Source organism: Streptomyces rubellomurinus (assembly GCF_000961885.1).
GTDB classification, from domain to species: domain Bacteria; phylum Actinomycetota; class Actinomycetes; order Streptomycetales; family Streptomycetaceae; genus Kitasatospora; species Kitasatospora rubellomurina.
Genome location: NZ_JZKH01000075.1, coordinates 1 through 42,268, shown reverse-complemented (window position 1 = coordinate 42,268; position 42,268 = coordinate 1). Strand labels below are relative to the sequence as shown.

Sequence of the window (42,268 nt, the reverse complement as noted above, 5' to 3'; positions counted from 1 at the left end):
CTCGTCCAGCTCCGACAGGAGGCCGTCCACACCCTCCCGGTCCGTGGTGTGGTCGTCCGAGAAACGACGGTCACCCGTCGCGTCCGGCACGTACTTCACGCAGACGACGATCCTCAAGCTCATGAGCGGTCTCTCCTGTCCCGGTGCGCGGGTGCACTGATCCTCGGCCTCACGTCGAGACCAGGGTACTGAGTGCCAGCCCTGAGCTCTCGTCGACTGGTGTCAGAGGCCCCATCGAGAGGATACGGCACTCAGTACCCCCCGTAAAGGAACTCAGTACCCTTGCCCTGGTCACAGGTGTGTCGCACACGGACGAAGCCTTCACGCCAAGGGCTGGAGGGCGACGGCCGCCTCTCCCGTGTACACGCGGAAGGTGAGCGACTCCTGCAGGTACAGCCGGACGGAGTCGGTGTCGTGGGAGAGGTAGCCGACCGAGACGTCCTGGCCGAGGAACAGCTCGAAGTCGCCGCCCCGGGTGGAGAGCAGGAACGCGCCCTCGATGGCGGGGGCCCAGATGATGTCGCCGTCCAGCAGCCGGGCCAGGTGGTTGTGGACGGGGTAGCCGTGGTCGCTGGTCTCGTTGACGGCGGTGAAGGCCTCGGCGCCGAGCAGCAGGGAGTACGGGCCGCCGACGCCGGCCAGCCGCAGCTCGGTGAGGGCGCGGCTGACCGCCTCCGGGTACTCGCGGACGTCCGCCGGGAGCTGGACCGGCGGGTTGCCGGAGCCGGCCCGGATGCCCTCGATGCCCGCGGCCCGGTAGCCCTCGAAGACGGCCCGGTCCTCGGCGCGGGCCAGGGTGCGGGCGGCGTCCTTGACCGGCTGCCAGTCGGAGTCCCGGGAGCCGCGCTCGACGTCGTCGACGGCCGCGCGCCCGACCGTGAAGGGGACCCGCAGCTCGACCACCGGCTGGGCGGCGCGGGCGTGCGCCTCGACGCCGTCCAGGGGAGCTTCGATCCCGCTCAGGTGGCCGGTGCCGACCGCGGCGAGGGTGGCGCCCTCGGGGCCCTGCAGGTCGACCACCCGCCGGCCGGCGACGTGCAGCGTGAAGGTCTGGCGGGCCTCCTCCTCGATCTCCGCCCAGGCGGCGGCCGAGACGGGGGCGAGTTCGCGGTGCAGGTTGTTCATGCGCGAGGTCCTGTTCGGGAGGTCTGCGGTCCGGCGGTCCGCCTGAGGCTGCCGATGCCGAGCGAGCCGTCCGACCGGGCCCCGCGGGACGGCGCGGCGGTCGGCGGGGCGGTCCGCGGCGCGGGCGGCGGCGCGGGCGGCGGGGCGTCCAGGAAGTCGGCGCCGGGGACGAAGAACAGCGAGCCGGTGACGGCCGTGGAGAAGTCGAGCAGCCGGTCGGTGGTGCCGGGCGGGCGGCCGATGAACATGTTGCGCAGCATCTCCTCCGTGACGCCCGGGTCGCGGGCGTAGCCGATGAAGTAGGTGCCGTGCTCGCCGCCCCGCTCGAAGGAGCCGAAGGCCATGTTGTAGCGGACGATCTGCCGCTCGTCGCCGTCCGGGCCGGTCACCGTGGTGAGCGCGACGTGCGAGTCGGCGGGCTTGGCGTCGTCGTCGAACTCGATGTCGTCGAGCTTGGTGCGGCCGACCGCCCGCTCCTGTTCGGCGACGCCGGTGGCCCTCCACTTCACCAGGTCGTGCAGGTACTTCTGGACCACGACGTAGCTGCCGCCGGCGAAGTCCGGATCCTCCTCCCCCACCAGGACGGCGGCCTCGGCGGCCCGGCCCTCCGGATTCTCGGTGCCGTCGACGAAGCCGAGCAGGTCGCGGTCGTCGAAGTAGCGGAAGCCGTGGACGGAGTCGACGACGGTGGCAGCGCCGGCGAGCCGGTCGGTGATCCGGACGGCCAGCTCGAAGCAGAGGTCCGTCCGGGGAGCCCGGAGGTGCAGCAGCAGGTCGCCGGGGGTGGCCGGGGCCCGGTGGCGGGGGCCGGCCAGTTCGGTGAAGGGGTGCAGGGCGGCCGGTCGGGGCCCGGCGAAGAGGCGGTCCCAGACGTCGGAGCCGATGCCGGTGACGCAGGTGAGGCCGTCCTCGGGGGCGCGGAAGCCGACGGCCCGGCGCAGCCCGGCGAGGTCGGGCAGCAGATCGCGGACCGCGTCCTCGCCGCCGGGATCGACGGTGAGGACGAGGAAGGCGGCCGCGCTGGTCAGCGGGGTGAGGACGGCCTGGGGTTCGGGCGGCACGGGGCGGTTCCTCCCTGTCCGGGGGCCGGGTGCGCGGGGGCCGGGTGCGCGGGGGCCGGGTGCGCGGGGGCCGGGTGCGCGGGCGCCTCGGGTGCGGCGGCCGGGTGCGCGGCGGCACGGATCGGCATGAATCTGATCATCCGTACGATTACACCGCACAGTGGACGTTTCGGCGCGGCCGACGCTCGCCCGGACGGCCGGAAGGGGCGGGTGCGCCGCGCACCCACCCCTTCCGTGGCCGCGGCCGTTCGGCCTACTCGGCCGGTTCCACGGCCTTCGCCTCGCGCGCCGCGACCAGCGCGGCGTGGGTCGGCCCGTCCGGCACCCCGGCCGGGCGGCCCTTGGCGAACTCCGCGCGCAGCACCGGCACGACCTCCTCGCCGAGCAGGTCCAGCTGCTCCAGCACGGTCTTCAGCGGCAGGCCGGCGTGGTCCATCAGGAACAGCTGGCGCTGGTAGTCGCCGAAGGTCTCGCGGAAGGTCAGCGTCTTCTCGACGACCTCCTGCGGGCTGCCCACGGTCAGCGGGGTCTGCGCGGTGAACTCCTCCAGCGAGGGCCCGTGCCCGTACACCGGCGCGTTGTCGAAGTACGGACGGAACTCGCGCACCGCGTCCTGGGAGTTCCTCCGCATGAACACCTGCCCGCCGAGGCCGACGATCGCCTGCTCGGGCGTGCCGTGGCCGTAGTGGGCGTAGCGCTCGCGGTACAGCTCGATCAGCCGCTGGAAGTGCTCCTTGGGCCAGAAGATGTTGTTCGCGAAGAAGCCGTCGCCGTAGTAGGCGGCCTGTTCGGCGATCTCCGGGCTGCGGATGGAGCCGTGCCAGACGAACGGCGGCACGTCGTCGAGGGGGCGCGGCGTCGAGGTGAAGCCCTGCAGCGGGGTGCGGAAGCGGCCCTGCCAGTCGACCACGTCCTCGCGCCACAGCTGGTGCAGCAGCGCGTAGTTCTCGACCGCGAGCGGGATGCCCTGGCGGATGTCCTGGCCGAACCACGGGTAGACCGGGCCGGTGTTGCCGCGGCCCATCATGACGTCCACCCGGCCGTCGGCGAGGTGCTGGAGCATCGCGAAGTCCTCGGCGATCTTCACCGGGTCGTTGGTGGTGATCAACGTGGTCGCGGTGGAGAGGATGATGCGCTCGGTCCGCGCGGCGATGTAGCCGAGCATGGTCGTCGGCGAGGACGGCACGAACGGCGGGTTGTGGTGCTCGCCGGTCGCGAAGACGTCCAGGCCCACCTCCTCGGCCTTGCGCGCGATGGCGACCATCGCCTTGATCCGCTCGTGCTCGCTGGGCGTGCGGCCGGTGGTCGGGTCGGGCGTGACGTCACCGACGCTGAAGATTCCGAACTGCATGCTGCCCACCACACTCCAGGGGTCCATGTCGTCCAATGTAGTCCAACTTTCAACCACCCTAGCATCCGGCTGCGCGGGATTGTTCCCCGGTGTCCGGACCGGGCCCCAACGCCCTCGGCCGACGAGCGCGGGCGCGGCGCCGACAAGCGGCGCCGACAATGGGAGGGGGCTTCCGGAAGGGCGGCGGACCGATGGCGGCGTACATCGCGGTGAGCGCGCTGAGCCACGAGGGCCTGGTGCGGGAGCACAACGAGGACAGCCTCGCGGTCGGCCCGTGGACGCTCTGCGCCACCGTGACCGCCAACCCGCAGACCCTGCTGTTCCCGCTCGGCCCGCCCTGCGTGGTCGCCGTCGCGGACGGCCTCGGCGGGCACCCCGGCGGCGAGGTGGCCAGCGCCCTGGTCGCCCGCCGGCTCGCGGCGGCCGGGGGCGGGCTGGACGGCGAGGAGGCCGTCCGGGCCGAGCTGCAGGAGTGCAACCGGGCCGTCTACGCGGCCACCGCCGGGCAGCCGGAACTGGCCGCGATGGGCACCACCGTCGCCGGGCTGGTGCTGCTGCCCGAACGGGCGGTGGCCTTCAACGTCGGCGACAGCCGGGTGTACCGGATCGACGGGGACGGGCTGCGCCGGGTCAGCGTGGACGACAGCCCGCCGCTGCCGCCCGGCCGGCGCACCACCTCGGTGGTCACCCAGACCCTCGGCGGCTCGCTCGGGCTCACCTTCGTCGAGCCGCACGTGCGGACCGAGCCGCTGGTGCCCGGCGACCGCTACCTGGTGTGCAGCGACGGCCTGACCGACCCGGTGCCCGAGGAGGAGCTGGCCGAGCTGCTGGCCCGGCCGGACGAGGGCTCCGGGCGGGCGGACGGCAAGGCCGCGTTCGAGCTGTGGAAGGCGGCGATCGAGGCCGGCGGGCCGGACAACATCACCCTGGCGCTGGTGCGGATCGGGGCCTGACGCCCGGTGGACGCCTTGCGGACGGACCGCGGACGCCGAACCGCCCCGGCGGGGGTGCCGGGGCGGTCGGTGGTGTGCTCGCGTCGGATCGGGTCGGATCAGAACTGGCTGGCGACGCTCACCCCGCTGAAGCCCTGCTGGGCGTAGAGGCTGAAGTAGACGTAGCCGGCCGGCGGGTTGGTGACGGTCAGCGTCTCGGAGTTGTCCGGGCCGGCCGAGCGCGTCGTGTAGGCGTTGGTGTACGCCCAGCCGGACGGGCTGTAGTAGAGGTCGGCGTTGCCCGTGCCGCCGCCGCTGGTGACGGTCAGCCGCTGGGTGCCGGCCGGCACCCAGACGTAGAAGTGCGCGTAGTTGCCGGTGGTGGCGGCGACGTTGCTGCGGCCGCAGTTCGCGGCCAGCTGGCGGGTGTCGGCGGCGGTGCACTCGGGCACCTGCGGGACGGTCGGGGTGGTCGCGCAGCCGCCGTTGGCGCAGCCGGTCAGCCAGCTGTCGAAGTCGGCGTCGTAGCGGGTGCCGATGGTGGTCTTGAGCAGCGTGCGGCCACCGGCCCAGTCCCCCACCCGGTACTTGGCGAGCAGGGCGTCCACGTCGGCGCGGTGCTGCTCCAGCATGTAGCGCACGGCCAGGTAGCCCCAGCGGTACACCCGCTCCTGGTCGCCGTAGACGGTGTCGAAGAGGTCGCTGAGCTTGTAGGTGTGCCGGGCGGCGGCCGCGATCGCGCCGTCGTTGACGACCTTGCGGTAGGAGTAGGAGACGTACTCGGCGAAGCCCTCGACCCACCAGACGGTCGGGGTGGTCATGCCGGCGTCGAAGTCGCCGTACATGTCGAAGCGGCCGTCGAGGTAGTGGGTGTACTCGTGGTTGAGGTTCCAGATCTGGAACGCCGGGCGGGCCCACTCGGCCTCGTAGCAGAGGAAGCGCGGCTGGTTGCCGGCGACGTTCGGCTTGCCCTCCAGGTACATGCCGCCGTTGTTGGTGTCGATGCCGTAGATGGCGGCGGCCAGCACCTGGTAGTCGAGCGAGGAGTGGAAGACCACGACCTCGATCGTGGTGTTGTTGTCGTCCTTGACCGGGCCGTTGTCACGCACCACCGAGTGGAAGAAGGCGTCCTGGCCGGTCAGGCTGGAGCAGGTGCTGGTGAGCTGGGTGCTGTCGAGCGCCTGGGCGATCAGCTTGATGCTCGGGCTGCAGGTGTAACTCACCTTCAGCACACCTGACTTGAGCTGGTCGGAGGCGTTGCAGACGCCGTAGTACGAGCAGTTGGCGGTGTCGTAGTAGCCGACCGCCTCGGCGACCGCGGCCCACTCGTGGACGGTGCGGCCGTTCGGCGCGGACTGCTGGGCGAGCGCCTGGACGAGCGGGCGGACCTTCGCCTGGAGCGCCGGGTACTGCAGGAAGCGGCCCAGCTCCTTGGTGGCGTTGTAGACCAGGACGTCGTAGTCGCCGCCGAGTTGGCCGTTGTTACGGGTCGCGAAGGCGGACAGCGCGTCCAGCACGCTCGGGTCGGCCTGGACGGCCGCCACGAAGTCGGGCAGCTGGTGGCCGCGGAACAGCACGGTGAACGCCGGGTTCACGGCCCAGGCCATGCCGGCCGGGTTCCAGGTGGCGCTGTTGTAGTCGTTCAGCAGGCGCTTGACCACCCACAGGTAGCGGGTGTTCTCCTGCGCGCTGTCGGTCAGGGTGACGGCCTCGCCCAGGATCTGCGCGTTGCCGGAGGTGACGTCGCGCGAGTGCGCGCCGGCGAAGAAGCCGTCCAGCGCCGGGCGGATCGCGCCCTGCAGGGCACTGCCGTACGGGCCGACGTCGTCCTTGTGGTACCACTGCACGAAGTAGCCGGCGCGCAGGTAGAGCACCAGCTGCTCGACCGAAGTGCTGTTGTCGCCCGGGTAGTTGACGGCGGCGTCGCGCAGCGCGTTCGCCACCGTGACCATCTGCGACTCACGGAAGGCGCCGGCCGCGTCGGTGCCGGTGAGCTGGAACAGCTGGTTGACGCAGTCCACGGCGGCGGAGGTGATCTGCTGCACCAGCGCGCTGCCCGTGCGGCTGGTGAAGTCGCCGGCGTTGCAGGGCTGTCCGGCGGCCAGGGACTTGGCGGCCGGCTTGGCCTCGGCCGGCGCGGTGTCCACCGGGAGCGGGGCGCGCCGGTCGGCGGTGGTGAACCGCCGCTCGTCGCCGTCCGGTCGGGCCGCGCCGGTGGCGGGCTGCGGGGCCGGCGCGGTGGGGGCGGCGCTGGCCGGGGGCGTGCCGCCGCCCTTCGCGGGGGCGGCGGGGGCGGCCTGGCCGCGCGGGGCGAACAGGCCGAGTGCCAGGAGCAGGGTCAGGGCGAACGTCAACAAGCGTGCCAGCTGCGGGAGTCGCAGCAGACGTACAGGACTCACGTGGGGGCCTCCGGGCCGTCGTCGGCCGCACTGGGGGTACGGCCGGTGGGGGTGGCGAGGACCGTTGGCGACGGGCCGCGTGGGGGCGGTTCCGCCGGGAACACGGTGGGGAGTGTGACATGTACCATGGCACACATCACATGACGTTGGATAGCCCTCGGCGGGTGCGCGATGCGCGGGCGGTTCGCGACGCAGCGGCGGAGGGGCCGTGCCGACGTGACGTCAGCACGGCCCCTCCGAGCGGGAGTTGGCAGCTCGCGGGCTACTTCCGGAGCAGCAGGACCACTCCGGCCGTCGCCAGGCCGACCACCACGGCGGCCGCGCCGTACGCCAGCCGGTGCGCGCGCAGCACGGGCAGGAAGCGGTCCACGGCGTAGCGGCCCGGACCGGTCAGGGCGAGCGCGGCGGCGGCCGCCGTCAGCAGCAGCTCGTACTCGTTGCCCTTCGGGGCGAAGAAGCCGCCACCCCAGGTGACGGCGATCGCGTTGACCATCGTGCCGACGATCGCGGCACCGGCCAGCGGGGTCAACAGGCCGACCGCGAGGGCGAGTCCGCCCAGCGTCTCGGTCAGGCCGGCGACCACGGCCATGGCGTGGCCGGCCGGGTAGCCGCTCATCGTGAAGAACTGGCCGGTGCCGTCCAGGCCGCCGCCGCCGAACCAGCCGAACAGCTTCTGGCTGCCGTGCGCGGCCATGGTCAGGCCGAGGGCCAGGCGCAGCAGCAGGAGTCCGGCGTCGTAGGCGTGCGGGGAGGTCGCCGCGGGCGCGGCGCCGCTCCAGGTCGGGCGGTCGGTCGTGGCGGTGGCGGCCGGGGCGGTGGCGGCCGCGGTGGGGGCGGTCGTGCTCGGGCTGCTGCTCGGCATGCGCGTCTCCATCGGTCGGGGTCGTCGGTCGGGGTCGCCGGTCGGGGCGATCACCAGGGCGATCGCGGTGCGGGCGGGCGGCCGGGCAGGGGGCGTCGCCCCGCCGCGCCGTTGTTCAAATTTGAACCGGCCGCTCTTCGACCGTACCCCGGAGTTCGAATTTGAACAACTGACGGACCGTGGGCGAGGTGCGCCCCTCGTCCGGGCCGGGGCAGGGTGGAGGCATGGCCCGAAACCCGCACGACCAGGACGCGACCGAGGACCGCAGCCCGTACACCCGGGCGCTGGCCGCCTTCGACGAACGCGTCCGGCTGATCACCCCCGGACAGTGGGACTCCCCCACCCCGTGCACCGACTGGAGCGTCCGCGACCTGGTCAACCACCTCACCGGCGAACAGCTCTGGGTGCCCGAACTGCTGATGGGCGCCACCGTCTCCGAGGTCGGCGGCCGCTTCGACGGCGACCTGCTCGGCGACGACCCGGTCGCCGCCTGGACCGCGGCCGCCCGGGCCGCCGACCGCGCCTTCGCCGTCCCCGGCGCCACCCAGCTGATCGTCCACCTCTCCTTCGGGGACGCCTCCGGCCGCTACTACCTGGACCAGCTGACCACCGACCTCGTCATCCACAGCTGGGACCTCGCCACCGGCATCGGACACGGCACCCGGCTGCCGGAGGACCTGGTCGACTTCGCCCTCGAACAGCTCGCCGACTACGGCGACCTCTCCGCCAGCGGCCTCTTCGACCCGCCCGTGCCCGTCCCCGAGAAGGCCGGCCCGCAGACCCGGCTGCTCGCCCTCGCCGGGCGGCGCGACCAGGAGTGAGGGCCCGCGACCGGGCGTGACGGCCGTCCCGGGAGCTCCGGCCGGGGTGTACGGCCTCGCGGCGCCGGATACTGGACAGTACGGGGGCCGGTATCCGGCGGCCGCCCGTGACTCCGTGCGAAAGGCGGTCGCGCCATGAGCCGCAGGCCGGACATCCTCGGCGAGTTCACCGCCGACCACCGCGAGCTCGGCACCCTGCTCGACCGGATCGAGGCCGCCCCCGAGGGCTCCGCCGAGCGCGGCGAGCTGCTCGCCCGGCTCACCGACCTGCTGTTCACCCACTGCGCCGCCGAGGAGGAGCACCTGTTCCCGGTGGTCCAGCACGACGTCCCGGACGGCGGGGCGCTGGTGTTCCGCGGCATCCACGACCACCTGGCCATCGGGCAGTACCTCGCCGACCTCCAGGGCCTGCGACCGGCCGACCCGGCCTTCGGCACGCTGGTCGCCGGCCTCGCCGAGACCCTGCGGCGGCACCTCGACGGCGAGGAGAAGGTGCTCTTCCCGGCCGCCCGCAAGGCCCTGCCCGCGGCGGCCCGGACGGCGCTCGGCGACCGGCTGCGGGCCGAGCGGGCGGCCCTCGGCCCGGCGGACTGACCGCCCGCGGACCGGGTCAGCTCTTCGGGCTGATCACCGCGAACCGGGCGCCCTCGACGTCCCGCAGCCGCGCCACCCGCCCGTACGGGGAGTCGAAGGCCGTGCCGACCGGCGCGCCGCCCAGCTCCACGGCCCGGGCCAGCGCCCGGTCGGCATCGGGGACGGCGAAGGACACCTCCCAGTGCGGCGGCAGCCCGGCCGGGCCGCTCGGCTGCGCCTTCGCCAGCGCCGCGACGCTGTGCCCATCGGCCCGCAGCACCACCCGGTCGTGCTCCCACCGGACCTCGAAGCGCTCCGGGTCGCGGCCGTCCCAGCGGAACACCTGGCCGTAGAACAGCGCCGCCGCGAACGGGTCCGGAGTGCGCAGCTCGATCCACATCGGCGCGCCCGGCAGGTCCAGCCGCCGGGCCCGGCCCGGCGGGCCCTCCCAGATCCCGAACGGCGCGCCGGCCGGATCGGCGGCGAAGGCCACCCGCCCGGCGTCGAAGGCCAGCGGGCCGACCGCCAGGGTCCCGCCGCGCTCGCGCACCGCGTCGGCGGCGGCGTCGGCGCTCTCCGTCCCGAAGTAGGCCGTCCACGCGAGCGGGATCGCCCCGCCGCCGGCCTCGCCCAGCCCGGCCACCGCCTCCCCGCCGACCACCGCGTGGACGTACGGGCCGAAGCGGTCCGGCCCGGGCTCGAACTCCCACCCCAGCAGCGGCCCGTAGAACCCCTTCGCACCCTCCAGGTCCCGGGCCGTCAGGCTCACCCAGCACGGCACGGCCGCCACGCAGCGCACCTCGGCGGGCGTCTCACCGCTGCCCATCGCGAACCTCCTCGCCCACCCGGCCGCCGGGCCCCTCCCGACTCCCACGACCCTCCGGCCGCCCGGGACGCCCACAGCCTAGGCCGACACCCGCACGGCCCCCGGGAAGGCATGGCCGGGCTCAGCGCACCTGTTCCAGCACCCGATGCCAAGTGTGACGCAGGTCACATGAGGAGGGGAAATAGCGGGGAGGGAATCCCCGTTTTCGAGTACGTTGGCTTAAGCGGGGAGAAGTTCCCCGGTATCTTGGAGGAGTCGTCGTGACCACCGCAGCCGCTGAGTCGGTCCGCCCCGAGGGGAGTGTGCGTGCGCCGAAGTTGCGTGCGGATGCGAGCCGGAACCGGGAGCGGATCGTGCTGGCGGCCCGGGACGCGTTCGTCGAGCACGGTGCGGACGCGCCGCTGGACGAGATCGCGAAGCGGGCGGGGGTCGGCAATGCCACGCTGTACCGGAACTTCCCGGACCGCGCGGCGCTGATCCGCGAGGTGGCGCTGCTCGTCAAGAACCGCATCCTGGCTCTCGCCGAGACGGCGACGGTCGAGGCCGCGGCCCCCGGCGGCGGCGGTCCGTTCGACGCTCTGCAGCGGTTCGCGCACGCGGCCGTCGCGGAGAAGGTCGGCGGGCTCTGCCCGCTGTTCACCGGCCACGTCGACCCGGACGACCCGGAGTTGATCGAGATCCGGGAGCGCCTGCGGTCCGCCGTGAGCGGGCTGATGGAGCGCGCCCGGGCCGCGGGCGAGCTGCGGCCGGACGTCGACCACGGCGACCTGTTCATCGCGATCAGCCAGTTGACCCGCCCGCTGCCCGGCACCTCCTGCCAACTGCTCGACGGGTTCGTCCACCGGCACCTGCAGCTGTTCCTGGACGGCCTGCGTGCCCCCGCCCCTTCGACGCTGCCCGGCCGGGCCGCGACCTTCGAGGACTTCAAGCCCCAGCACTGACCACCGCCCGAACCACCGCACCGACCCCGTGACGCCCCGACCGGCCGCCACGGCCTGATCCCCGCACGCCCCGAGTCCCGTACGGCAGTCGACCCCGCCGCGACGGCGGCCGACCGTGCGCACCCACGCCCCACGCACCGTGAAGTGAGTACCCCCATGTCCCAGACCGACGCCCGCCCGGCGACGCCGGCCGATCCCAGGCGCTGGAAGGCCCTGATCTTCATCGGCCTCGCCCAGCTGATGGTCGTGCTCGACGCGACCATCGTGAACATCGCCCTCCCCTCCGCCCAGCGCGACCTGGGCATATCCGACGGCAACCGCCAGTGGGTGATCACCGCCTACGCGCTGGCCTTCGGCGGCCTGCTGCTGTTCGGCGGCCGGATCGCCGACCTGTGGGGCCGCAAGCGGACCTTCGTGGTCGGCCTGACCGGCTTCGCCCTCGCCTCCGCGCTCGGCGGCGCCGCGGCCAACACCGCGATGCTGCTCGGCTCCCGGGCCCTGCAGGGCGTCTTCGGCGCGCTGCTCGCGCCGGCCGCGCTGTCGCTGCTCGCGGTGACCTTCACCGAGGCGAAGGAGCGCGCCAAGGCCTTCGGCATCTACGGCGCGATCGCCGGCGGTGGCGGCGCCATCGGCCTGATCCTCGGCGGCCTGCTGACCGAGTACATGAACTGGCGCTGGACCTTCTTCGTCAACATCCCGTTCGCCATCGTGGCCGCCGCCGGCGCCGTGCTGGTCATCCGCGAGCCCGCCGAGGGCCGCAACCGCAACAAGCTGGACGTCCCCGGCGTGCTGCTGGTGACCACCGGCCTGGTCTCCCTGGTGTACGGCTTCACCCGCGCCGAGTCGAGCGGCTGGCTGGCCGGCAGCACGCTGGCGCTGTTCGCCGCGGCCGCCGCGCTGCTGACCGCGTTCGTGCTGGTGGAGCGCCGGGTCAAGGCCCCGCTGCTGCCGCTGCGCGTGGTGCTGGACCGCAACCGCGGCGGGGTGTACCTGTCGCTGGGCCTGGCCGTGATCGGCATGTTCGGCCTGTTCCTGTTCCTGACCTACTACCTGCAGGTCGTGCGCGGCTACAGCCCGGTGCTGACCGGGGTGGCCTTCCTGCCGATGGTGGCCGGCATGATCACCGGCTCGACCCAGATCGGCGCCCGGCTGATGACCCGCGTCCCGGCGCGCTACCTGATGGCGCCCGGCTTCCTGACCGCCTCGGTCGGCATGTTCCTGCTGACCCACATCGGCATGGACACCTCGTACCCGGCGCTGGTCCTGCCCGGCCTGATCCTGATGGGCCTCGGCATGGGCACCGCGTTCATGCCGGCGATGAGCCTGGCCACGCACGGCGTCCAGCCGCGCGACGCGGGCGTCGCCTCGGCGATGGTGAACACCTCGCAGCAGGTCGGCGGCGCCATCGGCACCGCGCTGCTGAACACCATCGCGGCCAGCGCCACCACCAGCTGGCTGACCTCGCACGCCACCTCGCCGGAGGCCGCCAAGGCCCTGCAGCTCCAGGGCATGGTGCACGGCTTCTCGACCGCGATCTGGGTGTCCTTCGGCATCCTGGTGACGGCCGCCACGATCGCCTTCACCCTGGTGAACGCCGGACGGCCGGGCGCGGCCGGCGGCGGCGCGGGCTCGGAGGCGGGCGCGGCGCGGCACGACGAGGTGCCGGTGATGGCGCACTGACCCTCGTACCGCCCCCCGCCGTGGGGTGACTCGGGTGCGCACGCGGCCCGTCCGGTGTCCTTCGGGGCCCCGGGCGGGCCGCTCGCCGTTTCCCGCCCGGCGGCGCACCACCGCCTCGCCCGGGCAGCCCCCGCCCCCTCGAACCGGCGGCCCCGGTCGACGAGAATGTCCACGGGACGGGACTGCCCGCCCGGCGTCCCCGTGGACACCGCACCGTCCGAGCACCGTCCGAGCACCGCCCTGGCCGCGCCCGAGGGAGGACATCGTGCACCACCGAACCGACCAGCTCGCCGACAGCAGGTACCTCCTGCTCACCACCTTCGGCGACGACGGCAGCCGGCTGGACTCGCAGCTGTGGGTGGTGGCCGACGGGACCGCGCTCGGCCTCTGGACGCCGGCCCACTCCGGCGAGGCCGAACGCATCCGCCGCCACCCCCGGGTGCTGGTCGGCCCCTGCGACGCCCACGGGCGCCCGACCGGCCGCCGGCTCCCGGCCCGCGCCCGGCTCTGCGACGAGGACGCGACCGCGCGCTACCGCACCTCGCTGATCAACAAGTACGGCCTGCCGGCGCTGCTCGCGCTGGCCCGCAGCCGGTTCCGGGTCGGGCTGGCGGGGACGGTCGGCATCCGGATCACGCTGAACGAGCCGGAGCAGCGCCTGCTCGGCCCGGACTGGCGGCCGCCGAGCACGTACTGCGTCAACTGACCGGCGGCGCGGCCCGATGCGGATCCGGCGGGGTTCAGGTCCCGTCGTCCGGCGCCCGGGCCAGGTCGGCGGGCTCGCAGGCCTCCCGCCCGGTCGCCACGTGCACGACCCGGACCGCCCGGTCGGGGCCGCCGGGCACGACCCGCTGCTCGTGCCCGCAGCGCGGGCAGATCAGCGGGATGCGGGGGCGGCCCGGCTCCCGGCCGGCGCGGTCGTCCGGGTGCGCGGCGCTCACGACAGCGGGTGGGTCGGCAGCGGGTTGACCTCCTGGATCTCGGCGTGCGCCTTGGTGAGCAGCTGCGAGGCCAGGTCGTTGAGCGCGCGGGCACCCGCGATCTCCTCGCCGACCCGCAGTTGGTCCGGGTCCGAGGGGTGGCGGCTGCTGTAGCCGTGGGCGCGCACTTCCGTCCCGTCGCCGAGCCTGAGCATGGCGGCCGCGGTCGTCCGCGGGCCCTCCTCGCGGAACTCCATCTCGATGTGCCAACCGACCAGAGTCTGCATGGCGGATCACCTCCATCGGTTACTCCTCCAGGGTGCGCCGCACCCTGGGTGAACACCAGGCCAGCCCGGACGGCCGGGAAACCCGCTGGTCGGGGCGGGTGGGAATCCGCCATCATCGCGGGATGATCTCGATGCGGCCCGTCCTGGAAGTCCACCACCCCGAAGGCTTCTCGCTGTGGCCCACGAGCCACGAGCCGACCGGGCTGTTGGTGCTGGACGGACGGCTGACGCCGGAGCAGGTCGGCACCGCCGTGCACCGGCTGGCCGAGCTCAACGACGTCGACCCCGAGCCGGGCGAGGAGCGCGGCCCCCGCCCGGCGGACCCCCTGGGCGCCTTCCTGCACGGCCTGCTGACCGTGGACCCGTACGTCACCGGCGGCCTGTACGTCACCGACTCCGCCACCGGCACCGTCTTCGAGCCGGGCTGCTGCTACGGCCTGGAGGAGTGGCGGGAGTGGCACCAGGTGGCGGACGGCGGCGGGGTGGTCTGGTTCGGCCACGACCCGTGGACCACCGGCGAGGCGCCCCGGGCCGCCCGCCTCGGCCGGCTGGTCCGGCTGACGCAGGCCCCGGACGACCCGGACTCGCCCGTGATCGAGCTGCCGGTGGACGAGCTGCGCCGGCTGCTCGCCGGGGCCGAGCGGGACCTGTGCGACTTCCTCGGCCTGGTGCGGCCGTGGGCCGAGCGGCAGCTGCCCGGGCACGCCGCCGCCGTCACGCGCGCGATCGCCCGGGCGCTGGAGCTGGAGCCCGCCGCCGACGAACCCGCCACCGAGGAGCCCGCGCCGTGACCAGCTTCCGGACCCACCGGGCGAAGGTGCACGACACCGCCCTCCCGCCGCACCGGCGGCACAGCGCGCTGCGGACCTGCCTGACCGAGTTCGCCCCGTACGGCCTGCGGGCGACCTACCACCACCTCACGCTCAGCGCCCGGATCCCCCGCCGGCTGGAGGCCGACCCCGACGCGCTGGTGCGGGCGGTGGAGGAGCTGCACGAGGCGCGCGAGCTGTGGCTGGCGCGGTTCGCGGAGCACGTCGCGCAGCGCCGGGCGGAGAAGCGGGCGGGCCTCCGCCGGCCGGTCCGGACCCCGTGGTGGGACCGGCCCCGCTGGGACGCGCCGGACTCGGCCTGGTACCACGACCCGTTCCTGCACCCGCGGTTGAGCCTGCCCGCGTACGTCCGGCGGCAGAACTCGCTGCTGGACGGCGCCGAGCCGCCCGGCTGCCCGGCCTGCGGGGAGGAGGGGCCGGCGGTGCCCGTCGAGGCCGGGCCCGGGACGGTCGAGCTGTGCCGCTCCTGCGGGTGGGTGCTGGTGCCGTGCCCGTGCCGGTGGTGGCACCACGTCCAGTCGGTGAAGCGGGTCGGCTGGCAGCGGACGTGGCGGCGGGACCACCTGACCGACAGCGGCGAGCCGAACCCGCACTGGCCGCGGAACCTGGGCACGGACCGGGTGGCGCTGCTGGCGGTGTACCACCAGCACCCGGCGTTCTGACCCGGCGGGGGCTCAGCGGGCGGCGCGGGCTCAGCCGGCGTGGGCCGGGACGGCGACCAGCAGGGTGCCGCTGCCCTGGACCCGCACCTCGAAGTGGTCGATCTCGCCCGGCTGGAGCCCGGTGCCGCCGGAGGTGTGCAGCGCGTCCGGGCTGCCCGTCGAGCCGTAGCCGCCCGCCGGGACGGTCCAGCTGGTCACCGTCTGCTCGGGGCCGTGGCCGGCCTGCGGCACGGCGACCAGGCGGCAGGTCAACGGGCCCTGCACGCCGGAGAGTTGGAGGCTGACCTGGCTGCCCCAGGCGGCACCGCCCAGGCCCACGGTGGCCTTGGCGCCGGTGGCCGGGTCGGTGGCGCTGAACCGCTCGGCGACGGCGACCACGCCGGGCGCGGACCCGCCGGTGACCACCGCGGCCGTGACCACCGGGCCGAGCGCCACCAGCGCGGTCGCGGCCAGCGCCAGCACCAGCCGCCGCACCCGGCCGCGCCTCCGGCCGGCCGTCACCTCGGCGACCAGCCGGTCCAGCAGCTGCCCGCCGGGCTGCGGGACGGGGTCGGCCGGCTCCCGGCCGGCGGCCCGCGCCGAGGCGGCGTACTCGGCCAGCAGCGGTTCGACGGGCGCGAGTTCGCGCACCTGCTCGGCGCAGTCGTCGCAGCCGGCCAGGTGCTGTTCGAACGCGGCGCTCTCGGCGGGCTCCAGCAGGCCGAGCACGTACGCGCCCGCGTCGAGGTGCCGGGCGTCGCCCGGGTCGGGGCGGTCGGGGCGGTCGGTCACGATGTCACTCCCCGTTCCTCCAGGGCGAGCCTGAGCGAGCGCAGTGCGTAGAACACCCGCGACCGGACGGTCCCGGCCGGGATGCCGAGTTCGGCGGCCGCCTCCTTGGCGGTGCGGCCCTTCAGGTAGGTCTCGACGATGATCGCGCGGTGCGCGGGCGAGAGGTCGCCCAGCGCGTCCGTGATGGTCATCATCCGTAGGGCCCGGTCGAGTTCGTCCTCGGCGGGCAGCTGTTCCAGTGCGGCGGCGTCCACCTCGCGCGGCCTGGCCAGGGCGCTGCGGTGGTCGTCGATGACGATCCGCCGGGCGACGGTGACCAGCCAGGGCCGCAGCGAGGCCGCCTGCGGGTCGAGCCGGTGGAGGTTGCGCCAGGCCCGGACCAGCGTCTCCTGGACGACGTCCTCCGCGCGCTGCCGGTCACCGGCGACCAGGTGGAGGACGAAGCCGAAGAGCGGCCCGGCGTGCTCCCGGTAGAGGGCGCGCATCAGCTCCTCGTCCGGCGCGCCGGTGCCGGGCGCCCCCCTGCCGGGTGCGGCGTCGCCGCGCCCGGGGTGCTCCTCGGTCACCGTTCCATCCTTGCGCACCTGTGCCTCCCGGGCGAGGAGGGGCGGCGGCCCTCAGTAGCCATAGCCGCTGCTCGGCGGGCTGGGCGCCGGGTTCACGGGTGTCGGGTTCACGGGTGTCGGGTTCACGGGTGTCGGGTTCACGGGTGCGGGGGTGGTGTTCGTCGTGGTTCCCGCCTTTCCGCCGGTCGGGGTCAGCGCGAACCAGATCCCGGCGAAGCCCTGGCCCTTGGTGTCGCCCGGCTTGCTGTCCGGCGAGTAGCGGTAGGCCGGCCAGCCGTTGAGGGTGACCTGCTTGCTGCCGTCCGCGCGGGTGACGCTGCCGACCAGCTTGCTGTCGATGCCCTTCACCGTGACGTGGCCGTCGTCGCGCTCGGGCGGCCAGAGGGTGGCGCAACCGCCGGTGCAGGAGGACATCGACGGGTTGTTGCTGTCGTGGTCGAAGCGGTAGAGCGTGAAGCCCGCGCTGTCGGTGACGATCGTGCCGAGTTTCGGGTCGGTCGCGGTCTGCAGGGTGGCGCCGGCCGGCGTGCTGGGCGCCGCGGGTGTACTGGACGAGCCGGAGCCGTACGAACCGGAGCCGGAGGAGCCGCAGCCGGCGACCAGGGCCGCCACCGCGGCACCCCCGGCGGCCAGCACCGCGGCCCGGCGGGTGCGGGGTGTGCTGCGCATGGGTGCTCCCGGACTCGGTATCGGAGCGGACACCCGGGAGTACGGACGGCGCCGCCGGACTGCTCAGCGGAATACCCGGCCGACGGCCACCGTTGTGGCGGGCACATGGTCTGAACCGCCGCCTCCGGAAGGGAAGGAATCGCGAGATGAGCAGCACGGTCGAGCTGACCAAGGAGAACTTCGACGAGATCGTCCCGGGCCCGGAGGGCAAGGACTTCGTCTTCATCGACTTCTGGGCCGGGTGGTGCGGGCCGTGCCGCCAGTTCGCCCCGGTGTACGAGAAGGCGGCCGAGCGGCACCCGGACCTCGTCTTCACCAAGGTGGACACCGAGGCGCAGCAGGAGCTGGCCGCCACGTTCGGCATCCAGTCGATCCCGACGCTGGCGATCATCCGCGAGGGCGTGCTGGTGTTCTCGCAGGCCGGCGCGCTGCCGGAGGCGGTGTTCGAGGACCTGATCGGGCAGGCCCGCAACCTGGACATGGCCGAGGTGAAGCGCAAGGTCGCGGAGGACCAGGCGGCGGCCGAGGGCCAGGCCTGACGCTGCCGCTGCCGCTGCCGTGCGAGGGCCCGGGGAGCACGTGCTCCCCGGGCCCTGCCGCGTCCGCACCCGATGTCGGAGGCACCCCCTAGAGTCGTCGGGAGCAGCGACCCCACCGACGACGGGAGCGATCCGCCCATGAGCACGTTCGTACTGGTCCCCGGTTTCTGGCTCGGCGCCTGGGCCTGGGACGAGGTGGCCGCGCCGCTGCGGGCCGCCGGGCACGCCGTGTACCCGGTGAGCCTGCCCGGGACGGCCGAACGGGCCGGCGAGAAGGGCGAGTTCGGCCTGGAGGAGCGCATCGCCGACCTGGCCGAGCTGCTGGTCCGGGAGGACCTGTGGGAGGTGGTGCTGGTCGGGCACAGCGGCGGCTGCGCCCCGGTGACCGGGCTCGCCGACCGGATGCCGGAGCGGATCCGCCGGGTGGTCCACCTGGACTCCGGGCCGATCGCGGACGGCGGCTCGCTGTACGACATGTGGCGGCCCTCCTACCGGGCGGCCGCCGAGGCCCTGGTGGTCGACGGCCGCCTGCCGCTGCCGCCGTGGGACGTCCTGACCGCCGAGGGCTCCAGCATCGAGGGCCTGGACGAGGCCGTGCTGGCGCGCATCCGCGAGCGCTCCACCGCCGAACCGGTCGCCGCGTACACGGACCGGCTGCGGCTGACCGGAGCCGGGGCCGCCCTGCCGCAGGCCCTCGTCAGCTGCTCGTTCCCGCTGGCGCAGGTGCGGGAGCTGATCGCCGCCGGGCACCCGTGGTTCGCCGCGCTGGCCGGGCCGAACTGGGAGCTGCGCGAACTGCCCACCGGGCACTGGCCGATGTTCTCCCGCCCGGCCGACACGGCGGCGCTGCTGGCCGAGCTCGCGGAGCCGCCCGCGCGCTGACCGCAGAAGTGGCCGCGCACGGCGGTTCGGGTCAGGCTCTGGAGGGGGACGAACCGGTGGACAGCGAGCGACCGCACGGAGGACCGCCATGACCGACAGCGCCGACGAGTACGACGTCATCGTCCTGGGAGCCGGGCCGACCGGCGAGAACGTGGCCGACCGGACGGCCGCGGCCGGCCTGCGCACGGTCGTCGTGGAGGCCGAATTGGTCGGCGGCGAGTGCTCGTACTGGGCCTGCATGCCCAGCAAGGCGCTGCTGCGCCCGGTCGCGGCGCTGGACGAGGCGCGCGCGGTGGCCGGCGTCCGGGAGGCGGTGGGCGACCGGCGGCTGGACCCGGCCGCGGTGCTGGCCCGGCGCGACGCGTTCGCCTCGCACTGGAAGGACGACGGCCAGGTGACGTGGCTGCGGGAGACCGGCATCGAGCTGGTGCGCGGCCACGGCCGGCTGGCGGGCGTGCGGACGGTGGCGGTGGAGGCCGAGGACGGCGGCGAGCGGGTGCTCACCGCCCGGCACGCCGTCGCCGTGTGCACCGGCAGCCGCCCGGTGCTGCCCGGCGGCGTGCCCGGTCTGGCCGAGGCGCACCCGTGGACCAGCCGGGACGCGACCAGCTCCCCCACCGTGCCCGGGCGCCTCGCCGTGGTCGGCGGCGGGGTGGTGGGGGTGGAGATGGCCGCCGCCTGGCGGGCGCTCGGCTCGGAGGTGGTGCTGCTGGTGCGCGGCGCCGGCCTGCTGCCCCGGATGGAGCCGTTCGCGGGCGAGCTGGTCGCGGACGGCCTGCAGGCGGCCGGGGTGGACGTGCGGCTCGGGGCGCGGATCGGCGCGCTGCGGCGGGCGGACGGCTCCGGGCCGGTGACCCTCACCCTCGACGACGGCGGGGACCTGACCGCCGACGAGGTGCTGTACGCGACCGGCCGGGCCCCGCGCACCGCCGACATCGGGCTGGAGCAGATCGGCCTGAAGCCGGGCGACTGGCTGGAGGTGGACGACAGCTGCACGGTGCTCGGGGTGGACGGCGGGTGGCTGTACGCCGCCGGGGACGTCAACCACCGGGCGCTGCTCACCCACCAGGGCAAGTACCAGGCCCGGATCACGGGCGCGGCGATCGCCGCCCGCGCCCAGGGGCGCACGCTGGACACCTCGCGCTGGGGCGCGCACGCCGCTTCCGCCGACCTCGCGGGCGCGCCCCAGGTGGTGTTCACGCAACCGGAGGTCGCCGCGGTCGGCCTGACCCTGGCGGCCGCCGAGGAGGCCGGGCTGCGGGTCAAGGCGGTGGACCACGAGATCGGCGCCGTCGCCGGGGCCTCGCTGTACGCCGACGACTACCGCGGCCGGGCCCGGGTGGTCTTCGACCTGGACCGCGGGGTGATCGTCGGCGCCTGCCTGGTCGGCCCCGGCGTCGCCGAACTGCTGCACTCGGCGACCGTCGCGGTGGTCGGCGAGGTGCCGATCGACCGGCTCTGGCACGCGGTGCCCGCCTACCCGACGATCAGCGAGGTCTGGCTGCGGCTGCTGGAGGGCTGCCGGGGCTGACGTCGCCCCCCCGGGCCGGCGGCGCGGCGAGATGTGACCAACGGTGGACGGCGGGACACTGGCAGTCGGGGGCCGTCCCGGGGGGCCGTGCTCGTGACGAGGTGGTGTGAGGCATGACCGAGGTGCTGTTGGCGGTCGGAACGGAGAAGGGCCTCTTTCTCGGCCGCAGCGGCGACCGGCTGGACTGGGAGTTCAGCGGACCGCACTTCCCGATGAACGCGATCTACTCCGTCGCCGTCGACCGCCGCGACAACCGGACCAGACTCCTGGTCGGCGCCGACAGCAGCCACTGGGGCCCGTCGGTCTGGCGCTCCGACGACCTCGGCGCCAGCTGGTTCGAGCCGCCCCGGCCGGCCGTCCGCTTCCCCGAGTCCACCGGCGCCTCGCTCACCCGGGTCTGGCAGCTCCAGCCCGCCGGCCCGGAGGCGCCCGGCGTGGTCTACGCCGGCACCGAGCCCGCCGCGCTGTTCCGCTCCACGGACGGCGGCGAGACCTTCGGCCTGGTCGAGTCGCTGTGGGACCACCCGCAGCGGCCCGAGTGGGGCGCCGGCTACGGCGGCCAGGGCCTGCACACCATCCTCACCCACCCGCGCGACCCGCAGCGGCTGCTGGTCGCCGTCTCCAGCGGCGGCGTCTACCGCAGCAAGGACGGCGGCGACAGCTGGCAGCCCTCCAACACCGGCCTGCGCGCCGAGTTCTTCCCGCCCGACCGCCAGTACCCCGAGTTCGGCCAGTGCGTCCACAAAATCGCCCCGGACCCGGCCCACCCCGACCGGCTCTACCTGCAGAACCACGGCGGCGTCTACCGCAGCGACGACTGGGGCGGCAGCTGGCACTCGATCGTGGACGGGCTGCCCGCCGAGTTCGGCTTCGCCGTCGCCGCCCACCCGCGCCGGGGCGACACCGCCTACCTCTTCCCGCTCGGCGGCTCCGACGACCGCATCCCGCCCGGGCGCCGCTGCCGGGTCTTCCGCACCAACGACGGCGGCGACAGCTGGCAGCAGCTCGCCGCCGGCCTGCCCGACGAGGACCACTACGGCATCGTGCTGCGCGACGCGCTGCGCACCGACGACGCCGACCCGGCCGGGATCTACTTCGGCAACCGCACCGGCGACGTGTACGGCAGCCGGGACGAGGGCGAGAGCTGGCGGCTGCTGGTCTCCCACCTGCCGGACGTGCTCTGCGTCCGCGCCGCCGTGGTCGGCTGACGCCCGGTCGCCGACGGAAATCCGGTTGCCACGAGGGCCCGTTCGTGGTCAGCATGGGCCGCCGGCGAACGATCTCGCGACAGGGGTGGGCCATGACCGAACCGGACCGGGTGACCAGGCACGACGGGGACGGCGTGCCCGTGCTGAGCTACCTCCCGGGCGAACGGGAGGGCCGGCCGTGGGCCGACCTGCTGGAGGTGCTGGACGGCTCCGCGGCGGCGGCCGACCCGGCCGGGTTCATCCGCGCCGAACTGCCCGGCTGGGTGGTGTCCGCCGAGCCCGCGGTGGGGCAGGCGCTGCTGGCCCGCGGCGCGACCGTGCTGCGGCACGCCCACACCCTGCGGCGCGACCTGCGCGCCGACCCCCCGCCCGCCGACTGGGCCGACGCACCGCTGCGCGACGGCATCCGGGCGGTGCCCGCCGACCGCGGGCCCGAGGAGCTGCTGGCGGCCTGGCGGGCCGCCTTCGCCCCCGGCCACGTGGACCACTTCCCGGGCGACGACGCGCGGGCGGTCGCCGAGCGGCTCGGCCCGCTGCTCGCCGGGGAGGCGATCGGCCCGGTGCTGCCGTCCAGCCTGCTCGCCGTCGACGGCGAGGACCGGGTGGTGGCGGGGCTGACCCTCACCGACCGCGGCGGCCTGCCCTGGGTCGCCGAGGTGTTCCGCGACCCGGCCCGCGGCTACCCCGGCCTCGGTGCCGACCTGCTGCGCCGCGGCATCGCCGACCTCGCGGCGCGCGGCGGCGCCGACGTGTCCCTGGTGGTGAGCGAGGGCAACCCGGCCCGCCGGGTCTACGAGTCGCTGGGCTTCCACCTGGTGGAGACCTCGCTGACGGTGCTCGTCCCGGACTGAACTCCCCCTGCGCGGAGGCGGGTTCAGGGCCGGGCCAGCTCCAGCACCACGATCCCGGCCAGCACGGTGGCGGCCGCGGTCATCCGCAGCCGCCCCAGCCGTTCGCGGAACACCACGGTGGCGATCAGCGCGGCGATCACGATGCTGGTCTCGCGCAGCGCCGCGATCGCGGCCAGGCTGCCCCGGGACTGCGCCCACACCACCAGGCCGTACGCCGTCAGCGACAGCACCCCGCCCGCCACGCCCACCGCCAGCACCGGGCGGGCGCCGGTCAGCAGCCCGGGGCCGCGCCGGAGCCGGACGACCAGCACCAGCACCGGCCCCTGGAGCAGGAACAGCCAGGCCACGTAGCCGCCGACCGACCCGGCGTGCCGGACGCCGCTACCGTCCAGCACCGTGTACACGGCGATCATCACGCCCGTCCCGGCGGCGGCCCCGAGGGCGGGCAGCTGCGCCCGCCCGGGCACGCCCTTGGCCAGGGCCAGCCCGATCAGCCCGCAGCAGATCACCAGCACGCCGAGCAGTTCGCCGCCGCCCAGCGGCCGGTCGAGCACCGTCACCGACAGCAGGGCCACCAGCAGCGGCGCCGAGCCGCGCGCGATCGGGTACATCTGCCCGAAGTCGCCCAGCTGGTAGGCACGCAGCAGCAGCACCGTCGAGATCGTCTGGACGGCCGTCGAGGCCAGCAGGTACGGCCAGGAGCCGGCGGCCGGCAGCGGGTTGACCGCCACCAGGACGAGGGCGCAGGCGGTGTAGGTCAGGTTGATCAGCGTGAAGCCGACCAGTTTGTCCGGGATCCGGTGCGCCAGACCGTTCCAGACCGCGTGCAGCACGGCCGCCGTGAGCACGGCCACCGGCACCGCCGAACCGACTTCCGACATGACGAGGTTCCCCCCTCCGACGACCCGCCGGGGGCCCGGCGGGAATGACATCGAGCGCGTGGCGGCCACGACGGCGCCCCCGGCCCCGCCGTGGGCACCCCGGGAGCGACCCTACGGCCGGTCGTACCGGGGCCGGTCGCGCGCGGGCGGATCGCGGTGGCCGCCCTCCACCCGGGCGCCGCGCACCACGACCATGGTCAGGCCGACCGCGACCAGCAGCTCCGCCCAGAAGAACGCCGCGTAGTCCAGCAGCGAGCCGATCGGCGGGTTCCCGGGCGCCGCGTTGCGCATGCCGACCAGGGCGAACAGGGTGGCCGCCATCCAGCTCAGCGCGGGCCAGAGCAGGCCGCGCCGCTGCCGGACGATCAGCCAGGCGGCGATCAGCACGGAGAACGCCAGCGCCCACATCGCCCCGATCATGAACCAGGCCAGGATGAAGGTGCTGCGGGAGCGGCTGATCCGCTCGGTGATCGCCACCGCGGTGCCCTCGCGGTCCTCGGTGTCCCGCCTGAAGGCGAAGAACGGATCGGCCTCCTCGATCCCGATCACCACCGGGACGGGCCGCCCGCCCACGGTGGCCTGGAAGCCGACCACCGTGCGGTAGCGGTCGAACGGGTAGTCGGTGACCCGGCCGCCGTACAGGTTGAACGCCACCGTGGTGGAGGCGATCTGCTGCCCGGCCGGGTACCTGAGCACGGTCTGCTCCAGCGAACTGGTCTCCAGCACCAGGTCCTGGGCGGGCACCAGGGCGCCGCCGGGTGCCTCCAGGGCGCCGTGCGGCTGGGCCAGGACCTTCGCGCTGAGCGTCTGCGCGGACGCGTCCACCCGCTGGAGCACCACGTCGACCTCCAGGAAGTCCGGGCCGGGGGCGGCGCCCGCCACCTGCGCGTGGCCCCGGCTGGAGCGCTCGTCGACGTAGAGCAGCAGCCCGGCGGCGACCAGCAGCGCGATCACCGCCACCACGGCGTAGGCCCGCCAGGGCCGGACCCTCGGGTGCGGCGGCGGGACGGCCACGGCGCGCGCCCGGCCGTGGATCCGGACCTTCGGCCGTCCGTAAGTCGCCCGGCGGTGCGGCGGCGCGCTCATCGGCCAGCTCCCGGGGTCGGCGGTGACGGCGTCCTGTCCAGCCACCCTGCGGGCGGCGGCGGCCGGTCCGCAACCGCGGCGGGCCGATCGGGGCCTCCCCCGGACGCGGAAAACGCGCTGGTCGGAGGCGCTGTGTAGGCTCGCCGTCATGGCGAGGGTGACACGGGACGATGTGGCGCGGCTGGCGGGGACGTCCACGGCGGTCGTGAGTTATGTGATCAACGACGGGCCGCGGCCGGTGGCGGCCGCGACCCGCGAGCGGGTGCTCGCGGCCGTGGCGGAGCTCGGCTACCGGCCCAACCGGGTCGCCCAGGCGATGGCGCGGCGGCGCACCAACCTGCTCGGCATGGTCGTGCCGGACGCCCGCCAGCCGTTCTTCGCCGGCCTCGCCCACGCCGTCGAGCAGGCCGCCACCGAGCACGGCCGGCTGCTGCTGATCGGCAACTCCGACTACGCGGACGAGCGTGAGGCGCATTACATCCGGGCCTTCCTCGGCATGCAGGTGGACGGCCTGATCCTGGTCACCCAGGACCCGGCCACCCCCGGGCTGAGCGGCTTCGACGCCGTCGACGGCACCCCGGTCGTGCTGCTGCACCACCGGGCGGAGAGCCCCGGCAGCGTCTCGGTGGTCGCGGACGACGAGGGCGGCGCCCGCGAGGTGGTGCGCCACCTGCTCGGGCACGGGCACACCGAGGTGCACTGCTTCGGCGGCACCTTCGCGCTCAGCCCGCACGACCCGGTCACCTGCCGGACGGCCGGCTGGGCCGCCGCGCTGGCCGAGGCCGGGCTGTCGGCCGAGGGCCGGCTCGTCCCGGCGGCGTTCGACCGGGTCCGGGCGCACACCGAGGCGCTCGCCCTGCTGGCCCGGCCCGACCGGCCGTCCGCCGTGTTCTGCGCGACGGACGACCAGGCGATCGGGCTGCTGCGGGCCGCCGACGACCTGGGCATCCGGGTGCCGGAGGAGCTGGCCGTGGCGGGCTTCGACGACATCGCCGAGGCGGTGATCGCCGGGCCCGCGCTGACCACCGTCACCACCGCGCAGGACGAGATGGCGCGGGCCGCGCTGGACCTGGTGCTCGGCGGGCCCGAGCGGCGCGCAGGCGGCACCCGGACCTTCCCGGCCCGGCTGGTGCTGCGGCGCTCCTGCGGCTGCCCGGGGCCCGCGGCACCCGCGGCATCCGGGGCATCCGGGGCATCCGCGGGCTGACGTCACGGCCGGTCGGGAGTGCGTCAGTTGAGCTGGAAGGTGGCCTCGACCGGGTAGTGGTCGCTGGGCGCGTTGGTGTCCACCTGGCCGGGCGTCCAGCCGGCCTGCGGGTCGAAGTCGACCTTGACGGTGGACATCGACGCGGGCACCGGGCGGCCGGGGGCGTTCAGGTAGCCGATGTAGTCGAGGTCGTCCCGGTAGTCCTTGGGGAAGGTCTCGACGCCCGCCATGTACTGGCACCAGGAGGAGGCCGGGCAGTCCATGGTGTTCAGGCTCTGGCCCGGGTCGGTGGCCGGGGTGCCGAGCACGCCGTTCACCGCGTTCTGGGCGTTGGCGTAGTCGCCGCGGCTCTGGCCGTGGAAGTACTCGACGTTGAGGTCGCCGCCGATCAGCACCGGCGCGGCGCTGCCGACGATGCCGTCCACCCAGGCGCGGATCTCGGCGAGCTGGCCGAGCCGGGTGGACTGGGTGGTGTCGGTGGAGGTGTCGGACTCGTCGGCCTGCAGGTGGGTGCCGACCACCCAGGCGGTGCTGCCGTTCTTGTTCACCTTGACCAGCGCCGCGCCCTTGTTGGCATGGTAGTCCCAGGTGCCGTAGGTGGAGTTGCTGAACACGTGGGCGTACTGGGCGGCGATCGGGTACTTGGAGAGGATCATCGTGCCGCCGTTGATGACGAACCACGAGTTGGAGCAGTTGCCGCTGACGCCCGTCCAGCCGCCGCCGGAGCAGGTGCCGCCGACGACCGGGGTGCGGTACGGGTAGAGGTCGGCGAGCTTGGCGTTGATGTCGGCGGTCGAGCTGTTGTTGAACTGCTCGTCCAGGATCACCACGTCGGCGTTGTGCTGACGGACGATCTGCTCGATCACCGGGGTGCGGCGGGCGGCCTGCTCGTTCTGGGTGCTGTCGACGACGGCGGTGCCGAGGTCGACGTTGAAGGCGAAGACCGACAGCGTGGCGGGGCCCGCCGCGGTGGTGTCGGCGGAGGCGGTCGGGGCGGTGCCGCCGAGCAGCAGTGCGGCGGCGGCCGCCGAGGTGAGGGCGGTGGCCGTGCGGCGCGAGAGCATGGGCGTTCTCCTGGGGAGGGATCCGTCGATCCGGTGTGACCCGGCGCCCGGGGTGTCCGGTCGCCGGGATCGGCGGGGGAACGCTAGCTACCGCTCGGTACGTCGGGAAGAACGCCAGGCGATCAGTTCCGATCGCTCCTGTGGCGGTGAGGTGTCTGTACAGCTCAGGCCGGGTGGCGGACAAGATGTCTGTACACCCTGGCACCGGGCGCGGCCGGGGACCGGGGCCGCGCGAAGGGCCGTCAGCCGTCCACCAGTTCGTCCGCGAGCAGGTCCATCAGCAGGTTGTCGTGCCAGGTGCCGTCCGGACCGCGCTCGTACTGGCGCATCGTGCCGACCGGGCGGAAGCCCACCTTGGTGTAGCAGCGGATCGCGGCGAGGTTGTCGGCGGCCGGGTCGATGATCAGCCGGTGGTAGTGGTGCTCGTGCACCAGGTGCCGGGCCATGGTCCGGACGGCGTCGGTGCCCAGGCCCACGCCGTGCACCGACGGGTCCAGGTAGAGGTCCATGCCGGCGTGCCGGTACTCGTCGTCGTTGTTGGCGTACCACTGCACGGCGCCGACCACCTTGCCGCCCACCTCGATGGCGAAGGTCTCGATCTCCAGGGACTCCAGCTCGGTGGCGATCTCGTCGGCCAGGTCGTCGCCGCCGCGCCAGCGGGCGAACACCTCGGGCGTGCCGCGGATCGCCGCCAGGGCCGGAACGTCCTCGGCCGTGGCCGGGCGGAGCGTGACGAGGGTGCCGTGCAGAATCGTCCCCATATAGGGCATGTTGACACGGAAAGCGGGGCCGGGCGAGCGGCTTTCCCGGCCCGGGCGGGCCGCCCGGCGGAGAATTCTCCGGGCCGGGTGTCGATCCGGCGCCGGCCCGTTCGACGCAGGGGTGAGAGGCGGGGAGAGGCCCCGCCCGTCCGACCGAGGAGTCACCATGCCGCGCTACATGACGCTGATCCGCATCGACGAGCAGGCCCGCGACGGATGGGAGCCGGACCCGGGCTTCGAGCAGCGGATGGGCGCGCTGTTCGACGAGATCACCAGGGCCGGCGTGATGCTGGAGACCGCCGGGCTCACCCCGACCGCCGAGGGCACCCGGCTGAGCTGGGCGGACGGGAAGATCGACTACACCGACGGGCCGTTCACCGAGACCAAGGAGGTCGTCGGCGGCTACGCCATCCTCCAGTGCAAGGACACCGCCGAGGCGCTGGAGTGGACCCGCCGCTTCCTGCAGACCCACCCGGTGACCTGGCAGGTGGAGGCGGAGGTCCGGCAGATCGACGAGGCGCCCGAGCCGCCGAAGTAGCCATGACCGTGGCCGTGTCGGCGTTTGCCGCCCGCCGCCCCGGCTGCTCTGATGGGTGGCCGTGACGCAGAGGGATACCAGGGCCGCCGTCGACGCCGTGTTCCGGATCGAGTCCGCCCGGATCACCGCGGCGGCCGCCCGGATCGTCCGGGACGTCGGCATCGCCGAGGAGCTGGCCCAGGACGCCCTGGTCGCCGCCCTGGAGCAGTGGCCGTCAGCCGGAGTGCCCGACAACCCGGGCGCCTGGCTGACGGCCGCCGCCAAGCACCGGGCGATCGACCTGGTCCGCCGCCGGGAGGTCTACGCCCGCAAACTCGCCGAGGTGGGGCGGTCGTTGGAGGACGCCGCGGCGCCGGAGGAGCCGGCCGGGCCGGAGGACATCGACGACGACCTGCTGCGGCTGATCTTCACCGCCTGCCACCCGGTGCTGTCCGCCCCCGCCCGGACCGCGCTCACCCTGCGGCTGCTCGGCGGGCTCACCACCCCCGAGATCGCCCGCGCCTTCCTGGTGCCCGAGGCGACGGTGGCGCAGCGGATCGTCCGGGCCAAGCGCACGCTGGCCAAGGCCGGGGTGCCGTTCGAGGTCCCGTACGGGGAGGACCGGGCGCGCCGGCTGTCCTCCGTGCTGGAGGTCGTCTACCTGGTCTTCAACGAGGGCTACTCGGCCACCGCCGGGGACGACCTGCTGCGCCCGCAGCTGTGCGAGGACGCGCTGCGCCTGGCCCGGCAGCTGGCCGCGCTGATGCCGGGCGAGCCCGAGGTGCACGGGCTGGCCGCGCTGCTGGAGTTCCAGGCCTCGCGCACCCGCGCCCGCACCGGGCCGGACGGGCGGCCGGTGCTGCTGGCCGAGCAGAACCGGGCCCGCTGGGACGGGCTGCTGATCCGGCGCGGCTTCGACGCGCTCCAGCGGGCCGGCACCGGGGCGTACGCGGTGCAGGCCGCGATCGCCGCCTGCCACGCCAAGGCGCGGCGGTACGAGGACACCGACTGGGCGACGATCGCCGAGCTGTACGGGCGGCTGCTCGTGCTGACGCCCTCGCCGGTGGTGGCGCTGAACCGGGCGGTGGCCGTCTCGATGGCCCACGGCCCGGCCGTCGCGCTGGAGCTGGTGGACGCGCTGGCGGCGGAGCCGGCCCTGCGTTCGTACCACCTGCTGCCGAGCGTGCGGGGCGACCTGCTGGCCCGGCTGGGGCGGACGGCGGAGGCCAGGGCGGAGTTCGAGCGGGCGGCGGAGCTCACCCGCAACGCGCGGGAGCGGGAGCTGCTGCGGGAGCGGGCGGCGGGGCTCGGGTAGGTCCCGTCAGTACGTCTCGTCGCGGCGCAGCCGGGCGCCGACCGCGCCGAGGCCCTCGGCGAGCACGGCCAGCTGCTCGCGGGTGAGCACGTCGATCAGCAGTTCGCGGACCAGGGCGACGTGGCCGGGGGCGGCCATGCGCAGCATCTCCCGCCCCTGGTCGGTGAGTTCGGCGATGACGCCGCGCACGTCGCTGGGGCAGGAGCGGCGGGCGACCAGGCCCGCCTTCTCCAGCTGGGTGACCTGATAGGTGAGGCCGCTCTTGGAGGTGACCAGCTTGTCGGCGAGTTCGGTCATCCGCAGCGAGTCGCCGGGGGCGGCGGACAGGTGCACCAGGATCTCGTACTGCTGGTGGGAGAGGCCGGAGTCCTCCTTGAGCTGGCGCTCCAGCCGGCGGTTGAGCAGGTTGCTCGCGGTGACGAAGCCCCGCCAGGCGGCCATCTCGTCCTGGTCGAGCCAGCGGGGTTCGTTCAGTGAGGACATGGCACGAAGCCTACTCCTGTTGTTCAAATTCGAACCGGGGTGTACCGTCGAGGGCGTAGAGGTTCAAATTTGAACTACCCATGGTCGAACGACCGGCTCCGAGCAGTCCGCTCCGAGCAGCCCGCTCCGAGCAGTCCGAGGAGGACGTCATGAGCACCGCGGCCCCCGCGCGCATGCCCGCCCTGTACCTGTCGCACGGTGCGCCGCCGCTCGCCGACGACCCGGTCTGGCCCGGCGAACTCGCCGCCTGGTCCGCGGACCTGCCCCGGCCCAGGGCGATCCTGATGGTCTCCGCGCACTGGGAGGAGGCGCCGCTCGCCCTCGGCGCCGTCACCACCGCGCCGCTGGTCTACGACTTCTGGGGCTTCCCCGAGCACTACTACCGGGTCCGCTACGCCGCCCCCGGCGCGCCGGAGCTGGCCGACCGCGTGCGCAAGCTGCTGCGCGCCCCCGGCACGCCCGTCCAGGACATCCCCGACCGCGGGCTCGACCACGGCGCGTACGTCCCGCTGGTCGAGATGTACCCGGACGCCGACGTGCCGGTGCTCCAGGTCTCCCTGCCCACCCTGGACCCGCAGCGCCTGCTGGAGATCGGCCGCAGGCTCGCCCCGCTGCGCGACGAGGGCGTGCTGATCGTCGGCAGCGGCTTCTTCACCCACAACCTGCGGGCCCTCAGCAGCGACGGCCGGGTCACCTCGGTGATGGCCGAGTTCGACGACTGGGGTAGGCGCGCGCTGGCGGCCCACGACCTCGACGCGCTGCTCGACTTCGAGCACAAGGCCCCGGCCGGGCGCCTCGCCCACCCGCGCACCGAGCACTTCGCACCGCTGTTCGTCACCCTGGGCGCCGGCGAGGCCGACCTCGACAGCCAGCGCAGCGTCATCGACGGCTTCTGGATGGGGCTGGCCAAGCGGTCGATCCAGCTGGGCTGACCGGTCACAGGGCGCAGCAGGTGAAGCGCTCGCCGATGTGCTCGGGCTGCTCGATCTCGTCCACCAGGGCGACCGCGAAGTCCGGCACCGAGATCCGGCTGCGGCCCCCGGCGTCGGTGAGCAACTGCTCCAGGCCCGTGGGGTAGTGGCCGGTCCGCTCCCCCGGGCCGATCTCCGCGGACGGGCTGAGCACCGTCCAGCGCAGGTCGGGGACCGTCCGGTAGTAGTCCAGGGCGGCGCCGTGGGCGTGCATGATCTGCAGGACCGGCTCCGGCAGGCCCGGGGTGTCCCAGACCCGCACGCCCGGGGCCGTCTCCAGGCTGCCAGCCCCGCCCACCGCGACCAGCCGGGGCGCCGCGTCGCCGAGCGTCCGCAGGCCCGCGACCAGCGAGCGGGCGGCGGGCTCGATCAGCGCCAGGTGGCCCGGGCCGTCGCCGCCGCCGACCGCGCTCACCAGGGCGTCCCGACCGGCCGCGACCCGGGCCACGTCGGCCGGGTCCAGCACGTCCCCGCGCTCCACGGAGGCCGCCCCGGCACCGCCCCGGTAGCGGTCCGGATCGCGGACCACCGCCGTCACCTCGTGCCCGCGCGCCGCCGCCTCCGCGACGACGGCGCGGCCGATGGTGCCGTTGGCGCCGATCACGGCGATTGCGACCATGGGGTACCTGCCTGGGGGTGCGCGCGGAGGCGGGGCCTCGGACAGGGTCGATTATCGGACGGGTCTTCTGCGACGGCCCGGGCGCTCACCCTCCCGTGTGACGCTCGCTACGCGTCGCCGGTGGCGATCCGCTCGGGCCCGCTGCGCTCCACGCAGAACTCGTTGCCCTCCGGGTCGGCCATGGTGACCCAGCCCTTGCCGTCCGGCTCGCGGTGGTCCCCCACGACGGTGGCGCCGAGGGCGAGCAGGCGCTCGACCTCCTCGTCGCGGGTGCGGCCCTGCGGCTGGAGGTCGAGGTGCACCCGGTTCTTCACCGACTTGGTGTCCGGCACCCGGATGAACAGCAGCGAGGCGCCGGCCGACTCCACCACCGCCTCCGGGTCGCCCGGGTTGTCGTCCTCGGCGAGGGTGCCGTCCAGGACCTCCGCCCAGAAGCCCGCCAGGGCGAACGGGTCGGCGCAATCGATCGTCACATGTCGTACCAGAGAAGCCATGCGCCTACTCTCACCTGCCCGCTTCCGGTACGTCCAGCCGATTCCGGGCATGCCGGTGGCCGTCCAGCGGGAACTCCGGGGGCAGCGCCGACAGCACCTCCCGGAACGCGTAGCCGCTCTTCTCCGCCACCCGGCAGGAGGCGTGGTTGTCCACCTGGTGCAGCAGGTCGATCCGCCGCAGGCCGTCCAGGCCGTCCACGGCGAAGGCCTCGAACGCCCAGGCGGTCACCGCCTCGACCGCGCGCGGCGCCACGCCCCGGCCGCGCGCCGGGGCCGCCGTCCAGTAGCCCACCTCGGCCGTCTCCCCGCCCGGGGTGCCGCGCTTGAGCGCCACGTTCGCGACCAGCCGGCCCGCGTCGAGGACGGCGAAGCTGTACCGGGTGCCCGCCGCCCAGCCGTCGTACTGCAGGGCGAGCCAGTGCGCGGCCTGCTCGGGGCTGTCCAGCGGGATCCGGGTGAAGCGGCGCAGGGTCTCGTCCCGGTAGGCCTCGATCAGCGCCGGCGCGTCGGCGTCCTCGAAGGGCCGCAGCAGCAGGCCGTCCGCTGTCGGGGGCGTGTCGAGGGCGACGGTCACTTCTCCAGGCCCTCCCAGCCCCAGTGCGGGATCGGGCCGGGCTCGCCGAGGTCGGTGCCGGCCGGGGAGGCGGAGACGTCCTCGGCGATCCTGGTGCCCCAGTCGAAGTAGTCCAGCACCCGGCGCCGCAGTTCGGCGTCGTCCGGCAGCTCCCGGCGGACGGCCTCGGCCATCAGCTCCATCCAGCGCAGCCGCTGCTCCTCGGTGATGGCCAGGCCCAGGTGGGCGCGGAGCAGGGCCTGGTGGCCGCCCAGTTCGTCGGTGAAGGCGGTCGGGCCGCCGAACACCTCGGCCAGCCAGACGGCGACGTGCTCGATGTGGGTGGCGGTGAAGTCGGCGAAGACGGGCGCGAGCAGGGGGTCGGCGAGGACGCCGTCGTAGAAGGTGCGGCTGAGGCGGCGCAGCGCGTCGGTGCCGCCGACCGCCTCGAAGAGGGTGGCGGGCCGTTGGTCGCTCATGAGTGCTCTCCCCGTAAAGGTGTGACCGTGCGTCGGGGACCTTCCTAGCAGGGATCGGGCCCGGGTGGTCATCGCGGACCCGACTTGACCTTGACACTGGCGGCAGGGTCGGAGGGTTCTCGCATGAGCGACGAGAACATGGTTGAGCAGCGGGTGGTGGTGGTCACCGGGGCCGGAACGGGGATCGGGCGGGCGACCGCGCGGGCCTTCGCGGCCGAAGGGGCACGGGTGTTGGCGGTGGGGCGGCGACCGGAACCGCTGGCGGAGGCGGCGGCCGCGTACCCGGAGGCGATCGAGCCGCTGGTCGCGGACGTGACCGGGCCGGACGCGCCGGAGGCGGTCGTCGGGGCGGCGCTGGCGCGGTTCGGGCGGCTGGACGTGCTGGTCAACAACGCGGGCGTCACCGGCGGCGGTGGGGCGGTCGGCGGCTACACCCGGGCGGGCGTCGAGGCGCAGTTGAGCACCAACCTGGTCGCCCCGGTACTGCTCGGCCAGGCCGCGCTGCCCGCGCTGGAACGGAGCCGGGGCGTGATCGTCAACGTCAGCACCGCGGTCGGGCAGCGCGGTTGGCCGTCCAACGCGGTGTACGCGGCGGGCAAGGCCGCGCTGGAGACGGTCACCCGCAGCTGGGCGGTGGAGCTGGCGCCGCGCGGCGTCCGGGTGGTGGCGGTGGCGCCGGGGGCGATCGAGACGCCCATCGGCGAGCACGCGGGCCTCAGCCCCGAGCAGCGGGCGGGAGTTCGCGCATGGCAGTTGGAGCACACCCCGCTGGGCCGGATCGGCCGGCCCGAGGAGGTCGCCTGGGCGATCACCCGACTCGCCTCGCCGCAGGCGTCGTTCGTCACCGGCGTAGTGTTGTCCGTCGACGGGGGCGCGCTGGTGGGCTGAGACGGACGGGGGCCGCGCGGGTGCGGATCGGGGAGCTGGCCCGGCGGACCGGCAGTACGCCGCGGGCGCTGCGGCACTACGAGCAGGCCGGGCTGATCGACTCCGAGCGCGCGCCCAACGGCTACCGGGAGTACGAAGATTCGGCGGTCGTGCGGGTGCGCAACATCCGGGCGCTGCTGGCGGCCGGGCTCACCGTGGAGGACGTCCGGCCGCTGCTGGGCTGCCTGGACGGGGACGTGCTGGCCGGCCCGCCGTCCGAGCGGGTGCTGCGGATCGTCCGGGAGCGGCTGGCGGTGCTGGAGCGCCGGATCGCCGCCCAGACCGAGGCCCGGGACCGGCTGGCCGCGGCGCTGGCGGCCGCCGGGGGCGGGGCCGGTGCCGGTGCGGGTTCTGGTGCCGGTGTGGAACGGGCCGGTGTGGCGGGAGCCGTCTCGACAGGCGGGTGACACCCCCGATCGGGGGTGTGCAAGGGGCCGTGAGGAGAGGACAGTGGGCGCATGCAGATTCCACTCTCCGTGATGGACTTCCTCGACCGGGCCGAGCTGGTCTACGGCGACCGGGTCGGCATCGTCGACGAGCCCGAGCAGCCCGCCGAATCCTGGGGCGAACTGGGCTACCGGCGAATCGCCGAACTGGCCCGGGCGCAGGCGGCCGGGCTGGACCGGCTCGGCGTCGGGCCGGGCGAGCGGGTCGCGATCGTGTCGCACAACTCGGCCCGGCTGCTCACCTCCTTCTTCGGGGTGAGCGGCTACGGCCGGGTGCTGGTCCCGGTGAACTTCCGGCTCAAGGCCGAGGAGGTGTCGTACATCGTCGAACAGAGCGGCGCCTCCGTGCTGCTGGTCGACCCCGAACTCGCGGACGCGCTGGGCGGGGTGGTGGCCAAGCACAAGTTCGTCATCGGGGCGGACAGCGACGCGCTGCTCTACGACTTCGACAACGCCCCCAAGCCGTACGGGATTTCCGAGAACGACACCGCCACCATCAACTACACCAGCGGAACCACCGCCCGCCCCAAGGGCGTTCAGCTCACCCACCGCAACATCTGGCTCAACGCCACCCTGATGGGCCTGCACTACGGCGCCAACGACCGGGACGTCTACCTGCACACCCTGCCGATGTTCCACGCCAACGGCTGGGGCCTGCCGTTCTCCCTCACCGGCCTCGGCGCCCGGCACATCGTGCTGCGCAAGGTGGACGGCGCGGAGATCCTGCGCCGGGTCGAGCGGCACGGGGTGACCTTCCTGTCCGGCGCGCCCGCCGTGGTGCAGATGGTGCTCGACGCGGCCGCCGACTGGGACGGCCCGGTCCCCGGGCGGGACAAGGTGCGGATGATCGTGGCCGGCGCTCCCCCGCCGACCTCGGTGGTGCAGCAGGTCGAGGAGGTGCTCGGCTGGGAGTTCATGCAGCTGTACGGGCTGACCGAGACCTCGCCGGCCGTCACCGTCAACCGCTCGCGCGCCGAGTGGGACGCGCTGCCGGCCGCCGAGCGGGCCGAGAAGCTGGTGCAGGCCGGCGCGCCCACGCTCGGCACGCAGCTGAAGGTGGACGGCTCCGGCGAGGTGCTGGTGCGCTCCAACACCGTGCTGGACGGCTACTGGCAGCAGCCGGAGGCCACCGCCGAGGCGCTGCGGGACGGCTGGTTCCACACCGGCGACGGCGGCACCGTCACGGACGGCCACCTGTCCATCTCCGACCGGAAGAAGGACGTCATCATCAGCGGCGGGGAGAACGTCTCCTCGATCGAGGTGGAGGACTGCCTGTACGCCCACCCGGCGGTGGCCGAGGCCGCGGTGATCGGGGTGCCGGACGAGAAGTGGGGCGAGACGGTCAAGGCGCTGGTGGTCCTGCGGGAGGGCCGGGAGGGCGTCACCGAGGCCGAGTTGATCGCCCACTGCAAGCAGCGGCTGGCCGGCTACAAGTCGCCGACCTCGGTGGAGATCCGGGACGCCCTGCCGCGCACCGCCACCGGGAAGCTGCAGAAGTTCCGGCTGCGCGAGCCGTACTGGGCCGGGCGGGAGCGGAAGGTGAACTAGGGCCTGCCGCTCGGGCCCCGGCCGGGCGGCTCGGTCGAGCGGGCGGCTCGGGCTCAGGCTCAGGCTCAGGCTCACGCTCAGGCCCGGTCGAGCAGGCCAGACTCCCGGGCGGCGACGGCGAGTTCGGTGCGGTTGCGGACGCCCAGCTTGCGCATCGCGGACTTGAGGTAGCCGGTCACGGTGTTGCAGGTCAGCCCCAGCCGGGCGGCGATCTCCGGATTGGTCCGGCCGGTCGCCGCCCAGCGCAGCACCTCGTGCTCGCGCGGGGTCAACGGCGGTGCGGGGGCCGCCGCCCGGGGCTTCTCCCGGCACCAGGCGGCGGCCCCGGCCAGGGCCCGGCCGGCGGTCGCGGCCAGGGTGGTGACCGCGGAGATCCGGACGTCCCCGAACGGGACGACGTCGCGCAGCGCGGCGTACACCACTCCGCGCACCGCGCCGCCGTCCGGGTCCACCAGCGGGACGGAGAGCATCGCGTACAGGTCCTCGGCGCTGACGGCGTCGTCGTGGTGGTGCGAGATGGTGGTCGCCGCGCGGTAGTCGGGGACCCAGCTGGGCACCCGCTCGACCAGCGCCCGGCCGCCGAGCCCGGTGCCGGCCGGGACGGCCAGGTCGTGCAGCAGTCCGGCCCGGGTGCCGGCCCAGTGGCGCAGCACCATGCCCTGGCCGGCGCCGCCCTGCTGCCGGTGGCCGCGCCCCGGGCCGCGGACGGGCAGCGGCTCCGGCACGCCGACCAGCCCGACGTCCGCCCCGCACTCGGCCACCACCCGGCGGGCCAGGTCGCCGAGCACCGCGGTCCGCACCAGGTCGGCGGCCCGCGCGTCGAGGTCGGGCGCGGAGGTGAGGGCAGGGGTGGGGGCAGGGGCGAGATCGGGGCCGGGGTGGCCCGGGTCGGGGGCGCCGGGGGCCTCGGGTGGCACGGCCGGCCGGGTGTCCGCGCGCGTCATCGCGCGATCGTCCCACGCGGTGCGGGCCGTGGCGAGAGTCCTGACGTGGGTGTTTCGCGGAGTGCCGGAAACGGGGCGCTGCACGGGCGTAGGGTGCGCCCGGGGCTACCTGCGGGTAGCCGGGGCGGCCGAGACGAAGGGGAGGCGATGGCACACCCGAGGAGCGCGGTGGACGTGTTGGCCGGACTGCTGGCGGACCTGGCGGCCGAGAGCGCGGTGCTGGACGAACTGGTCACCGGACTGCCGGCCGAGGACTGGGCGCGGGCGACGCCGGCCGAGGGGTGGACGATCGCGCACCAGATCGCCCACCTCGCCTGGACGGACGACTACGCGACGCTGGCGGCCCGCGACCCGGAGGGCTTCGGGACGGCGCTCGGCGACCTGTTCGGCGAACTGCTGGCGGCCGGGGACCCGGTCGAGGCGGGCGCCCGGGAGGGCGCGGCCGCCGAGCCGGCGATCCTGCTGGCCCGCTGGCGGGCCGGGCGGGAGCAGCTGCGGGCGGCCCTGGCCAGGACCCCGGCGGACGCCAAACTGCCGTGGTTCGGCCCGCCGATGAAGCCCGCGTCGATGGCGACCGCGCGGCTGATGGAGACCTGGGCGCACGGGCAGGACGTCGCGGACGCGCTCGGCGTCACCCCGGAGCCCACCGACCGGCTGCGGCACATCGCCCACCTGGGGCTGCGCACCCTGGGCTTCGCCTTCGCGCTGCACCGGCGGCCGGCGCCGGAGCAGCCCGTCCGGCTCGAACTGACCGCCCCGGACGGCGGGTTGTGGAGCATCGGACCGGCGGACGCGGCGGACGTGGTGACCGGCCCGGCGCTGGACTTCTGCCTGCTGGTGACCCAGCGCCGCCACCGGGACGACCTCGCCCTCCGCGCGACCGGACCGGTCGCGGACGCCTGGCTGCCGATCGCCCAGGCCTTCGCCGGCGGGCCGGGCAAGGGGCGGCAGCCGCTGGGGTGATCCCACCGGCGGGCTTCACCCCGCCCGGGCGCTCGGGTGCTTCACCCCGCCCGGGCGCTCGGGTGCTTCACCCCGCCCGGAGGCGGGCGCCGGTCGACTGCGGACGGCCGGCGCTCAGAGGCCGATCCGGAGCGGGGTGAGCCGGGTGGCGATCAGGTTGGTGGCGCCGCGGTCGCGCTCGATCAGGCCGTGCACCAGCAGGCCGGCCCGGTCGAGGGCGGTGCGGCGCTGCGACTCCCAGACCGGGCGGTTGCAGATCACGTTGATCAGCCCGGTCTCGTCCTCCAGGCTCAGGAAGAGCACCCCGCCGGCCGTGGGCGGCCGCTGCCGGTGGGTGACCAGGCCCCCGACCACCACCGCCGTCCCCGGCGGCACGTCCGGGAGCCGGTCGGCGGGGAGCGCGCCGCCGCGCTCCAGGTGGGCGCGCAGGTGCTGGAGCGGGTGGCTGGTGGCGGAGGTGCCGGTGGCCCACAGGTCGGCGATGGTCTCCTCGACCGGGCTCATGCCGGGCAGGTCCGGGGCGTCGACCCCGGGGGTGGTGCCGGGGATGAGCGCGGCCGAGATCCCGGCGAACGCGCCCGCCGACCACAGCGCCTGACGTCTCGTCAGGCCGAAGCAGTCGAAGGCCCCGGCCGTGGCCAGCGCCTCCAGGGCGGGCGCGGGCAGGCCGGTGCGGCGCGCGAAGTCCTCCAGGTCCGCGTACGGCTGCCCGGCGGCGATCGCCTCGGCCTGCGGGGTGCCGATGCCGCGCACCGTCTCCAGACCGAGCCGGATGGCGGGCTGCGGGCGGCCGGCGGTCAGCGGCGGCTTCGGGGTCGGCCCCCGGTACGGCTCCAGGGTGGGGCGCGGGCGGCTGGCGTTGACGTCCACCCCGCGCACCCGGACGCCGTGCCGCCGCACGTCCGCGACCAGGCTGAGCGGCGAGTAGAAGCCCATCGGCTGGTTGGCCAGCAGGGCGCAGGTGAAGGCCGCCGGGAAGTGGTGCTTGAGCCAGGCGCTGGCGTACACCAGGTAGGCGAAGCTGATCGCGTGGCTCTCCGGGAAGCCGTAGTTGGAGAAGGCCTCGATCTTGCCGTAGACGTCCTGCGCCACCTCGGGCGGGATGCCGCGCTCGGCCATCCCGGTGAGCAGCCGCTCGCGCAGCCGGGCGACCCGCTCGTGCGAGCGCTTGGCGCCCATCGCCTGCCGCAGCCGGTCGGCCTCGGCGGGCGTGAACCCGGCGCAGTCGATGGCGAGTTGCATCATCTGCTCCTGGAACAGCGGCACCCCGAGGGTCTTGCCGAGGGCGTTCTCCATCAGCGGGTGCGGGCAGCCGGACGGCTCCACCCCGGCGCGGCGGCGCAGGTACGGGTGGACGGAGCCGCCCTGGATCGGGCCGGGGCGGATCAGCGCGACCTCGACCACCAGGTCGTAGAAGTGGTCCGGCTTGAGCCGGGGCAGGGTGGCCATCTGCGCCCGGGACTCGACCTGGAAGACGCCCACCGTGTCGGCCCGGCGCAGCATCGCGTACACGCCCGGGTCGTCGTCCGGGATGCCGGCCAAGTCGTAGTGCAGGCCATGGTGTTCGGCGATCAGGTCGCAGGCGTCGTGCAGCGCGGCGAGCATGCCGAGGCCGAGCAGGTCGATCTTCACCAGCCCGGCACCGGCGGTGGACTCCTTGTCCCACTGCAGGACGGAGCGCCCGGGCATCCGGGCCCACTCGGTCGGGCAGATCTCGCCGATCGGCTCCCTGGTGAGCACCATGCCGCCCGAGTGAATGCCCAAGTGGCGGGGCAGGCCGTGGAGTTGGGTGGCGAGCGAGAGCACGTCGGCGGGGATGACGGCGTCCGCGCCGGGGGCGGAGCGGAAGTCGGTCTGCCGGCTGAACGCGTCGACCTGCCCCTGCGGGTAGCCGAGCACCCGGGCGGCGTCGCGGATCGCCAGCCGGGGCCGATAGGTGATCACGTTGGCGACCTGGGCGGCGTGCGCCCGGCCGTAGCGGCGGTAGACGTACTGGATGACCTCCTCGCGGCGGCGGTTCTCGATGTCCAGGTCGATGTCGGGCGGCCCGTCCCGGGCGGTGGAGAGGAAGCGCTCGAACAGCAGCTTGTAGTGGATCGGGTCGACGGCGGTGATCCCGAGGGCGTAGCAGAGCGCCGAGTTGGCCGCCGAGCCGCGGCCCTGGCACCAGATGCCCTCGCGGCGGCAGAAGTCCACGATGTCGTGCACGATCAGGAAGTAGCCGGCCAGCCGGAGGTCCTCGACGACGTCCAGCTCCTTGGCGAGCTGACGGCGGGCGGCGGCGTTGCCGGGGCCGAAGCGGGCCGGGCCGCCGGCCGCGGCCAGGGCGCGCAGGTGGCTGATCTCGGTCTCGCCCTCGGGGACGGGGTAGCCGGGCAGCTCCGGGTCCAGCTTGGCGAAGTCGAAGGCGCAGGCCCGGCCGAGTTCGGCGGTGGCGCGCTGGACACCCGGGAAGCGGGACAGCCGGGTGGCCATCTCGCGGCCGGAGCGCAGGTGCGCGGTGCCGGACGCCCTGGTCCAGCCGGCCGCCTCCTGCAGGGTGCGGCGCTCGTGCAGGGCGGCGAGGCTCTGCGCGAGGCGGCCCTGGGCGGGGCCGGCGTGGTGGGCGTTGGTGGAGGCGACGACGGGCAGCCGCAGCTCTCCGGCGAGCGCGGCGAGGGCGTCGTTGCGCCGGTCGTCGCCGGGCAGCCACTGGTCGATCAGCTCGACGTGGACGTTCTCGCGGCCGAACGCCTCGGTGAGGGTGCGCAGTCGGCGCTCCGCCTCGGCCCGGTCGGGCAGCGCGGCGGGGACCCGGCCGAGGCGGCAGCCGGTGAGCACCGCCCAGTGGCCGCCGTGCGCCCCGGCCAGCTCGGCGAGGTCGTACGCCGGGCGACCCTTGGCGCCGCCGGCCATCTGGGCGGCGGCGATCGCGGCGGAGAGGCGGCGGTAGCCGGCCGGGTCGCGGGCGAGGACCAGGAGGTGTTCGGTGCCGGTTTCGGGGCGGCTTCCGGGGCCGTTTTCGCGGCGGCTTCCGGGGCGGCTTTCAGTGCCGCTTTCGGTGCCGGATTGGTGACTGATCGTCAGTTCGGCGCCGAATGCGGTGGCCACGCCCGTGCCCCGGGCCGCCTCGGCGAGCCGCACGGCGCCGTACAGGCCGTCGTGGTCGGTGATCGCCAGGGTCTCCACGCCCAGCCGGGCCGCCTCGGCGACCAGGTCCTCCGGGTCGCTGGCGCCGTCCAGGAAGCTGAAGGCGGAGTGGACGTGCAGTTCGGCCCAGGGTTCGGCGGTGCCCCCGGTCGTCGCGGCGGGGGGTTCCTGGGTAGGGGGTTCCTGGGTGGAGGGCTCCTCGGCGGGGCGGCGCAGCGGGACGACCGTGCGGTCCGGCGCGGCGCCGGTCAGCCGGCGGTGCAGTTCGCTCCACGGGAGGGTGGGGTGACTGGTGAAGCCCATCGGGGTTGCCTTCGTCGTTCTCGTGCTGGTCCTGCTCCCCCGGGTCCTGCTGGAGTTCGGTCCCGCTGTGGTTCGGTCCTGCTGGGTTCGGTCCTGCTGGGTTCGGTCCTGCTGGGGGCCGTCAGTCGTAGCCGGCCTCCAGATGCCACTCGCCCCCCTCCACGGTGAGCAGCAGCGCCCGGCCGCCGTCCACCACCACCTGGAACCGCGCCCGGCGGCGGGCGAGCGACTGGTCCCACCAGTACTCGACCGCCGGCCAGGGCCCGGTCCAGCCCTCCACCCGCTCCTCCCGGCCCCGGACCACGACCAGGGCCGGCCGGGCCGACACCCCCGCCCGGCCGTCCACCGTCACCGGCCGCCCGGCCCCGTCCAACACCCGCACCGGCGCGGGCTCGCGCAGCACCACGGCCGGCCACAGGTCCGGCAGCCGGCCCGGCCAGGGCGCGTCCGCCGACGCCGCCGCCTCGTACGGCTCGCCCCACGGCACCCTGACCTGCTGCTCGCCCGGGCCCCGGCCGCCGGCCGGCTCGATCCGGCGCAGCCCGGCGTGCCCGAGCACCGCCTGCACCCGGGCCACCGCGCGCTCCACCCGGTCGTCCGCGACGGCCTGTCCCCACAGGGCGAGCTGGCGGCCGCCGTCCGGGGAGAGGCCGTCCGGGGCCAGCCGGAGCAGGGTGAAGCCCTCGCCGGAGTCGGCGAAGGTGCCCGCGCTCTGCCAGGCCTGCAGCTGCCAGCGGACCCGCTCGGCCAGCGCCGTCGCCGACAGCCGGCCCTCGTGCCGCCACAGCCGGGAGGCCGTCCGCCCGTCCGCGCAGGCCACCTCGACGGCCACCCGGCGGCAGACCAGCCCGGCCCCGGCCAGCTGCTGGTGCAGCCGCTCGGCCAGCGTGCGGGCGACGAACACCAGCGGCTCGGCCAGCCGCTCCGGCGGGTCGAAGCGCTGCTCGACGGCGAGGTCCGGCCCCTGGTCGCGCGGCGCCAGCGGGCGCGGCTGCAGGCCCCGGGCCAGCCGGTGCGCTGCCGTCCCGGACGGGCCGAAGCGGTCGGCGACCGCCTCGGGCGGCAGCGCGGCGAAGGACCCGACGGTGGGCAGGCCGAGCCGCCCGAGCAGTTCGGCCGGCGCCTCGTCGCCCAGCACGGCCACCGGGTACGGGGCCAGGAACTCCGCCGTCCGGCCGGGCGGCACCAGCACCCCGGCGCGGGCGGCGAGTACGGCGGCGAACAGGCCGTCCGCGATGCCGATCCGGGCCTGCGGGGCTTCGGGGGCGGGGGGTGGAGTGGAGGTGGGGGG

Annotated in this window: 44 protein-coding genes and 1 pseudogene; 21 read left to right on the top strand and 24 right to left on the bottom strand. The window is 74.9% G+C overall.

From position 1 onward, the window contains the following. The 4 genes and pseudogenes from VM95_RS41890 to VM95_RS28555 all read right to left on the bottom strand — a co-directional run. Positions 1-123, bottom strand: a pseudogene (locus VM95_RS41890) (electron transfer flavoprotein subunit beta); the annotation flags it as partial. 198 nt (positions 124-321) lie between these two features. Further along, positions 322-1,125: a family 1 encapsulin nanocompartment shell protein gene (locus VM95_RS28565; protein WP_045702018.1), complete on the bottom strand. Its 804-nt coding sequence runs from the start codon at positions 1,123-1,125 to the stop codon at positions 322-324. Beyond that, positions 1,122-2,186: a Dyp-type peroxidase gene (locus VM95_RS28560; RefSeq protein ID WP_045702016.1), complete on the bottom strand. Its 1,065-nt coding sequence runs from the start codon at positions 2,184-2,186 to the stop codon at positions 1,122-1,124. Before VM95_RS28560 ends, VM95_RS28565 begins: the two co-directional genes overlap by 4 nt. A gap of 253 nt (positions 2,187-2,439) precedes the next feature. Further along, a complete protein-coding gene (locus VM95_RS28555; RefSeq protein ID WP_045702038.1) occupies positions 2,440-3,537 on the bottom strand; it encodes an LLM class flavin-dependent oxidoreductase in 1,098 nt (365 codons plus the stop codon). A gap of 191 nt (positions 3,538-3,728) precedes the next feature. Here VM95_RS28555 and VM95_RS28550 point away from each other — a divergent pair, with 191 nt between their 5' ends. Beyond that, positions 3,729-4,490: a PP2C family protein-serine/threonine phosphatase gene (locus VM95_RS28550; protein WP_045702014.1), complete on the top strand. Its 762-nt coding sequence runs from the start codon at positions 3,729-3,731 to the stop codon at positions 4,488-4,490. Between the two features lie 98 nt (positions 4,491-4,588). On the opposite strand, the gene VM95_RS28545 is transcribed toward VM95_RS28550, so the two are convergent. Continuing rightward, positions 4,589-6,868, bottom strand: coding sequence for a M9 family metallopeptidase (locus VM95_RS28545; RefSeq protein ID WP_078860682.1), 2,280 nt, complete (start codon positions 6,866-6,868; stop codon positions 4,589-4,591). Positions 6,869-7,130: 262 nt separating this feature from the next. Beyond that, complete coding sequence (locus tag VM95_RS28540; RefSeq protein ID WP_045702012.1) at positions 7,131-7,730, bottom strand: DoxX family protein; 600 nt, start codon at positions 7,728-7,730, stop codon at positions 7,131-7,133. Positions 7,731-7,954: 224 nt separating this feature from the next. On the opposite strand from VM95_RS28540, the gene VM95_RS28535 reads away from it, so the two are divergent. Together VM95_RS28535 and VM95_RS28530 are read left to right on the top strand one after the other, a co-directional pair. After that, positions 7,955-8,551: a TIGR03086 family metal-binding protein gene (locus VM95_RS28535; RefSeq protein WP_045702010.1), complete on the top strand. Its 597-nt coding sequence runs from the start codon at positions 7,955-7,957 to the stop codon at positions 8,549-8,551. 135 nt (positions 8,552-8,686) lie between these two features. Next, a complete protein-coding gene (locus VM95_RS28530) occupies positions 8,687-9,145 on the top strand; it encodes a hemerythrin domain-containing protein (protein ID WP_052706281.1) in 459 nt (152 codons plus the stop codon). A 16-nt stretch (positions 9,146-9,161) separates the two neighbouring features. Here VM95_RS28530 and VM95_RS28525 read toward each other — a convergent pair whose 3' ends face one another. Then, positions 9,162-9,950, bottom strand: a complete 789-nt coding sequence (locus VM95_RS28525) for a VOC family protein (protein ID WP_045702008.1) — start codon at positions 9,948-9,950, stop codon at positions 9,162-9,164. Between the two features lie 260 nt (positions 9,951-10,210). Here VM95_RS28525 and VM95_RS28520 point away from each other — a divergent pair, with 260 nt between their 5' ends. The 3 genes from VM95_RS28520 to VM95_RS28510 all read left to right on the top strand — a co-directional run bounded on the left by VM95_RS28520 (position 10,211) and on the right by VM95_RS28510 (position 13,277). Next, on the top strand, positions 10,211-10,891 hold the full coding sequence (locus VM95_RS28520; protein ID WP_045702006.1) for a TetR/AcrR family transcriptional regulator: 681 nt from the start codon (positions 10,211-10,213) through the stop codon (positions 10,889-10,891). Between the two features lie 156 nt (positions 10,892-11,047). Continuing rightward, positions 11,048-12,571: an MFS transporter gene (locus VM95_RS28515; RefSeq protein WP_045702004.1), complete on the top strand. Its 1,524-nt coding sequence runs from the start codon at positions 11,048-11,050 to the stop codon at positions 12,569-12,571. Between the two features lie 265 nt (positions 12,572-12,836). Then, a complete protein-coding gene (locus VM95_RS28510; RefSeq protein WP_063773578.1) occupies positions 12,837-13,277 on the top strand; it encodes a PPOX class F420-dependent oxidoreductase in 441 nt (146 codons plus the stop codon). 34 nt (positions 13,278-13,311) lie between these two features. Here the strand turns inward: VM95_RS28510 and VM95_RS28505 are convergent, their stop codons facing one another. Together VM95_RS28505 and VM95_RS28500 are read right to left on the bottom strand one after the other, a co-directional pair. Further along, the gene (locus tag VM95_RS28505) at positions 13,312-13,512 is read right to left on the bottom strand and encodes a hypothetical protein (RefSeq protein ID WP_045701991.1); all 201 of its coding nucleotides are present in this window, start codon (positions 13,510-13,512) and stop codon (positions 13,312-13,314) included. Continuing rightward, the gene (locus tag VM95_RS28500; RefSeq protein WP_045701989.1) at positions 13,509-13,778 is read right to left on the bottom strand and encodes a DUF1876 domain-containing protein; all 270 of its coding nucleotides are present in this window, start codon (positions 13,776-13,778) and stop codon (positions 13,509-13,511) included. Before VM95_RS28500 ends, VM95_RS28505 begins: the two co-directional genes overlap by 4 nt. Before the next feature lie 122 nt (positions 13,779-13,900). Here VM95_RS28500 and VM95_RS28495 point away from each other — a divergent pair, with 122 nt between their 5' ends. Together VM95_RS28495 and VM95_RS28490 are read left to right on the top strand one after the other, a co-directional pair. Beyond that, positions 13,901-14,569: a hypothetical protein gene (locus VM95_RS28495; RefSeq protein WP_045701987.1), complete on the top strand. Its 669-nt coding sequence runs from the start codon at positions 13,901-13,903 to the stop codon at positions 14,567-14,569. Next, positions 14,566-15,270, top strand: a complete 705-nt coding sequence (locus VM95_RS28490) for a hypothetical protein (RefSeq protein WP_063773577.1) — start codon at positions 14,566-14,568, stop codon at positions 15,268-15,270. The genes VM95_RS28495 and VM95_RS28490 overlap by 4 nt, the downstream gene beginning before the upstream one ends. A 30-nt stretch (positions 15,271-15,300) precedes the next feature. Here VM95_RS28490 and VM95_RS45310 read toward each other — a convergent pair whose 3' ends face one another. From VM95_RS45310 to VM95_RS28475, 3 genes are read right to left on the bottom strand one after another with little or no spacing between them, the layout of a single operon-like run. Then, positions 15,301-16,041: an anti-sigma factor family protein gene (locus VM95_RS45310; RefSeq protein ID WP_045701985.1), complete on the bottom strand. Its 741-nt coding sequence runs from the start codon at positions 16,039-16,041 to the stop codon at positions 15,301-15,303. Further along, on the bottom strand, positions 16,038-16,625 hold the full coding sequence (locus VM95_RS28480) for a sigma-70 family RNA polymerase sigma factor (RefSeq protein WP_078860680.1): 588 nt from the start codon (positions 16,623-16,625) through the stop codon (positions 16,038-16,040). The genes VM95_RS45310 and VM95_RS28480 overlap by 4 nt, the downstream gene beginning before the upstream one ends. A gap of 33 nt (positions 16,626-16,658) precedes the next feature. Beyond that, positions 16,659-17,276: a hypothetical protein gene (locus VM95_RS28475; protein WP_052707632.1), complete on the bottom strand. Its 618-nt coding sequence runs from the start codon at positions 17,274-17,276 to the stop codon at positions 16,659-16,661. A gap of 146 nt (positions 17,277-17,422) precedes the next feature. Here VM95_RS28475 and VM95_RS28470 point away from each other — a divergent pair, with 146 nt between their 5' ends. From VM95_RS28470 to VM95_RS28450, 5 genes are all read left to right on the top strand, one after another. Further along, the gene (locus VM95_RS28470) at positions 17,423-17,815 is read left to right on the top strand and encodes a thioredoxin family protein (protein WP_045701981.1); all 393 of its coding nucleotides are present in this window, start codon (positions 17,423-17,425) and stop codon (positions 17,813-17,815) included. Between the two features lie 138 nt (positions 17,816-17,953). After that, positions 17,954-18,697, top strand: coding sequence for an alpha/beta fold hydrolase (locus VM95_RS28465; RefSeq protein WP_045701979.1), 744 nt, complete (start codon positions 17,954-17,956; stop codon positions 18,695-18,697). Positions 18,698-18,785: 88 nt separating this feature from the next. Next, positions 18,786-20,228, top strand: coding sequence for a dihydrolipoyl dehydrogenase family protein (locus VM95_RS28460; protein WP_045701976.1), 1,443 nt, complete (start codon positions 18,786-18,788; stop codon positions 20,226-20,228). A gap of 113 nt (positions 20,229-20,341) precedes the next feature. Further along, positions 20,342-21,436: a WD40/YVTN/BNR-like repeat-containing protein gene (locus tag VM95_RS28455; protein ID WP_045701974.1), complete on the top strand. Its 1,095-nt coding sequence runs from the start codon at positions 20,342-20,344 to the stop codon at positions 21,434-21,436. Between the two features lie 92 nt (positions 21,437-21,528). Beyond that, positions 21,529-22,287 (top strand): GNAT family N-acetyltransferase, encoded by a 759-nt coding sequence (locus VM95_RS28450; protein ID WP_045701972.1) that lies wholly within the window; start codon positions 21,529-21,531, stop codon positions 22,285-22,287. A 23-nt stretch (positions 22,288-22,310) separates the two neighbouring features. Here the strand turns inward: VM95_RS28450 and VM95_RS28445 are convergent, their stop codons facing one another. Together VM95_RS28445 and VM95_RS28440 are read right to left on the bottom strand one after the other, a co-directional pair. Beyond that, positions 22,311-23,168, bottom strand: a complete 858-nt coding sequence (locus tag VM95_RS28445) for a DMT family transporter (RefSeq protein ID WP_045701970.1) — start codon at positions 23,166-23,168, stop codon at positions 22,311-22,313. A gap of 111 nt (positions 23,169-23,279) precedes the next feature. Continuing rightward, positions 23,280-24,254 (bottom strand): DUF4436 family protein, encoded by a 975-nt coding sequence (locus VM95_RS28440; RefSeq protein ID WP_052706283.1) that lies wholly within the window; start codon positions 24,252-24,254, stop codon positions 23,280-23,282. 148 nt (positions 24,255-24,402) lie between these two features. Here VM95_RS28440 and VM95_RS28435 point away from each other — a divergent pair, with 148 nt between their 5' ends. Continuing rightward, complete coding sequence (locus tag VM95_RS28435; RefSeq protein ID WP_045701968.1) at positions 24,403-25,461, top strand: LacI family DNA-binding transcriptional regulator; 1,059 nt, start codon at positions 24,403-24,405, stop codon at positions 25,459-25,461. Positions 25,462-25,484: 23 nt separating this feature from the next. Here VM95_RS28435 and VM95_RS28430 read toward each other — a convergent pair whose 3' ends face one another. Together VM95_RS28430 and VM95_RS28425 are read right to left on the bottom strand one after the other, a co-directional pair. Next, positions 25,485-26,525 carry a sphingomyelin phosphodiesterase gene (locus VM95_RS28430; protein ID WP_045701966.1) on the bottom strand — a complete coding sequence of 347 codons (1,041 nt, stop codon included), beginning with the start codon at positions 26,523-26,525 and terminating at the stop codon, positions 25,485-25,487. Between the two features lie 242 nt (positions 26,526-26,767). Next, positions 26,768-27,286 (bottom strand): GNAT family N-acetyltransferase, encoded by a 519-nt coding sequence (locus VM95_RS28425; RefSeq protein ID WP_078860675.1) that lies wholly within the window; start codon positions 27,284-27,286, stop codon positions 26,768-26,770. Between the two features lie 166 nt (positions 27,287-27,452). Between VM95_RS28425 and VM95_RS28420 the strand changes: the two genes are divergently transcribed. Both VM95_RS28420 and VM95_RS28415 read left to right on the top strand, forming a co-directional pair. After that, positions 27,453-27,824: a YciI family protein gene (locus VM95_RS28420; protein WP_045701963.1), complete on the top strand. Its 372-nt coding sequence runs from the start codon at positions 27,453-27,455 to the stop codon at positions 27,822-27,824. A gap of 61 nt (positions 27,825-27,885) precedes the next feature. After that, on the top strand, positions 27,886-29,118 hold the full coding sequence (locus VM95_RS28415) for an RNA polymerase sigma factor (RefSeq protein WP_244178979.1): 1,233 nt from the start codon (positions 27,886-27,888) through the stop codon (positions 29,116-29,118). 6 nt (positions 29,119-29,124) lie between these two features. On the opposite strand, the gene VM95_RS28410 is transcribed toward VM95_RS28415, so the two are convergent. Further along, positions 29,125-29,592: a MarR family winged helix-turn-helix transcriptional regulator gene (locus VM95_RS28410; RefSeq protein ID WP_045702022.1), complete on the bottom strand. Its 468-nt coding sequence runs from the start codon at positions 29,590-29,592 to the stop codon at positions 29,125-29,127. 158 nt (positions 29,593-29,750) lie between these two features. Between VM95_RS28410 and VM95_RS28405 the strand changes: the two genes are divergently transcribed. Further along, positions 29,751-30,533 carry a dioxygenase family protein gene (locus VM95_RS28405; RefSeq protein WP_045701959.1) on the top strand — a complete coding sequence of 261 codons (783 nt, stop codon included), beginning with the start codon at positions 29,751-29,753 and terminating at the stop codon, positions 30,531-30,533. Positions 30,534-30,537: 4 nt separating this feature from the next. Here the strand turns inward: VM95_RS28405 and VM95_RS28400 are convergent, their stop codons facing one another. The 4 genes from VM95_RS28400 to VM95_RS28385 all read right to left on the bottom strand — a co-directional run bounded on the left by VM95_RS28400 (position 30,538) and on the right by VM95_RS28385 (position 32,717). Next, on the bottom strand, positions 30,538-31,191 hold the full coding sequence (locus VM95_RS28400) for an NAD(P)-dependent oxidoreductase (protein WP_045701957.1): 654 nt from the start codon (positions 31,189-31,191) through the stop codon (positions 30,538-30,540). A gap of 107 nt (positions 31,192-31,298) precedes the next feature. Then, positions 31,299-31,685 (bottom strand): VOC family protein, encoded by a 387-nt coding sequence (locus VM95_RS28395; RefSeq protein ID WP_045701955.1) that lies wholly within the window; start codon positions 31,683-31,685, stop codon positions 31,299-31,301. A 10-nt stretch (positions 31,686-31,695) separates the two neighbouring features. Then, a complete protein-coding gene (locus VM95_RS28390) occupies positions 31,696-32,259 on the bottom strand; it encodes a GNAT family N-acetyltransferase (protein ID WP_045701953.1) in 564 nt (187 codons plus the stop codon). Beyond that, on the bottom strand, positions 32,256-32,717 hold the full coding sequence (locus VM95_RS28385; protein ID WP_045701951.1) for a group II truncated hemoglobin: 462 nt from the start codon (positions 32,715-32,717) through the stop codon (positions 32,256-32,258). Before VM95_RS28385 ends, VM95_RS28390 begins: the two co-directional genes overlap by 4 nt. Positions 32,718-32,840: 123 nt before the next feature. On the opposite strand from VM95_RS28385, the gene VM95_RS28380 reads away from it, so the two are divergent. Genes VM95_RS28380 through VM95_RS28370 form a run of 3 tightly spaced genes read left to right on the top strand, consistent with a single transcriptional unit; the run spans position 32,841 to position 35,638 of the window. After that, positions 32,841-33,605: an SDR family NAD(P)-dependent oxidoreductase gene (locus tag VM95_RS28380; RefSeq protein WP_045701949.1), complete on the top strand. Its 765-nt coding sequence runs from the start codon at positions 32,841-32,843 to the stop codon at positions 33,603-33,605. A gap of 20 nt (positions 33,606-33,625) precedes the next feature. Further along, positions 33,626-34,051 carry a MerR family transcriptional regulator gene (locus VM95_RS28375; RefSeq protein ID WP_045701947.1) on the top strand — a complete coding sequence of 142 codons (426 nt, stop codon included), beginning with the start codon at positions 33,626-33,628 and terminating at the stop codon, positions 34,049-34,051. A gap of 51 nt (positions 34,052-34,102) precedes the next feature. Further along, the gene (locus tag VM95_RS28370; protein ID WP_045701945.1) at positions 34,103-35,638 is read left to right on the top strand and encodes an AMP-binding protein; all 1,536 of its coding nucleotides are present in this window, start codon (positions 34,103-34,105) and stop codon (positions 35,636-35,638) included. A gap of 77 nt (positions 35,639-35,715) precedes the next feature. Here VM95_RS28370 and VM95_RS28365 read toward each other — a convergent pair whose 3' ends face one another. Further along, on the bottom strand, positions 35,716-36,582 hold the full coding sequence (locus VM95_RS28365; RefSeq protein ID WP_052707631.1) for a helix-turn-helix transcriptional regulator: 867 nt from the start codon (positions 36,580-36,582) through the stop codon (positions 35,716-35,718). A gap of 147 nt (positions 36,583-36,729) precedes the next feature. Here VM95_RS28365 and VM95_RS28360 point away from each other — a divergent pair, with 147 nt between their 5' ends. After that, positions 36,730-37,545 carry a TIGR03084 family metal-binding protein gene (locus VM95_RS28360; protein ID WP_045701943.1) on the top strand — a complete coding sequence of 272 codons (816 nt, stop codon included), beginning with the start codon at positions 36,730-36,732 and terminating at the stop codon, positions 37,543-37,545. 114 nt (positions 37,546-37,659) lie between these two features. Here VM95_RS28360 and VM95_RS28355 read toward each other — a convergent pair whose 3' ends face one another. After that, complete coding sequence (locus tag VM95_RS28355) at positions 37,660-40,977, bottom strand: error-prone DNA polymerase (protein WP_045701941.1); 3,318 nt, start codon at positions 40,975-40,977, stop codon at positions 37,660-37,662. Between the two features lie 121 nt (positions 40,978-41,098). Beyond that, positions 41,099-42,268: DNA polymerase Y family protein (locus tag VM95_RS28350; RefSeq protein WP_045701939.1), on the bottom strand; the 1,170-nt coding region annotated here is incomplete at its 5' end.

Excerpts from the sequence above, each read along its gene's own strand:
- VM95_RS28565 (WP_045702018.1), bottom strand. The coding sequence starts at position 1,125 with ATGAACAACCTGCACCGCGAACTCGCCCCCGTCTCGGCCGCCGCCTGG.
- VM95_RS28555 (WP_045702038.1), bottom strand. The coding sequence starts at position 3,537 with ATGCAGTTCGGAATCTTCAGCGTCGGTGACGTCACGCCCGACCCGACC.
- VM95_RS28550 (WP_045702014.1), top strand. The coding sequence starts at position 3,729 with ATGGCGGCGTACATCGCGGTGAGCGCGCTGAGCCACGAGGGCCTGGTG.
- VM95_RS28540 (WP_045702012.1), bottom strand. The coding sequence starts at position 7,730 with ATGCCGAGCAGCAGCCCGAGCACGACCGCCCCCACCGCGGCCGCCACC.
- VM95_RS28535 (WP_045702010.1), top strand. The coding sequence starts at position 7,955 with ATGGCCCGAAACCCGCACGACCAGGACGCGACCGAGGACCGCAGCCCG.
- VM95_RS28530 (WP_052706281.1), top strand. The coding sequence starts at position 8,687 with ATGAGCCGCAGGCCGGACATCCTCGGCGAGTTCACCGCCGACCACCGC.
- VM95_RS28525 (WP_045702008.1), bottom strand. The coding sequence starts at position 9,950 with ATGGGCAGCGGTGAGACGCCCGCCGAGGTGCGCTGCGTGGCGGCCGTG.
- VM95_RS28515 (WP_045702004.1), top strand. The coding sequence starts at position 11,048 with ATGTCCCAGACCGACGCCCGCCCGGCGACGCCGGCCGATCCCAGGCGC.
- VM95_RS28500 (WP_045701989.1), bottom strand. The coding sequence starts at position 13,778 with ATGCAGACTCTGGTCGGTTGGCACATCGAGATGGAGTTCCGCGAGGAG.
- VM95_RS28495 (WP_045701987.1), top strand. The coding sequence starts at position 13,901 with ATGATCTCGATGCGGCCCGTCCTGGAAGTCCACCACCCCGAAGGCTTC.
- VM95_RS28475 (WP_052707632.1), bottom strand. The coding sequence starts at position 17,276 with ATGCGCAGCACACCCCGCACCCGCCGGGCCGCGGTGCTGGCCGCCGGG.
- VM95_RS28470 (WP_045701981.1), top strand. The coding sequence starts at position 17,423 with ATGAGCAGCACGGTCGAGCTGACCAAGGAGAACTTCGACGAGATCGTC.
- VM95_RS28465 (WP_045701979.1), top strand. The coding sequence starts at position 17,954 with ATGAGCACGTTCGTACTGGTCCCCGGTTTCTGGCTCGGCGCCTGGGCC.
- VM95_RS28460 (WP_045701976.1), top strand. The coding sequence starts at position 18,786 with ATGACCGACAGCGCCGACGAGTACGACGTCATCGTCCTGGGAGCCGGG.
- VM95_RS28455 (WP_045701974.1), top strand. The coding sequence starts at position 20,342 with ATGACCGAGGTGCTGTTGGCGGTCGGAACGGAGAAGGGCCTCTTTCTC.
- VM95_RS28450 (WP_045701972.1), top strand. The coding sequence starts at position 21,529 with ATGACCGAACCGGACCGGGTGACCAGGCACGACGGGGACGGCGTGCCC.
- VM95_RS28445 (WP_045701970.1), bottom strand. The coding sequence starts at position 23,168 with ATGTCGGAAGTCGGTTCGGCGGTGCCGGTGGCCGTGCTCACGGCGGCC.
- VM95_RS28440 (WP_052706283.1), bottom strand. The coding sequence starts at position 24,254 with ATGAGCGCGCCGCCGCACCGCCGGGCGACTTACGGACGGCCGAAGGTC.
- VM95_RS28435 (WP_045701968.1), top strand. The coding sequence starts at position 24,403 with ATGGCGAGGGTGACACGGGACGATGTGGCGCGGCTGGCGGGGACGTCC.
- VM95_RS28430 (WP_045701966.1), bottom strand. The coding sequence starts at position 26,525 with ATGCTCTCGCGCCGCACGGCCACCGCCCTCACCTCGGCGGCCGCCGCC.
- VM95_RS28425 (WP_078860675.1), bottom strand. The coding sequence starts at position 27,286 with ATGGGGACGATTCTGCACGGCACCCTCGTCACGCTCCGCCCGGCCACG.
- VM95_RS28420 (WP_045701963.1), top strand. The coding sequence starts at position 27,453 with ATGCCGCGCTACATGACGCTGATCCGCATCGACGAGCAGGCCCGCGAC.
- VM95_RS28405 (WP_045701959.1), top strand. The coding sequence starts at position 29,751 with ATGAGCACCGCGGCCCCCGCGCGCATGCCCGCCCTGTACCTGTCGCAC.
- VM95_RS28400 (WP_045701957.1), bottom strand. The coding sequence starts at position 31,191 with ATGGTCGCAATCGCCGTGATCGGCGCCAACGGCACCATCGGCCGCGCC.
- VM95_RS28395 (WP_045701955.1), bottom strand. The coding sequence starts at position 31,685 with ATGGCTTCTCTGGTACGACATGTGACGATCGATTGCGCCGACCCGTTC.
- VM95_RS28385 (WP_045701951.1), bottom strand. The coding sequence starts at position 32,717 with ATGAGCGACCAACGGCCCGCCACCCTCTTCGAGGCGGTCGGCGGCACC.
- VM95_RS28380 (WP_045701949.1), top strand. The coding sequence starts at position 32,841 with ATGAGCGACGAGAACATGGTTGAGCAGCGGGTGGTGGTGGTCACCGGG.
- VM95_RS28370 (WP_045701945.1), top strand. The coding sequence starts at position 34,103 with ATGCAGATTCCACTCTCCGTGATGGACTTCCTCGACCGGGCCGAGCTG.
- VM95_RS28365 (WP_052707631.1), bottom strand. The coding sequence starts at position 36,582 with ATGACGCGCGCGGACACCCGGCCGGCCGTGCCACCCGAGGCCCCCGGC.
- VM95_RS28360 (WP_045701943.1), top strand. The coding sequence starts at position 36,730 with ATGGCACACCCGAGGAGCGCGGTGGACGTGTTGGCCGGACTGCTGGCG.
- VM95_RS28355 (WP_045701941.1), bottom strand. The coding sequence starts at position 40,977 with ATGGGCTTCACCAGTCACCCCACCCTCCCGTGGAGCGAACTGCACCGC.